Genomic DNA, 57671 nt, shown 5'->3' with positions numbered 1-57671 from the left:
GCCAGGCCAACAAAGAGACGGGAGGGCACTGATATGGCGACCAAGACCGGAAAGTCCTTTGTCGGCCGCTTCGGCGTCCATATCGCCGTGCTCGTCTTCGTGGCGATCTGGACCATTCCCACCCTCGGCATCCTCGTCTCGTCGCTGCGCGACAAGGACCAGATCGTCGCCTCCGGCTGGTGGAACTCCTTCGCCAGTTCCAGCCAGAGCGAGGCGGGACGGCTGCCGGGCGCGTCGGCCCAAACCCAGAAGGACGGCAAATACGTCATCGAGGGCAATATCTTCGGCGATGGCCCCAAGCGCGAGATCAGCGCCTTCGGCGTCAAGTCCTCCGCGCCGACGCAGTACAAGGCGGGATCGGTTGCCGACCTCGATGACGGCGTCACGCTGCAGATGAATGCCGACGGCGGCTTCGTGCTGTCGTCACCGAAGGCCTTCGAGGGCGACCGCGGCCAGCGCGTCTATTTCGCCTCCTCGGCGCCGCCGAAATTCACCACGGACAACTACGATTCGGTGCTGTTTTCCGAAGGCATCGGCCGCTCGTTCATGAACTCGCTGACGGTGACCATCCCGGCGACGATCATCCCAATCCTGATCGCAGCCTTCGCAGCCTACGCACTGGCCTGGATGCGCTTTCCCGGACGGCCGCTGCTGATCGCGGTGATCATCGGCCTTCTGGTAGTTCCGCTGCAGATGTCGCTGATCCCGCTGCTCAGGCTCTATAACGGGGTCGGCGCCTTTTTCGGCGTGCCGTCCAAGACCTATCTCGGCATATGGCTGGCACATACCGGCTTCGGCCTGCCTTTCGCCATCTACCTGCTGAGGAGCTATATCGCCGGCCTGCCGCGCGAGATCATGGAATCGGCACGCATTGACGGCGCCAGCGACTTCGAGATCTTCGTCAAGATCGTGCTGCCGCTGTCCTTCCCTGTGCTTGCCTCCTTCGCCATCTTCCAGTTCCTGTGGGTATGGAACGATCTGCTGGTGGCGATGGTTTTCCTCGGCACGGCGCCCGATCAGATCGTGCTGACGGCCAAGCTCAACGCGCTGCTCGGCTCGCGCGGCGGCAAGTGGGAGATCCTGACCACATCGGCGTTCATCACCATCATCGTGCCGCTGTTCGTGTTCTTCTCGCTGCAGCGCTATTTCGTCCGCGGGCTGCTTGCCGGCTCGGTGAAAGGAGGTTGAAGACATGCAATCGGCTTTGAAGGCGACGTCGCAGCCAGACCCGGCCGTCGACCGCGACTGGTGGCGGGGCGCGGTGATCTACCAGATTTACCCGCGCTCCTATCAGGACTCCAACGGCGACGGCATCGGCGACCTGAAGGGTATTGTTCAGCGCCTGCCCTATATCGCTTCGCTCGGCGTCGATGCCATCTGGATCTCGCCCTTCTTCAAATCGCCGATGAAGGATTTCGGCTATGACGTGTCGGACTATTGCGACGTCGACCCGATGTTCGGAACGCTCGCCGATTTCGACGCGCTGGTGACGGAAGCCCATCGGCTGGGGCTCAAGGTGATGATCGACGAGGTGCTGTCGCACACCGCCGATATCCACTCCTGGTTCAAGGAAAGCCGTTCCAGCCGCAACAATCCGAAAGCCGACTGGTATGTGTGGGCGGACGCAAAACCCGATGGCACGCCGCCCAACAACTGGCTGTCGATCTTCGGCGGCTCGGCCTGGCAGTGGGACACCAGCCGCCAGCAATATTACATGCACAATTTTCTGGCCGAGCAGCCCGACCTCAACTTCCACAACGCAGAAGTTCAGGACGCGCTGCTCGACATCACCCGCTTCTGGCTGGAGCGCGGCGTTGACGGCTTCCGCCTCGACACGATCAATTTCTACTTCCACAGCCAGGGGCTGGAGGACAATCCGCCGCTGCCGCCGGAACAGCGCAACGACCAGACGGCGCCGGCGGTCAATCCCTACAATTATCAGGACCACATCTACGACAAGAGCCGGCCGGAGAATCTCGGCTTCCTGGAGCGCTTCCGCGCGCTTCTGGACGAATATCCGGCGCAGGCGGCCGTCGGCGAGGTGGGCGATTCCCAGCGCGGCCTGGAGGTGGTCGCCGCCTACACCGCCGACGGCAAGCGCGTGCATATGTGCTATTCCTTCGACTTCCTGGCGCCGGAGAAGATCAGCGCGGCGAAAGCGCGCGCGGTGCTGGAGGCCTTCGGCACGGTCGCCAGCGACGGCTGGTCGTGCTGGGCCTTCTCCAACCATGACGTGATGCGGGTCGCCTCGCGCTGGGCCGCCAACGAGGCGGATCCGACCGCCTATCTGAAGGTGATCTCGGCGCTTTTGATGTCGCTGCGCGGCTCGGTCTGCATCTATCAAGGCGAAGAGCTCGGCCTTGGCGAGGCGGAGCTGAAGTTCGAGGACCTGCAGGATCCCTACGGCATCCGGTTCTGGCCGGAGTTCAAGGGTCGCGACGGCTGCCGCACGCCGATGGTTTGGGACGCGGCCGCCAAGAATGGCGGTTTCTCGACCGCCAAGCCGTGGCTGCCGGTGCCGGGCAAGCACCTGTCGCAGGCGGTCAACGTGCAGCAGGGCGAGGCAAGCTCGCTGCTCGAACATTACCGCCGCTTCCTCGCCTTCCGGCGCCAGCATCCGGCGCTGACCAAGGGCGACATCAACTTTATCGAAAGCGATGGCGACACCGTCGCCTTCACGCGCCGCGAGGGCAATGAGCGGATCGTCTGCGCCTTCAATCTCGGCAGCAAGCCCTCCGAGGTCGATCTCGGCAAAGGTGCGCTGCAACCCTTGCCCGGGCACGGCTTTTCGGGACAGACTGGCACCGGGCCGGTCCGCCTCGGCGGCTACGGCGCCTGGTTCGGACGCATCGACTGAACTTCTAAAACAGGGATCAACGGGAGAAGAAAAAAATGGCCGATGTCACGCTCAACCAGGTGAAGAAATCATACGGCAACCTCAACATTCTCCACGGCATCGACCTCGATATCAAATCAGGCGAGTTCATCGTCTTCGTCGGGCCGTCGGGTTGCGGCAAGTCGACCTTGCTGAGGTCGATCGCCGGCCTCGAGGAGATCACGTCGGGCGAGCTGAAGATCGACGGCGAGGTGGTGAACGACGTGCCGCCGTCGAAGCGGGGCATCGCCATGGTGTTCCAGTCCTATGCGCTCTATCCGCATATGACGGTTTACGACAACATGGCCTTCTCGATGAAGATCGGCAAGGAAAGCAAGGCCGAGATCGACAAGCGCGTGCGCCAGGCGGCGGAGATCCTGCAACTGACCAAATATCTCGACCGCCTGCCCAAGGCGATGTCGGGCGGCCAGCGCCAGCGCGTCGCCATCGGCCGCGCCATCGTGCGAAACCCGAAGGTGTTCCTGTTCGACGAGCCGTTGTCGAATCTCGACGCAGCACTGCGCGTCGCCACCCGCATCGAGATCGCCAAGCTCAAGGAATCGATGCCGAACACCACCATGATCTACGTCACGCACGACCAGGTCGAGGCGATGACGCTGGCGGACCGCATCGTGGTCTTGAAGGAAGGCGTTATCGAGCAGGTCGGCACGCCGATGGAACTCTACAAGCGGCCCGGCAACCTGTTCGTCGCCCAGTTCATCGGCTCACCGGCCATGAACATATTGCCGGCAAAGATCGAGAAGGCCGGCAATCCGACCGTGGTCAGCCATGTCGGCGGCCGCAAGGCGACGGTGCCGATCGCGACGCCGGCCTCGGCCAATGGCGCGGCGGTCAGCTTCGGCGTGCGGCCGGAGGATCTCGCGATTGCCACAGGCGCGGACTTTCTGTTCGAAGGCAAGGTCGACTATATCGAGCAGCTCGGCGAGGTTCAGCTCGTCTATATCGATATCGGCCGCGCCGACCTGCCGCTGGTTGCCAAGCCGCCGGGCAATGTCGAGGTCAAGCGCGGCGAGACGCTGCGGCTCAACGCCGGCGCCGGCGATCTGCACATCTTCGACGCCGACGGCCATTCCTTCACGCTGCATCGCGAGGAAGCAAAGGCTGCCTGACGCTATCGGCACGCTGGCGTTCCCGGCAAAAAAAGAGAGCGGCGGGCCTGGCCCGCCGCTCTCTCTTTCAAATCACAGTCGGCTATCAACGGTTGCCGAAGTGGTCGCGGTCGGCACCCTGAGGCGCCGACTTCTGCACGTCGCGCGACGAGTTCAGCAACTTGTAGACGGGCGAGTCGGTGCCGATCGATGACGTAGGGGCGGTATCGACCGCCGGGGCCGGCTGGTTGACGCCACTGTTGTTGTAATTGTCGCTGCCCGCAAAAGCAGCGCCGGAAACGGCCAGCAGGGCGGCCGTGGCAAGAACGATCTTCTTCATTTCAGTGCTCCTGAATCTTGTGGTCCGACCGATGCGGCGGGCGAGCCCGCCGCCGGTTCAAAGGTCGGCTGTTAGTTGTTGCCGAAAAGGTTGTGGTCGGCGCCCGTCGTGGCAGGCTGCTGGGTGGCCGGCGCAGACTGGCGGACCGCAGCCGTGTAGGACGAGTCGACCTTGGCCGCCGCCTGATTGGCTTCATTCGGGTTGTAATGGTCGCTACCAGCAAAGGCGCTGCCAGAAATTGCCAGAAGGGCTGCGGCAGTGAGAACAATCTTTTTCATTTTTGCTACTCCAGTATCTTTATTCAGTCCGTCTAGCGGCGTGTCTTGGGAATGAAATCGCGTCGTTCGGACAGCGCTGATTTGGGTGAGCCGAGGGCGGGATTCCAATCACGAAGTTTTTCCGTCTGGACCATGATTCCGCATCTTGAAGTTTTGATAAGCATGCCTATGACTTTATTTTTATCGCATTTAATCAATAACTTATGCAGATTTGACCGTTGGCTCACCAAATGTATCGGAGCGCCAACGTTCACACGGTCCTGCACGCACCGTCAACAGAAACGAACCGTTCAGTTCGATTTTAGAATCTCCTAATAGTCACTTTTCGATACTATTAACCATCATACCCCGGTTCCACAGGCCGATTCGGCCCGCTCCATGACCATGTTCAGACTGCAGGCCAGCGGGTATTCGCGCCGGGAGGGTCGCGGTCGCCCTGCTTGTCGGCGCCCAAAAATCGGGGCTCGAACCGCGAATTGAACGCCAAATGGTCGAGATGGCGCCGTTATGGCTTGCCTTGCCAAGCAAGGATCGAGTGTTTACAGGCGTTGTCCTGGGGTCAGGGCAACGATTACGACCGGCGCAGCCGCCGGCCGGAATTGTAGAGTGGGGGTCAAGGACATGCCTCTTTCCGACGTCTACGCCGTTGCGAGCCGGGACATCGTCTTCGAATCTTTCGACGGCGAAGCTGTCGTGCTCGACCTCTCAAACGGCAAATATTTCGGCTTCTCCGATTCCGGCAGCAAAGTGTGGCAGGCGCTGTCCTCGGGTGTCGGCACCGAAGCGCTGATCCGATCGGCCGCTGGCAGAATCGACGCCGCCGCGATCGAGGCATTCATTACGCAGCTGGTCGAGTTCGGGCTGCTGGCACCTTCCAGCGCAACGCCGCTGCCGTCATCCGACGATTTGCCGGCGGCGCTGGCGGCGGCGAGCGAACCGCTCCACGTCAGCGTCCATGACGACCTTGCCGACTTGATCATCGTCGACCCAATCCACGAAGTCGAGGAGCCGCTCGGCTGGCCGGCTGTCAAGCAGGTTTCCTGAACCGGCGAAGGGTCAGGGCGGCCGGAACAGACCATGCCACATGTGACGCTCGAGACCCTGCCGGACTATGCCCGCTTTCTCATCGCCGCTGCCGAAGGCGCGGCGGTGCAGTTTCCGGTCCGGCGTGCTGTCCGCCTGCCAGGGCTGGAATTGATCGCGCATCTCGATCCCGGCGCGCTCGCTGATGCCCTTGGCCAGGCCTTCATCGAAGCCGAAGGCGATCCGCGGGACTCCCGCCAATGCCGTGTCTTCATCGGCCATCCAGGCATCGGCGACATGCCGGAACCGGCAAGCTGGGGCGATGCGCATTTCACCGAGCACGGCTTTGCCCGGAAACTCGCCGAGGCAGGGCTGCGCGGCCATCATTACCACGATCTGGATTTCTGGCAGGTCTACGATCCCGCCCGACGGATCGGCGTCCAGTTGATGCGGTCTCCCGACGCGTTTCCGCCTTGGGAGCAGGGGTCGCCGCTGCGCGCCTTCCTGCACTGGGAATACGCCGCGCGCGGCATGCGCCTTGCCCATGCCGGCACGCTGGGCCTCGACGGCAGGGGCGTGCTGCTGGCAGGCGCCGGGGGTGCGGGAAAATCCGGAACCGTCGTTGCAGGACTGCTCAACGGACTGGACAGCGTCGGTGACGATTACGTGCTGATCGATCTTTCCGGCGGTGTGACAGCGCGACCGCTGTTTTCGATCCTGAAGCAGGATCCGCCGGGTTTCGCCCGGCTCGGGCTGGAAAGGCGACTGGGAACCGGCCGCCCGCTCAACTGGCAAGGCAAGCATGCCTTCCACATTCACGAGATCGCGCCCCGGCCAGTAGGTGAGAGTCTGGACATTTGCGCGTTGCTGGTGCCACATGTCAGCGGCGGAAAGATAAGTTCGATCGCACCGATTTCGCGCAAGGATGCCATCATCGCGCTGGCGCCGTCCGGCATCGCCCAGATGCCTGGCGAACGCGAAAGCGGTTTTCGCTTCTTCAGCGATCTGACCCGGCTACTGCCATGCTACCGGATTTCGCTTGGGTCACGCCCAGGAGAAATCGCCGGTACGATTGCGGATTTCCTTGTCCGGAGCGCCCGGTGAAGTTGAGCGTGATCATGCCTGTCTACAACCGCGAGCGCTATGTCGTTGCGGCATTGCGTTCGCTCATCAGGCAGCGCGACGCCGCCGATCTCGACATCATCGTCATCGATGACGGCTCGACCGACGGTTCGGCCCAAGCGGTGCGCGCGATGATGGACGAAGCATCTTGCATCCGGCTGTTTCGGCAGGAAAACATGGGCGTGACCCGGGCGCGCAACAGCGGGCTCAGCCGGCTCAAGCCGGAGACGGAACTGGTGTCCTTTCTCGATTCGGACGACATCTCGCCGGCCGGGCGCTTCGCGGCGGATCTGGACCTTTTCAGGCGCGATCCTTCTCTCGAGCTCACCTATTCCAGGATGATGCTGGTCGACAGGATCGACGACGAGACGCTGGAGCCGACCCGCGACAGCACCAGCATCACGGTTCGCGGCATCCATCTCTCGGCGGCGATCTTCTCGCGCCGTCTGGTCGATCGGATCGGCGCTTTCGACGAGGACTTCGTCCAGGCCGAGGATACGGACTTCCTGCTGCGCAGCTTCGAGGTCGGCCCCCGATGCGCGCTTTCGGACACGCTGGCGCTTTATTACCGGCGGCACGCCGGCAACATGACAAGGCAGCAAGATGTCCAGTCGCGCGAGTTCATGCGCGCGATCTACAAGTCGATGAAGCGGCGCAGGGCCAACCCTTCGCTCAAGCCGATCGAAGGCATCTTCGAACTGAAGAAACTCGCGGACTGGCCGTTCATGTCATGAGCGCATACGGCGTCGTCATTCCGGCCTACAACGCCAGCGCCACGATCGCGGAGACGCTGCGATCGGTGGCGGCGCAGACGTTGCGGCCCGAACTGGTCGTGGTGGTCGACGACGGCTCGACCGACGATCTCGCCGGCGCGATCGGCGGCATCGACCTGCCGCTCAGGCTTTTGCACCAGGACAATGCCGGACCCGGCAGCGCGACCACCCGCGGCATCGCCGCGCTGTCGACGCCCTTCGTGGCCACGCTCGATGCCGACGACCTTTGGCTGCCTGGAAAGATCGCGGCGCAGCTTGCCCATCTCGAACGGCTTCCCGGCGTATCCGGGGTCTTCACCCATATGCGCGCCTTCCGCGACGGAGAGCCCGACGCAATGGCCCCGACCGCAACCCCCGGCTGGTCGCGCTCGACGATGCTGATGCGCCGGGAGACCGCGGAGAGCGTCGGCCCGATCATCGATCCGCCGGGCGGCCGCGGCGAGATGATCGACTGGATCGCCCGCGCGCGGGAAAGCGGTTTTGTCCTCGACATGATGCCTGATGTCCTGGCGCTGCGGCGCATCAGGCCGGGGAGCCTGTCCTATGGGCGCGACGCGGCACGCGACCGCGGTTACCTGGAAGTGGCACGCCTGGCCATGCTGCGACGGGCACAAAGCAAAGCCAGCTCCCGCTGATGGCGAAGATCCGTCGCATCGGCAGGCGTTTTCCGGACTATGGCTGGTCCTGGCCGACCGGCTCGCTCGACCAGTTGCTCAAGGCGGCACTTCTGCCCGACGAAGAGGCGGCGCGCCTTTGCGCCGCCGGCTGGCTGAACGAGAACGACATCGACCACGTCTCCTTCCGGGAACACCGGTTGCTTGCCGCGATTTCCGACAGGTTCGGACGCAAGCTTGCCGGCAACGCCGCTTATCCGCGCCTGGTCGGCCTGCAGAAGATGCTGTGGACGAAGTCGCGCATGGCCATGCGCGAGGCCGAGCCCGCACTGAAGGCGATGGTCGATGCCGGCTGCACGGTGATGTTGATCAAGGGCGCCAGCCGCACCGCGCTCGATGCCGCCGCGCAGCGCGGGCGCGTGGCGCATGACATAGATATATTGGTGCGGCCGGGCGATATGCAGCCGGCCTTCGATGTGCTGCGCGACCGCGGCTGGCAGATCGCCAGCGGTGTTTCCCCGCAATATCTGCGCGCACGGCTGGGATCGCTGCGCTCGATGAATTTCTTCAAGGGCAATTACGGCGACATCGACCTGCATCAGCTTGCCTATGACGGGTCGCAGCAGAACACCGAGGACGACCTCGCCATCTGGCGCCGCGCGATTGCCGCCAAATTCAGCGACGTCAGCGTAGTCGTCCCCTCGGCCGCCGACCGCATCGCGCTCGCCATCGCGCATGGCGGCCTCGACGCACATACGCATAGCGACTGGCTGGTCGATTGCACCGTGGCCATCGAGGGCGGCACTGTCGACTGGACCATATTCCTCGATGTCATCGCCAGGCGCAGTCTCGCCGTCGCCGCGGCGGTGGCGCTTTCCTATCTTGCGCTGGAGATCGGCATCGCTGTGCCGGAGGACGTGCTGGCCAAGGTGGTGGACATGGCTGACCGGCGCGGCGCGGCGCGGCTGTCGTCGGTTCTGCAGGCCAAGCCGCGCACCGATTTCGGCGCGCTGACCTGGCTGTCGCGGGGATTTGCAAAGCAGCTGCGCCTGCAGCGCAAGAAAGGCCGGCTGAAGCAGACCGAGCCCGACATCGTGTGGCGCGGCAAGTCCGTGACGACCAAGGCCATAGGCGAGCCTGCCGCATTTGTGCTCTCGCAACCCCTGGACGGACCGCAGGGCGAAGCCAGCGAGATGATGCTCGAACTCATCGTGCGCATCGTCGTCCCGCCGGTCAGGCGACGCATCGAGATGGAGATCAATGCGGGCGACCGGCACGTGGCCCGGCTGCGCTCGATGGCGATCAGCCGCTCCGGCGGGGAGCGGATGCTGCGCTTTCGCGGCAAGGTGAAGCTTGAGCGGGCGGGACGGGCCCTGGTGCTGGAGGCTCGGCCGTCACGCCAGTTTCGCATCTGGGACAACGAGCAGGCCGTCGCCAGCTATGGCGCGCTGCCTTTCCAGCTCGTTTCGGCGAAATTCTCTCCGACCGGCTGACGGGCGGTATCAAACTCCATAGCGCTCGGTGCGGATAATCCCCGCCGGAACGCCGGCGCCAATCAGGGCATCAGCGGCGGCCGAGACGAAGGCGTTTGAGCCGCAGACATAGGCGAGCCTCGGCGCCTTCGGCAGGCGCTCGACGGCCTGCACCATCATGCGGGCGTCGACGCGCCGGGAATAGTCGGACGGCCGCCTAGCCGGCTCGCGGGTCAGCGTCAGCACCAGATCGAAACCAACGCGGCGATCGTCGAGACCGATCAGCTCGTCGCGAAAAATCACCTCGTCCCAAACCCGGGCCGAGAACACCAGCGCAACGGGCACCGCTTTGTTGCGCAGCGTGCGATGGCGCACCATCGCCATCAGCGGCACGACGCCCGAGCCGCCGCCTACCAGAAGGATCGGCCCGCCGTCGCTCTCCTCCCAGATGAAATGGCCCCCTAGCGGTCCGCGCAGCTCGATCTCGTCGCCGACGGCAGCGACATCGTGGAAGAAGGGCGAGACCTCGCCGTCGTCGAGCCGCTCGATCGCGAGCTCGACGACGGCACCTGCTTCGGGCGCCGAAGCTATGGAATAGGATCGGCGCGCCTGATAGCCGTCCGGCGCCGTCAGCCGGACTTCGACATGCTGTCCGGCCAGATGGGCGAAGGGCCGCGACGGCTGGAACCAGAAGCTGGTGACGCGTGGCGTGCGCTTTTCGATGCGGGTGATCGTGGCTGCCTGCCAGGGCGATTGCGGCGACGGCTCGGCGCTCATCGATTGCTGCTCATAAATCGCCCCTCACGGGTCACTGGAATAGCGCTGCTCGCGCCAGGGGTCGCCATACATGTGATAGCCGCGCAGCTCCCAGAAGCCCGGCTCGTCGCGCTCGGTGAACTGCAGCCCGTTCACCCATTTGGCCGATTTCCAGAAATAGAGATGCGGCACCAGAAGCCGGGCCGGCCCGCCATGATCAGGCGTGATCGGCTTGCCTTCGTAAAGCAGCGCCACCATCGCCTTGCCGGTGATGAGGTCCTTGGTCGGAACATTGGTGGAATAGCCGTCAAACGACAGCGCCAGCGTGTAGGCCGTCGGCGGCTCGATGCCGGCATCGGCGAGGATGTCGTCGATCATCACGCCCTGCCAGGGCGTGTTGAACTTGGTCCAGGCCGTCACGCAATGGATGTCGCGCGTCATCTTGCTCTGCGGCAGCGCGTTGAATTCGGCCCAGTTCCATTTCTTGATCGGCTTTGGCCCTTGCTTCAAGGTGAAGGACCAGTCCTCGGTGCGGACCCGCGGCGTCGGCCCCGCCGACAGAACCGGGAAACCCTGCTCCAGATACTGGCCCGGCGGGATGCGCGTGTCGGTGTCGGAAGGAGGCCGCCGTCCGGAAAAGAAGCCACGCGTAACCATCGAGACATCCCTTGCGCCGGATTTGGTCGATCGCGGAGAGTGTTCTCGAAGACGCTCTGGGGAGCAACAGAAATCTTGCAGACAGAGCCTGCCGCAGACGCCGGCAGGCTCTGTCGAGGCCCTCGTCAGCCGGCCGCGAAAGGCACTGCGACGAAGATCTGCTGGTCGCCGCGATCGACAAGCAGCAGCACCGACTTCTTGCCCGACTTGGCTGCCTCGGCGATCGCCTGGTTCGCCTGTCTGGCGTTCTTTACGGGCGTCTGGTCGACGCCGATGATCACGTCTCCCGGCTGGAGGCCCGCCGCCGAAGCCGCCTTGTCCGGATTGACACGCTCAATCACGGCGCCGTGCTGGTTGTCGGCAAGGTTGAGCTCCTGCCGGATATCGGGAGTGATATCGGTCAGCCCGAGGCCGAGCGACGGCACGCCCTGGCCCGCTGACGGCTTGCCGCCTTCGCCATTCGAGGCGGTCTGCACCTCGTCGGTGTTGCGGCCGACGTCTGCGGAGACCTGAACCGCCTTGCCCTTACGCCAGATGTCGACGGTTTCCTTGTTGCCGGGCGGGACATCTGCGACGGCGCGCGACAGGTCCTTCGGATCCTTGATCTCCTGGCCGCCAAAGCCGGTGATCACATCCCCGACTTCAATGCCCGCCTTGGCCGCCGGCGAGCCCGGCGTGACCGACGAAACCAAGGCTCCGGCAGGATGGTCGAGGCCGATGGCGCCGGCAACATCCGGAGTGACCGGCTGGATCTGCACACCGAGATAGCCGTATTCGATGTCGCCGCCCTTCATCAGCTTGGCCACGACTTTCTGGGCCTGATCCGACGGGATGGCGAAGCCGACGCCGACGCTGCCGCCATTGGGCGAGTAGATGGCGGTGTTGATGCCAATCACATTGCCATGGATGTCGACCAGCGGACCGCCCGAATTGCCGTGATTGATCGGCGCGTCGATCTGAATGAAATCGTCGAACGGCCCGCTATGGAGATCGCGGCCGCGCGCCGACACGATGCCGGCGGTAACCGTGGTGCCGATGCCGAATGGGTTGCCGATCGCCAGCACCTGGTCGCCGGTCATCAGCTTGCTGGAATCGCCCCATTTGACGGTCGGCAGCGGCTTGTCGGCCTTGATCTTGAGCACCGCGAGGTCATTCTTGGCGTCGTGGCCGACGAGCTTGGCGGGAAGCTCGGTGCCGTCATCGAGCGTCACCTTGATCGAGCTTGCACCGTCGACGACATGGTTGTTGGTGACGATGGTGCCATCCGCGCCGACGATGAAGCCGGAGCCGAGCGCCTCGCTACGTGGTGCCCGCTGAGGGGGCGTCTTGGGCATCGGCATGCCCTGGTCGCCGAAGAATTGCCGGAAATAGTCGTCGAAAGGCGAGTTGCCGTCGAAGGGCGAACCCTCGCTCATGGCGTCCGGCTGGCCCTTCATCATTGTCGTGACTGTTACGACTGCCGGCTTTGTGGTGGCAACGATGGGAGCGAAGGAGCCGTTAGGCGCGGTAACGCCGGCGGCGGGAGTTTGCGTGGTGGCGACGGCGTTGCTCAATCCGGCGTTGTTCGTGCTCTCGGCAAAGGAACCAATAACGGGAGAAATGATCAGCGCAGCGCCCAACAGGGCCGCGACGCGATGTCTGCGAAGAATGTTCATGGGTGACATGGTCGTTTCTGTCCGGGCGAGAGGTTGATCGGGCACCCCGGATGTGTCTCGAAGCACGCATCCGTTGGCGTGTCGGCGACCGGGATTGCCTGCCTCGCCTTGCATGGCAGCCGGCCGGATCGACAATCAGGATTTAGGGTGCGGAATGGCCTGAATCAGGGCCTTTGGATGACCTTACGAAGATTTAATTCAGAGAGCGCTTACGAACCGCTCTCTCCGACGCAGATAAGCGGAGGCGATCTCACGCATTCGCTGGCCGGTAAAACTCGGGCCATGGCCGCCATGGCCGATGCGGATCGGCAGGTCGAGCAGGCGCCGCATGGTGCGGCAATAGGCCGTGCGGTCCGAATCCGGCAGATCGTCGATCAGCATGCCGTCATAGATGGCATCGCCGGCGAGGAAGAGGCCATCGGCCTCGTCGAAAAGCGCGATCGAATCCGGCGAGTGTCCAGGCAGATGCAGCACACGGAATTTGCGGTCGCCGAGATCGACGATGTCGCCTTCGTCGAGCGCACGCGTCAGCGGTGCTGAGGGAATCCGGTAATCGGCCGCCTTCCAATCCGGCGCCGGCAGTTTCGAGACGGCGCCGTCGAGATTGTGGAACATGTACGCGTAGGTGACGGCATCATTCATGGCGTCGAACCGCGGCGCGCTCATCTTCGGGCCCAGGCGCAGCGGGAATTCATGCAGCGAGCCGACATGGTCGAGATGGATGTGCGTGGCGACGACGATGAGCGGCTTGCCGGGCGGCGTGTCGATCTCAGGCGCCAGCGGACGGATGCCCATGCCGGTATCGACCAGCAGATCCGCCTCGCGGCCCTTCAGATGCCACATATTGGCGCGCACGAAATCATGCACGAAAGGCTCGGTCAGCATCGTCGTGCCGGCATCGACTTTCGCCTTGCCGAACCAGTCGCCAACCTCAAGCTCGGGCATCGAGCCGCCGCCCATCAGATGAACGGCTTGCCGACCTTGTATTTTTCCGGCACCAGCCGCTTCAGGTAGGCCATGCCGGCTTCCGAAAGCTGATTGGCGTCCGGCTTCATGAAATCGTCGGGCATGTGGCGGGTCTTGCCGGCCACCGCCTTCAGTGGCACCTTCTTCAACACCGTCTTCGACCCGTCATATTGCAGCGCGACCGAGCCGCCGCCTTCGCCGGCGACAGCAACCGCGAAAGCGCCGGCGTCGAAGGCTTCCTTGGCGTCCACGGCGCTGATCGCGCCGACGTAACCGCGCGGCATGTAGCCCAGCGCGTCGACCCGCGCGCGCTTGCCGGGCAGGCCCTCGGCCAAGGCCCGTTCGAGCGCCGCCGGCAGGTCGCTGCCCGACAATTTGACGTTGCCGTGCTGATCGCGCTCCAGCTTGTCCGGCGGCACCAGGCTTTCGACCAGCGCCTTGCCGTCGGCAGTGCTGACGCCCTCCGAGACAGCGACGATGCAGCGCTTGTGGCGGTCCAGCTTTTCGCGCACTTCCTCGATGAAGCGCTTCGCCGAGAAGGCGCGCTCCGGCACGTAGATCAGATGCGGTCCGCTGTCGGGATCGAGCTGCCATGCGGCCGCGGCGGCGGTCAGGAAGCCGGCATGCCGGCCCATGACGATGCCGACATAGATGCCGGGCAGGGCGCGGAAATCGAGGTCGACGGAGAGGAAGGCGCCAGCGACGAATTCTGCCGCCGAGATGAAGCCAGGCGTGTGGTCGTTCTCCTCGAGGTCGTTGTCGATGGTCTTGGGCGCGTGCACGAAGGCGATCGAGCCGCCGGCGGCATCGGTCAGGATCTGCTGCGTGCCCGAGGTGTCGTTGCCGCCGATATAGATGAAGGCGTCGGCGCCGGCCTTTTTCAAGCCGTTGAGGATGACCTCGCAATAGGCGGCGTCCGGCTTATCGCGGGTCGAGCCGAGGGCGGCGCTCGGCGTGCCGGCAATCAGCCGCAACCTGTCCTCGGGGATGGCGGAGAGATCGACATAATTGCCGTCGCGGATGCCGCGCACGCCGTGGAGCGAGCCCAGCACCTTGGCGCCTGGATGGCGTTTGCGGATTTCCAGCGTGGCGCCGACGACCGTCTGGTTGATGACGGCGGTCGGGCCGCCGCCTTGCGCGATGACGAAGGTTCCAGACATGCTCGATTTCTCCCGAAGCGAAGGTTTTCAGGTACCTTGGCCTGTCTTGCGGCATCGCGCAACGGAAGAAACGGTATCTCGAAATGGCGGCCAGACAGGTCGCCTGGAAAGATCAGACCACGACGACCGGGTTCTTCTTGGAAACGCGGCTGTAGAGGTCGATAATATCCTGGTTGATCAGGCGCACGCAGCCCGACGACATGGCCTTGCCGATGCTCCACCATTCGGGCGAGCCGTGGATGCGGTAGCCGGTGTCCTTGCCGTTCTGGTAGATGTAGAGCGCCCGGGCGCCCAGCGGATTGGTGAGGCCGCCGGGCTGGCCGCCTTGCCATTTCACCAGTTCGGGCTTGCGCTGGATCATTTCCGGCGGCGGCGTCCACACCGGCCATTCGCGGCCGTACTGGATGTTGGCGCGGCCCGACCAGCGGAAGCCGTCCTTGCCGATGCCGACGCCGTAGCGGATGGCGTCGCCGCCCGGCTGGACGAGATAGAGCATGCGCTCCTGCAAGTGGACGACGATGGTGCCGGGCGCCTCGCCGGTCTTGTCGACGACGATCTGGCGGCGGAACTGCGGCTTGACCTTCTGCCACGGCACCTCCGGCACCTGGAAGCCGCCGTCGGTGAGCGAGGCATACATGACGTCCGGGCCGGTGATGTTCTTGTCGACGCTGATCGCCGGACGCATCGGCGGCACGGAACCGGTGACGGTGTTGTCGAGCTGCATTTGCGGCAGGTCGAGCGTGTCGGTGGTGCTGCAGCCCGCAAGGCCGAGCAGCGCCATGGCGCCGGCGCCGGAAAGCATGGCGCGGCGGGAAAGCTGAATTTCGATATCGATTGCGGCGCCGTTGGAAGGCGGCGTCAGACGTTGCGGCAACTCGCGCATGCACAAATCCTACGCTGCCGGCGGGGGTCCGGCCGGATCGCAGGCATTTTCGCCATTCATCGTTGAAAAAGGGTGAAAGAGCCCGTGCCGGGCTTAACCCTAACGGATCGTTATGGCGGTAGATGAGCCGCCGGCCTCGGCGCTGAAGATTTTTCCGACGGCCCCTTTACATTCTCCCCGGCCCCAGGATTTATCCTTTTCTTTGCGCTCAAGGAGCAGGGAAATGTCCTTCGAAAACTGGGCTGCCTTCGCCGCCGCCTCTTCCATTCTTCTCATCATTCCTGGCCCGACGATCCTCCTGGTCGTCTCTTATGCGCTTGGGCAAGGCTGGCGCACCGCGTTGCCGATGGCGGTGGGCGTGGCGCTGGGCGACTTCACCGCCATGACGCTGTCGATGCTCGGCATTGGCGCGCTGCTTGCGGCTTCGGCAACGGTGTTCACCATGCTCAAGGTGATCGGCGCCGGCTATCTCATCTATCTCGGCATTAAACTGTTCCGCGCCGGCGGCGCGCTGAAGGCGGAACCGCGCACCGACGCGGTCTCGGCGGCACGGATGATGGCGCATGCCTGGCTGGTGACGGCGCTGAACCCGAAGAGCATCACCTTCTTCGTCGCCTTCCTGCCGCAATTCCTCGACCGGCATGCCGACTTCTGGACGCAGATGCTGATCTTCGAGACGACCTTCCTGACTTTGGCCTTCGCCAATGCCTTTGGCTATGCGCTGGTCGCATCCAGGGCCCGGGCGATCGTGCGCAACCCGAAGGCGATCCGCATCTTCAACCGCACCGGCGGCACGCTGCTGGTCGGCGCCGGCATCGCCACGGTGGCGATGCGGTCGGCCAACTGACGCTATGAAGGACGCGTTCGGTCTTACCTATTCCGGTGTGACCGAAGCCGGGTTTTCGTCCTACGCCCGCGCCGTGCATGAATTGCAATGCTTCATCGGCGACCCGGTCGGCTCCATCGACCGCGCCATCGCCGATGATCCGGCCTTCGTCATGGCGCATGTTTTCAAGGGCTATCTGTTCGGCCTCGCCACCGAGCGGGACGCAATGGCCGTCGCGCGATCATGCCACATGGCGGCGCTGCCGCTCGCCGGCACCACGCGCGAACGGGCGCATGTTGCGGCGCTTGGGCATCTAGCCGATGGCCGCTGGCATGAAGCCGCGCGCATCCTCGAAGACATCGCGATCGACACTCCGCGCGATGCGCTGGCGCTGCAGGTCGGGCATCAGATCGATTTCTTCACCGGCAATGCGCGCATGCTGCGCGACCGCATCGGCCGGGCGCTGCCGGCCTGGCAGAAAGGCATGCCGGGCTACCACGCCGTTCTCGGCATGCAGGCGTTCGGGCTGGAGGAGATGGGCGATTATGGCCGTGCCGAATCCTTCGGCCGGCAGGCTGTGGAGATCGAACCGCGCGACGGCTGGGCGCAGCATGCGGTCGCGCATGTCATGGAAATGCAAAGCCGGCAACGAGACGGCATCGCCTGGATGCGCGCCAATCCAGATGCATGGACCAAGGAGAGTTTTCTCCAGATCCACAATTGGTGGCACCTGGCGCTGTTCCATTACGATCTCGGCGAAACCGACGAGGTGCTCAAGCTCTATGACGGGCCGATCTATGGCGACCGCTCGACATTGGCGCTCAATATGGTCGATGCCTCGGCGATCCTGTGGCGCCTCGCTCTGGGCGGCGTCGATGTCGGCGACCGCTGGGCGGCGCTTGCCGGCAACTGGATGCCAAAAGCCGCCGCCGGCAATTATGCCTTCAACGACGCGCATGCGATGATGGCCTTTGTCGGCGCAGGGCTGGAGGCGCCGGCGAAAACGCTGATCGAGACGCAGCGCGAGGCGATGCGCGGCGAGGATGACAACGCCGCGTTCACGCGCGATGTCGGCCATCAGCTGACGCTTGCGATCAAGGCTTTCGGCGAAGGCAAATATGACGAGGCCGTGCGCCTGATCCGGCCGATCCGCTCGATCGCGCATCGTTTCGGCGGCAGCCATGCGCAGCGCGATGTGATCGACCTGACGCTGATCGAGGCCGCTCTGCGCGCCGGCGATACGGCGCTCGCGCGAGCGCTGACGGCCGAACGGCAGCTCGCCAGGCCCGACAGCCCGCTGTCGGCGCTGTTCTCGCGTCGCGCCGCCGATTTGTCAGAGAATTGACCCGGAGCGGATCTTGTCCTAAAAACTGGCCAAGCCAGATTTTTTCGGGATCCGAAAAAATTAACGGCAGTGGGAGGAAATCATGTATCTCGGCCTCGACCTGGGCACTTCGGGCGTCAAGGCGCTGCTGATCGACGACGGCCAGAAGGTCATCGGCTCCGGCCATGGCTCGCTCGACGTTTCGCGGCCGCATCCGGGTTGGTCGGAGCAGGATCCGGCGCATTGGATCGAGGCCTGCGAGACGGCGATTGGCGAACTCAAGGCTTCCCATCCGAAAGAGCTCACCGCGATCAAGGGCATCGGCCTTTCCGGCCAGATGCACGGCGCCACCCTCCTCGACGCCTCAGACAAGGTGCTGCGCCCGTGCATCCTGTGGAACGACACGCGCAGCCATGTCGAGGCGGCCGCGCTCGATGCCGATCCGCGCTTCCGCAAGCTCACCGGCAACATCGTCTTCCCGGGCTTCACCGCGCCGAAGCTTGCCTGGGTGAAGAACAACGAGCCGGCAATCTTCGCCAGAGTGGCCAAGGTGCTACTGCCAAAGGATTACCTGCGGCTCTGGCTGACCGGCGAGCATATTTCCGAGATGTCGGATTCGGCCGGCACCTCGTGGCTGGATGTCGGCAGGCGGCGCTGGGCGCCCGAATTGCTGGCGGCGACGTCGCTCGACGAGAAGCACATGCCGTCGCTGGTCGAGGGCACTGCCAAGGCCGGTGGGCTGCGCGGTGAGCTTGCTTCCAAGTGGGGCGTCGCGGCGGGTATTCCTGTTGCCGGCGGCGCCGGCGACAACGCGGCCTCGGCCTGCGGCATGGGCACGGTCGGCGCCGGGCATGCCTTCGTGTCGCTCGGCACGTCGGGCGTGCTGTTTGCGGCGAACGCCTCCTATTTGCCCAATCCGGAAAGCGCAGTGCACACGTTCTGCCATGCGCTGCCCGACACCTGGCACCAGATGGGCGTGATCCTGTCGGCCACCGATTCGCTCAACTGGCTGTCAGAGATCACGGCAAAGAGCGCCGGCGACCTGACCGGCGAACTCGGCGATACGCTGAAGGCGCCGACGGGCGTTACCTTCCTGCCCTATCTCTCGGGCGAGCGCACGCCGCACAATGATTCCGCCATCCGCGGCTCCTTCACCGGGCTGGCGCATCAATCGAGCCGGGCCGTGCTGACGCAGGCGGTGCTCGAGGGCGTCGCCTTCGCCTTTCGCGACAGTCTCGAAGCGCTGAAGACGGCCGGCACGACGCTGAGCCGGGTGACCGCGATCGGCGGCGGCTCGCGCTCGCGCTATTGGCTGAAAGCGATCGCTACCGCGCTGCAGGTTCCGGTCGATATTCCGACCGACGGCGATTTCGGCGCGGCGTTTGGTGCGGCAAGGTTGGGGTTGATTGCCGCGACGGGGGCCGATCCGCTTGCCGTCTGCACTGCGCCGGCCACGGATGCGACGATCGAGCCGGATGTCGGGCTGGGTGGCGCTTATGCTGATGCGTATCAGAGGTATCGGGCGCTGTATCCGGCGATAAGAGCGATAACTGCGTGACTATGTGCGAGGCCCCCCTCTCTGCCCTGCCGGGCATCTCCCCCGCAAGTGGGGAGATTGGATGTCACGCCGGCTTTCGCCAATCGCCGGCGTTGCAAGGAGAGGCGAGGCCTCGAAGCTGCCAATCTCCCCCTCTGAGGGGGAGATGGCCGGCAGGCCAGAGAGGGGGGCCTCACATCGCCTCTCCGCAATTAGCCTCACTGCGCCGGCACCTTATCCAAGAACCCGGTGACACTCTTCAGCCGCCCATTCTCGATGACGCCAATATCGGTGCCTTCGATGACGGATTCCGTGCCTTCCGGCCCAAGATTCCACGAGAAGCGGATCTTGTCCGCGAAACCGTCCGGCTCACCCTTCAGCGAGAAGCGGAAGCCGGCGAAGCGCTGTTGCACGCCGTCTATCAGCGCGGCGATGCCGTCATGGCCGTCGCCCTGCATGACCGGGTCGCGATAGCTGACGTCGCTGGTGAAGGCGGCTTCGAGCAGCGCCTTGCGGCGCTGCGCATCGATCTCGTTCCAGGCGGCGATGTAATTGCGGGCGATCGTGTTGAGGTCGGTCATTGTCATGGTCCTTCGTTGGATCGTTTCGACATGACGCTTTTCGCCCGGCAAAAGAGTGAAACCAATTACGCCTGAGGTAATCGGGAAACCATCTCGGAGAGGAAGGAAACCATGAGCAACGGATTTTTCGGCGACATCAAGACAATCAAATATGAAGGGCCGGATTCGACCAATCCGCTGGCCTACCGCTACTACAACCCCGATGAGGTGGTGGCCGGCAAGCGGCTGGAAGACCATCTGCGCTTCGCCGTCGCCTACTGGCATTCCTTCGCGTGGCCGGGCGGCGACCCCTTCGGCGGCCAGACCTTCGACCGCCCTTGGTTCGCCAAGCCGGGCGGCGTCGACACGATGGAGCTGGCCAAGCTCAAGGCCGACGTTGCCTTCGAAATGTTCTCGCTGCTCGGCGCGCCCTATTTCTGCTTCCACGACGCGGACGTGCGCCCGGAAGGCAAGGACTTTTCGGAGAGCGCCGCGCGCCTCGACGAGATCGCCGACTATTTCGCGGCCAAGATGGAAGAGACCGGCGTCAAGCTGCTCTGGGGCACGGCGAACCTCTTCTCGCATCGCCGCTTCATGTCCGGCGCGGCCACCAATCCCGATCCGGATGTGTTCGCCTATGCGGCGGCGACGGTGAAGAGCTGCATCGACGTCACCAAGAAGCTCAAGGGCGAGAACTATGTGCTGTGGGGCGGCCGCGAGGGCTATGAGACCTTGCTCAACACCGACCTTGCCCGCGAGCAGGAACAGGCCGGCCGCTTCCTCAACCTCGTCGTCGACTACAAGCACAAGATCGGCTTCACGGGCACGATCCTGATCGAGCCGAAGCCGCAGGAGCCGACGAAGCACCAGTACGACTACGACGTCGCCACCGTCTACGGCTTCCTCAAGCGCTTCGGGCTGGAGAAGGAAGTAAAGCTCAACATCGAGCAGGGCCACGCGATCCTGGCCGGCCATTCCTTCGAGCATGAGCTGGCTTTGGCGAATGCGCTCGGAATCTTCGGTTCGATCGACATGAACCGCAACGACTACCAGTCGGGCTGGGACACCGACCAGTTCCCCAACAACGTGCCGGAAATGGCGCTTGCCTATTACCAGGTGCTGCAAGGCGGCGGCTTCAAGACCGGCGGCACCAATTTCGACGCCAAGCTCAGGCGCCAGTCGCTCGACCCGGACGACCTCCTGATCGGCCATATCGGCGGCATGGATGCCTGCGCGCGCGGTCTGAAAGCTGCGGCGAAGATGATCGAGGACAAGGCGCTGTCCGGCCCGCTCGCCGAGCGCTATGCCGGCTGGAACACCGCCGAAGGCAAGGCGATGCTTTCGGGCGAGCGCACGCTGGAGGAGATCGCCGAGCGCGTCGTGAAGGAGAAGATCGAGCCGCAGCCGCGCTCCGGTCGGCAGGAACTGCTGGAGAACATCGTCAACCGCTACGTCTGATCGCTCAGGCGGAATGCCCGAGCGTATAGCATTCGCGCGGGGTAGAACTTCACGACAAGGTTTTGCCCCGAGCCGCCCCTCAATCGCCCCGCTCTTGCCTTCAAACAGCCGTCACGGAACTCGTATAAACGTGGCTCCTGTGGCGGGTGAAGAAGAAGGAGGCGAACCGATATGCAGCACGAACGCGAGATCGACGCCCTGCTTTCGTCCGGTGAAACCGGATCGATCATCGACCGGCTGATGGCCTTGCCCCATTCAAAAGACGGCGGCCGCAAGACAAATGAATGGGACCGCGCGGTCGCCGCTCGGTTGGAAACGGCGCTGGCCAAGAGCATGCGTACGCGCATCGTCGGCGAAGGCCGCGACGCCGCCTGACAATTCCCGTGATTTGACGAAAAGAGGTGGCTTCTCCATCCTGCACCGATGATACGCGCGGTGCTGCTTGATCTTGTGGGTGTCGTCTATGATGGCGATACCCCGATCGCAGGAGCCGTGACCGCGGTCGAGCGTTTGCGCAAGGCCGGCCTGCCGCTCCGCTTTGTCAGCAACACGACACGCTCGCCGCGCAGCAAGATCGTCGCGCAACTTGCCGCCATGGGCATCGAAGTTGCGGATGAAGAACTGCTGACGCCGGCGCGCGCTGCGATCGAATGGTTGCGCAGGCATGGGCGCGAGCCGCATCTGCTCGTCCATCCCGATCTCGAAGCAGAGTTTTCGGGCCTGGAGGGAGGAAGCGGCAAGGCGGTCGTCGTGGGCGATGCGGGCGAGGCGTTCGGCTACGCCAGTCTCAACCGTGCTTTCCGCGCGTTATCCGCCGGTGCCGATTTTGTGGCTTTGGCCACCAACCGCACCTTCAAGGATGCGGACGGCCAGCTCAGCCTCGACGCCGGCGCTTTCGTTGCGGCCCTCGAATTCGCCAGCCGCCGAAAGCCCGTCGTGCTCGGCAAGCCGTCGCCGGACTTCTTCGTTTCGGCGCTCGCCGATTTGAACTGCCCTGCGGCCGATGCGGTCATGGTCGGCGACGACGCGGAGAGCGATGTCGCCGGCGCGCTCAGCGCCGGTCTTGGCGCGGCGCTGCTCGTACGGACCGGCAAGTACCGCCCCAAGGACGAGACGCGATACGATCCGGCTCCGACGGCAGTGGTCGATGACCTCGCCGCCGCAACAGACTGGATTCTCAACCGCGCCGCAGCCTGACCGGCGCCTCGCCGAAAGCTCTTGAAAATGCCCTGGAAAATGCTGCGGCGGAGGAAAAGCCCGTACGACCGGCAATGTCGGCCATGGCGATGCGCGTATCGACCACGAGCCGCCGGGCGGCGCTGAGGCGCAGCCTCAGATAATAGGCGCCGGGCGTCTCGCCGATCGATTTGCGAAAAATGCTTTCCAGCGTTCTTGCCGTGACGCCGGCGCGTTTTGCCACGGCGTCGATGGTGAGCGGCTGGTCGACATGCGCTTCCATCAGCCGGATCGCCTGGGCAAGCCTAGGATCGTAGCCGTCGAGCCGACCGAGCGAGACCAGCGGCTGCGCGTCGGTCGCGGCGCGCGCTTGGTCGTAAATGAAGACGCTCGCCACATCGAGCGCCGCGGCCATGCCGAGCCTGGTGCGGACCAAATGCAGCATCAGGTCGAAGGTCGGCGAGGCGCCGCCGGAGGTGAAGACCGGCCCGTCGATGACATAGCGGTCCGGCCGCACGTCGACGCCTGGAAAGGCGGCGGAGAAATCCTCCATGTCTTCCCAATGCGTGGTGGCGCTGCGGCCCTCGAGCAGGCCGGCGCGCGCCACCAGCCAGGTGCCGGCCTCGACGCCGCCACAGGCGCGGGCAGCGCGCGCTGCCCTGCGCAGGCCCGCGAGCAATGCCGACGTGGCGTAGTTCTGCGTGCCGAAGCCGGCGACGACAACCAGCATGTCGGTGGCCTCGGCCGCGTCGAAGCGGCCGCTGACGGCCACGGGGAGGCCGCATGTCGTCACCGGCGCCTCGCCGGTGACCGAGACCAGCTTGAAATCGAACAGCGTCTCGCCCAAGATGCGGTTTGCTGCGCGCAGCGGGTCGACCGCCGAAGCCACGCACATGATCGAGGACCCCGAGAACACGAGGAGCGTAACCTTGAGCCTCTCGCGCTCGGATCGAAAGATGGTCGGCTTTTCGCTTTTGATCATGAGAGCTTCGTAAAACGCAAAACAGTTTCCGGCAAGTCGGGCATTCTTGGTGAATTGCCGTGCATGCCGTGCCGCTATCGGCTCCCGCTTCTGGGTGGCATGCATGGCCGATCGAATCTGGGAGGATCAAGATGCCGCTTGCGATGAACCGCGAGGTCTTCATTACCTGTGCCGTGACCGGCTCCGGCGGCACGCAGGACCGCAGCCCGCATGTGCCGCGCTCGCCCAAGCAGATCGCCGATTCGGCGATCGACGCCGCCAAGGCGGGTGCGGCGATCGTCCATTGCCATGTGCGCGACCCCGAGACCGGCAAGCCGAGGCGCGACGTGCATCTCTACCGCGAGGTGACCGAGCGCATCCGCGAAGCGAACGTCGACGTGGTGCTGAACCTCACTGCCGGCATGGGCGGCGACATGGTGTTCGGCTCGCCGGAAGCGCCTTTGCCGCTCAACGAGAAGGGCACCGACATGGGAGGCGCCACCAACCGCATGGAACATGTGCGCCAGTGCCTGCCGGAGATCTGCACGCTGGATTGCGGCACGATGAATTTCGCGGAGGCCGACTATGTGATGACCAACACGCCGGGCATGCTGCGCGCCATGGGCGGCATGATGACGGCGCTGGGCGTGAAGCCCGAGATCGAGGCCTTCGATACTGGACATCTGTGGTTCGCCAAGCAGCTGGTCGAGGAAAAGGTGCTCGACCCGGATGCGCTGGTGCAGCTCTGCATGGGCGTGCCGTGGGGCGCGCCGGACGACCTCAACACCTTCATGGCGATGGTCAACAACGTGCCCTCGACCTGGAACTGGTCGGCCTTCTCGATCGGCCGCAACCAGATGGCCTATGCGGCGGCGGCCGTGCTTGCCGGCGGCAATGTCCGCGTCGGCCTGGAAGACAATCTGTGGCTCGACAAGGGCGTGCTCGCCACCAACGCGCAGTTAGTCGAGCGTGCCGCGAGCATCGTGACCAATCTCGGCGCTCGCGTGCTCGGTCCGGAAGAAGTGCGCAAGAAGCTCAACCTCACCAAGCGGGCGCCGATCGCTGCCGCGGCTTAAGGCGGGCGCTGGCCATGGCTGATACCGTCAAGTTCACTGCGATGAAGGACGGCGACAAGGAAGACTATGAATTCCTGACCGCCCATGAGATCGACTACGCCGCCAAGACCGGCGACCGGCTGCTCGACGCGATCGTACAGCTGGATGAGGGTCTTTCCGGCTACAAGATCACCCGGCTCGGCCATTCGCTGCAGGCGGCGACGCGCGCCTGGCGCGACGGCGCCGATACGGACTGGATCGTCTGCGCGCTGCTGCACGACATCGGCGACATCTACGCGCCCTACAATCATGACGAATATGCGGCTGCGATCCTGAAACCCTTCGTGCGCGAGCAATGCACCTGGGTGGTGGAAAAGCACGGCGACTTCCAGCGCCTCTATTACGCGCATCACCTGGGCGGCAACCGGCATGCCCGCGACCGCTTCGCCGGCCACCTCTATTTCGATGACTGCGACCAGTTCTGCGAGCGCTGGGACCAGTCGAGCTTCGATCCCGACTACGAGACGCTGCCGGTCGAGTTCTACCGGCCCTTCGTGCTCGAGGTCTTCGCCCGAAAGGCCTACGATCCGGCGGTGATCCGCACCGGCGAGCGCGTGGCCCTAACAGATCCCGAAACAGCCAAGACGAGAACCGGAGCCTGACAAGCATGAGCATCATCAACAAGGCGGCCGCCATCGGCGGCGGCGTCATCGGCGCCGGCTGGGTGGCGCGGCTGCTCCTGAACGGCATCGACGTGTCGATCTTCGATCCCGATCCGGAAGCGTCGCGCAAGGTGGGCGAAGTGATGAAGGGCGCGCGCCGCGCCTACAAGCAGATGCTGCCCGGCGGCCTGCCCAAGGAAGGCAAGCTCACCTTCGCCAAGACCATCGCCGAGGCGGTTGCCGACGCCGACTTCATCCAGGAAAGCGTGCCGGAGCGGCTCGACCTCAAGCACAAGGTGCTGGCCGAGATCGACCAGCATGCGCCCGCCAACGCCATTGTCGGCTCCTCGACCTCCGGCATCAAGCCGACCGACATGCAGGTGGCGATGAAGAAGCATCCGGAGCGGCTGGTCGTCGGCCATCCGTTCAACCCGGTTTATCTCTTGCCGCTGGTCGAGATCGTCGGTGGCGAGCAGACCTTCCCCGAGGCGATCGAGGTGGCCAAGGAGCTCTACGCCTCGATCGGCATGAAGCCGGTGGTGGTGCGCAAGGAGATCGAGGCCTTCGTCGGCGACCGCCTGCTCGAGGCCGCATGGCGCGAGGCGCTTTGGCTGGTCAAGGACGGCATCTGCACCGTCGAGGAACTCGACGACATCATGCGCTATTCCTTCGGCCTGCGCTGGGCGCAGATGGGCATGTTCCAGGTCTACCGCGTCGCCGGCGGCGAGGCCGGCATGCGCCACTTCATGGCGCAGTTCGGGCCCTGCCTGAAATGGCCGTGGACCAAGCTGATGGACGTGCCCGAGTTCAACGACGAGCTGGTCGACCTGATCGCCACGCAGTCGGATGAGCAGGCGCATGGTCTGTCGATCCGCGAACTGGAGAGGATCCGCGACGACAATCTGGTCGCGATCATGGAAGCGCTGTCGAAGCAGAACAAGGGCAAGGGCTGGGGTGCCGGCGCGCTGCATAAGGACTATACCAGGCAGCTCGCCAAGCTGGCCGCGAAGAAGACTCCAGCCAAAACTGCCGAAAAGCCCAAGCCGGTGAAGAAGGCAGCCAAGCCGGCAAAGGCTGAGAAGCCCGCCAAGGGCGATAAGGCGAAGAAGAGCAAAAAGAAGGGCTGAGGCGATGCATTTCGGTCTTTCGGAAGAACAGAAGCTCATCGTCGAGACGACGCGCGCCTTCGTCGAGAACGAGCTCTACCCGCATGAGCGCGAGGTGGAGCGCACCGGCGTGCTGCGCCGCGAGCTGATCGACGAGTTGAAGGCCAAGGCGATCGAGGCCGGGCTTTATGCCGCCAACATGCCGGCCGATGTCGGCGGCGCCGGCTTGGACACGGTGAGCTGGCTGCTCTACGAGAAGGAGCTTGGCCGCGCCAATTACGCGCTGCACTGGACCTGCGTGGCGCGTCCGTCCAACATCCTGCTTGCCGGCACGCCGGAGCAGCGCGAGAAGTATCTTTTCCCGTGCATCCGCGGCGAGAAGTCGGACTGCCTGGCGATGACGGAGCCCGGCGCCGGCTCCGACCTGCGCGGCATGAAGGCGACCGCGGTGCAGGACGGCTCGGACTGGGTGCTCAACGGCACCAAGCATTTTATCTCGCATGCCGACATCGCCGATTTCGCCATCGTGTTCATGGCTTCGGGCGAAGAGGATTCGCCGCGCGGCAAGCGCAAGAAGATCACCGCCTTCTTCGTCGACAAGGGCACCAAAGGTTTCACGGTGCGCGACGGCTACCGCAATGTCTCGCATCGCGGCTACACCAATTCGATCCTCGAATTCGACGACTGCCGGCTGCCGGCTTCCCAGGTGCTCGGCGAAGTGCATAAGGGCTTCGACGTCGCGAACTCGTGGCTTGGTGCCACGCGTCTCCAAGTCGGCGCCACCTGCCTCGGCCGCGCCGAGCGCGCGCTGTCGCATGCCATCGAATATGCCGCGCAGCGCCAGCAGTTCGGCCAGCAGATCGGCAAGTTCCAGGGCGTTTCGTTCAAGCTCGCCGACATGGCTACGGAGCTCAAGGCTGCGGACCTGATGGTCTTCGAAGCCGGCTGGAAGTACGATCAGGGCACCGTCACCGACCAGGACATGGCGATGGCCAAGCTGAAGGCCACCGAGATGCTGGCCTTCGTCGCCGACGAGGCCATCCAGATCCATGGCGGCATGGGGCTGATGGACGACCTGCCGCTGGAGCGCATCTGGCGCGATGCCCGCGTCGAGCGCATCTGGGAAGGCACGTCGGAGATTCAGCGACATATTATTTCGCGGGCGCTGCTGCGTCCGTTCGGAGCTTAGAGCATGATGCGCCAAGGCTCGGATCCGGCCTTGGACAAGATCGCGCTCAAACGAAAAGATGGCCATGCATAAACTCGAACGTCTCTTGCGCCCAAAATCGATCGCCGTGTTTGGCGGGGCGCAGGCCGCCGCCGTCGTGGCGCAGTCGATCAAGATGGGCTTTGCCGGCGAGATTTGGCCGGTGCATCCGACCAAGGACGAGGTCGCCGGCCGCAAGGCCTATCGCTCCGTCGCCGACCTGCCCGGAGCACCGGACGCCGCATTCGTCGGCGTCAACCGGCATCTGACCATCGAGGTGATCAAGGCGCTGGCCGAACGCGGCGCCGGCGGCGCCGTCTGCTTCGCCGCCGGCTTCCTCGAGACCGAGGCCTATGACGAGGACGGCGAGCGGCTGCAGGCCGAGCTCGTCGCGGCCGCCGGCCAGATGCCGATCATCGGGCCGAACTGCTACGGCCTGATCAACTATGCCGACGGCGCGCTGCTTTGGCCCGACCAGCATGGCGGCATCCGCCTGGCCGAGGGCGGCAAGGGCGTCGCCATCATCACCCAGTCGTCCAACATCGCCATCAACATGACGATGCAGAAGCGCGGCCTGCCGATCGCCTTCCTGATGACGGCCGGCAACCAAGCGCAGACCGGCCTTTCGGAAATGGCGTTGGGCCTGATCGAGGACGAGCGCGTCACCTCGCTCGGCCTGCATATCGAAGCCTTCGATTCGGTCGCCGGCTTCGAGAAGCTGGCGGCGCGAGCACGCGAGTTGAGGAAGCCGATCATCGCCATGAAGGTCGGGCGGTCCGAACAGGCGCGGCAGGCGACGGTGTCGCACACCGCCTCGCTGGCCGGCTCGGACGCTGCCTCCGGCGCGTTCCTGAAGCGGCTCGGCATAGCACGCGTCGATTCCATTCCGGCCTTCATCGAGGCGCTGAAGCTTCTGCACGTCACCGGCCCCCTGCCCGGCTACAAGCTTTCGTCGATGAGCTGCTCGGGCGGCGAGGCTTCGGTGATGGCCGACAGCGCCGAGGGGCGCTGGGTGCATTTTCCGGCCCTGACGGCCGAGCACCGCGCGCATGTCAAATCGACGCTCGGACCGCTGGTCGCGGTCGCCAATCCGCTCGATTACCACACCTTCATCTGGAACAACGAGCCGGCGATGACGGCCACTTTCACCGCCATGGTGTCGGGCGGCTTCGACTTGAACATGCTGGTGCTCGACTTCCCGCGCCCGGACCGCTGCTCGGACGTCGACTGGTGGGCGACGCTGCGCGCCTTCGAGGCGGCGCTGAAAACCAACAAGGCGCAAGGCGCGATCGTCTCCTCGCTGCCGGAAAACCTGCCGGAGGAATACACCGCCGGATTGATGGCGCGCGGCATGGTGCCGTTGTTCGGCATCTCGGAAGCCATGGACGCCGCCCAAGCCGCCGCCTTCATCGGCTGGGCTTGGCATGAGCCGCAGGCGCAGCCGGTCGACACCACCGCGGCAGGCACGTCCGAAGCCAAACGCGTAACGCCGGACGAGGCCGAGGCCAAGGAAAGGCTGATCAAGGCCCGCCTGCCGGTGCCGAAGGGCGAACGCGCCTCCAACGCGGTGGAGGCGGTGATCTCGTCCATGACGCTGGGCTTCCCGGTAGCGTTGAAAGCGCTCGGCGTGACGCACAAGTCGGAAGTCGGCGCCGTCAGGCTGAACCTCAAGGACGCCGAATCCGTCAGCGCCGCCGCGCATGACCTTCTGCCGCTCGGCACCGGGCTTTATGCCGAGCGCATGGTGCGCGACGGCGTCGCCGAGCTGATCGTCGGCTTCACCCGCGATCCGATGTTCGGCGTGGTGATGACGCTCGGCACCGGCGGCGTGCTGGTCGAGCTTTTGCGCGACAGCGTGACCCTGATGCTGCCGGCGACGCGCGACGACATCGAGGCGGCATTGCGTGGGCTCAAGCTCTATCCGCTGCTCGAAGGCTATCGCGGCCGGCCGAAGGCCGACGTCAACGCCGCCATCGACGCCATCGCCGGCATTGCCGACTTCGTGCAGAAGAACGAAGGCGAGATCGAGGAACTCGATATCAACCCGCTGATCGTCTGCGCCGAAGGCAAGGGCGCCTGGATCGCGGACGCCCTGCTCGTGCTTGGAGAGAAGAAGAATGGCTGAAATCATTACCACCCGCCGCGAGGGCACGATCCTCGAGGTCACGCTCGACCGGCCGAAGGCCAATGCTATCGATCTGAAGACATCGCGGCTGATGGGCGAGACCTTCAAGGCGTTCCGCGACGATCCGGAACTGCGTGTCGCCATCGTCAAGACGGCCGGGGACAAGTTCTTCAGCGCCGGCTGGGACCTGAAGGCGGCGGCGGCCGGCGATGCGGTCGACGGCGATTACGGCGTCGGCGGCTTTGCCGGGTTGCAGGAGCTGCGCGACCTCAACAAGCCGGTGATCGCCTGCGTCAACGGCATGGCGGTGGGCGGCGGCTTCGAGCTGGCGCTGTCCTGCGACCTCATCTACGCCTCGGATCATTCCTCCTTCGCGCTGCCGGAGATCCGCGCCGGCACGCTGGCCGACGCTGCGACCATCAAGCTGCCGAAGCGCATCCCCTATCACATCGCCATGGACCTTCTGTTCACCGGCCGCTGGATGGATGTCGCCGAGGCGCATCGCTGGGGCCTGGTCAACGAGGTGCTGCCCAAGGACAAGCTCGAGGAGCGCGTCTGGGAGATCGCAAGATTGCTCGCCAGCGGCCCACCACTGGTCTTCGCCGCAATCAAGGAGACGGCGCGGGTGGCCGAGGCGCTGACCTTCCAGGACGCGATGAACAAGGTGACGCGCCGGCAGCTGCCGACGGTCGATAAGCTCTACGGGTCGGAAGACAATATGGAAGGGTTCCGGGCTTTCGCGGAGAAGCGCGAGCCGGTTTGGAAGGGCAAGTGATTCTGCGGAAATGACGGAGCGAGGCCCCCCTCTCTGCCCTGCCGGGCATCTCCCCCTCAAGGGGGGAGATCAGATGTCACGCCCGCTTTCGCCAATCGCCGACGTTGGGAAAGAAGTTCCGTCGACGAAACTGCCAATCTCCCCCCTTGAGGGGGAGATGTCCGGCAGGACAGAGAGGGGGGCCTGGGCTCGGCCTTGGCTACCTGTTCCGCACCCATGACCGACTACAAAACCCTCATCGACGCCGAAACCTGGGCCTTCATCGAGAAGACCAATTCCTATTATCCGCCGGACACGATCGACTACACGATCGAAGAGCAGCGCGCGATCTATGACCGGATGTGCCGCGAGTTCTTTGCCGGCTATCCGCAGGGCGTGACCGCCTTGACGACAGGCATCGCCGACGGCATCCCGATCCGCATCTATCGCAACGCGGAGCCGAACGACGCTGCGATGGTGCTCTACCTTCATGGCGGCGGCTTTATCCTGGGCGGGCTGGAGAGCCATGACGATGTCTGCGCCGAGCTTTGCGCCCGCACCGGTTACGAGGTGGTCTCGGTCGACTACCGGCTGGTGCCGGAGCATCTGCATCCGGCCGCCTTCGACGACGCCATGGACGCGTTCGAATGGGCCGCCAAGACCTATGACTGCCCTGTCGTGCTTTGCGGCGACAGCGCCGGCGGCAATCTCTGCGCGGCGGTAGCGCATGCGACGCGCGGCCATGAAAAGAAGCCGGCCGGCCAGATGCTGATCTATCCCGGGCTCGGCGGCGACCATTCGCGCGGCTCCTACGTCACCCATGCCGAGGCCCCGATGCTGACCGTGCGCGATCTCCACTTCTACAAGCATATCCGCACCGCCGGCGTCGACCAGACCGGCGACATCACGCTCTATCCGCTGGCCGACGCCGATTTCGCCTATTTGCCGCCGACGGTGCTGATCACCGCCGAGTGCGACCCGCTGTCGTCCGACGGCGAAGCCTATCGCGACCGCATCATCGCGGCCGGCGGGCGCGCCGCCTGGTTCGAGGAGCCGGGCCTGGTGCATGGCTACCTCAGAGGCCGCCACATGGTCGGCCGGGCACGGACGAGCTTCACCCGCATCGTCGAGGCGGTATCGGCGCTCGGCCGGGGCGACTGGATCTGGTAACGCCCCTGGCGACCGCAAACACTTTCCACCCCGCTATCCTCCCATGAACCTTTCCACGCCGGCCAGCGACTGATGGCCAGGCGCCGCAATGGCGCGGCCCGGAAAGGAAAGCCGCCATGACCAGAAACCCAGAGACTTCGCGGTCTCCGGGAACAACGGAAGCCCAGCGCGATCACCGCCTTCGGTCGACGCGCTGGGCTTCCGGCTGATTCCGTTGACCCTGCCCGGCAGCCGGCGTATCGTCACAAAGAGGAAAACAGACAATTCGAACGGGGAAGAACGTGCCGGAACGCCGCGCCTTGCCCTGGTTGGCGCGGTAGAGGCGGACGTTCCTTCCAGCGGCTTCGGGGGGAGTTCAATGTCTGGCGTTCGCGGCTCGTTCCTGCGTTCCCGTGGCCGCCGTTTGCGCCGCGCAATCGCAACAAGCGGCGGAATTCTGGCGTTGGCGCTGTCCGCCGGCTTGTGGCTCGGCGCGGCGAAGGCGCAGGAAACCCAGATCATCTATCCCGGTTCGATGGCGGTCACCGGCTTTCCGGGCACCACCATTCCCGATTTCGATCAGGGTCTGCCCCCCGGCGTCGACCCGGTCGACGAGACCTTCATCGATACATCCCGCGCATCCTTGCGCATTTTCGACGTCTCGCATCTCGGCGGGCCCGCTTCCGGCCAACTCGTCAACACGCGGCCGCCCTTCGAGGTGACGGCCGGGCAGATCGGCGAGGTGTTCGGCCTCGCCTATGACGATGGCGTGCGCGACGGCGTGCCCTCAGGCGTTCCCAACCTCTACGCGGCTGCGACCTCGCTGCATGGCGTCGAGATCGTCACGCCGGACGCCGACCATGACGGCAGGCCGGAACGGCAGCGCCGCGGCACCGCGGGCGCCACCTTCATGGACGGCCAGTTCGGCACCGAGAATGGCGGCGGTCCGGGCACGATCTGGAAGATCGACGGCATCACGGGCGTCGTCTCCAAATTCGCCGACATCGACACCAACAGCGGGCCGGGCATCGCCAATCTCGCCTTCGATCCGACCCATCGCGAGTTCTTCGCTTCGGATCTCGACACCGGGCTGATTCACCGCATTGATATCGAGGGCAATCTGATCGACAGCTTCGACCATGGCGTTGCCGGGCGCCCGGCGCATGGGCTCGCCCCGGTCGCCGACGACACCGCCGTGATGGACATCCAGGCTGCCGCTTTCGATAGCGAAGACCGCGCGACCTGGGGCTACACGCAGGATGCGCGCCGCGTCTGGGCTGTCGCCTATCATGGCGGCCGGCTCTACTATTCCGTCGGCGAGAAGGCCGAAATCTGGTCGGTCGGCATCGCGAGCGACGGAGGCTTTGCCGGCGGTCCGCGCTGGGAACTGACGGTCAAGGCGGACCAGGACTATGCCGTCACCGACATCGCCTTCGACAATAAGGGCTTCATGTATCTCGCCCAGCGCGGCCCGGTCGAGAACCGCTACGATTACAGCCGCTTCGCCGATTCCGGCAAAGGCGAGCTGATACGCTACTGGCGCGACGATCCGGACGATCCGGCAACGGAATCGGCCTGGGTCGAGGTGCCGCAGGAATATGCCGTCGGCTTCCCGCAAGGCAACCGTCAGTCGGCCGGCGGCGTCGACCTGCAATATCGCTATGACGCCGAAGGCAATCTCGACACTTCCGTTTGCACCGACACCGTCGTCAACACCGGCGACAAGTTGCGCGACAATCCCGAACTTGCCGAGCGTCTCGCCGCTGGCGGGCCGCTTGCCGTGCATGGCGTCCAGCTGACGCCAAGCGCGCTGGTCAAGCCGGCGAACGTTCCGCCCTTCGGCTCATGGTTCGTCGACTTCGACGGCTATTTCGAAGACCCGGACGTCCAAGGCCATGTCGGCGACGTAAGGGTCTGGCGCCCCTGTGAGGGCCGCGCCGGCTACTATGAGGAAATCCCCGGCGGCGGCTACCTGCCTCCGTTCTATCCGCCGGAGTTCCCGCCCCCCGGCAACCTGCCGCCCTGCGTGGATATCGAGGACGTGCATTACTACTGCACGCCACGCGGTCTGCGGGCCGAACTCTATCTCCATGACCATGCCGGCTTTGGCGGCGATTCGATCAAGGCGCAGTCCAGGACGCCCGGCGTCGGGGTATCAACCCCCATGTCGCATGTTCCGGGCAAGCCCTACACGATCGACATCACCGGCCATGATCCGGGCGACACCGTCAATGTCGGGCTCTGCTTCTACCGCAAGTCCGACCAGGACAAGGGTGGCTACTACCCTTGCTGCAAGATGACGCTGCCGCTCAGAACGCCAGCCGTCAGCTGCGAACGTTGAGGGAGGGACAGATGAGCAATCTCGCCCTTTCCCGCTTCGTTTCGAGCAACCCGAAACCCGTCATGGAGACGATCATGAAACCCCTGTCATATGCCAGGCGCGGCGCGCGCTGGCTGATGGCGGCCGGTATCGCGGTCGCCATGATGCCGGCACTGCCGGCGCTCGCCCAGGACCAGGCTCCGGCCAAGACCAATCAGGCCGCCAATCCGGCGTCACGCGGCATCAATGCGGAACTCGCCCGGATCGTGCCCTTCTTCACCAAGAAAGGCAGCCAGAAAAGCTGCGATACGGTCGAATATGTCCTGAGCTTCGGCATCCATGGCGACCCGCAGGACTTCGACCGCCCAAGCGTGGCCGCCCTGCTCAAAGCGACAAGGCTCGACTTCAAGGACCAGCTGCCGCACGGCCTGCAGATTGTCGGCATCGATGTCTCCGGCGACGGCACCAGCGCCTCCGGCGGAGCGCTGCCCGTTGCTTCAATCGGCACGTCGGACAGCCCGAACGACACGGCCAGCGTTTCCAACTTCCGGATCAGCGCTGCCAACCTCGATGGCGCGGGTGCTGCGAACGAACGCGTCATCACCTTCCGCATCACCGCCAGGATAGACCATGCGACCTTTCCCGTGCCGACGACGGTCGACAACCAGGGTGAGATCGAGGTGGCCTTCAGGGGCGGTTCGGCAACAACGATCCACTCGCAGGATCCGGACAGACCGGACGACGGCGATTTCCTGACCGGCGTGAAGACGTCGATCAAGATCGACCTGATCAAGTGCAACCCGCCGCCGCCACCTCCCGGCAAGGAATGTTTCAAGGTCGAGCGCGGCACGGTCGATTGCGTGCCAGGCGGCGGCGCCTTCATCTATCATATGCCGGTCGGCCCGGAGATGGGCGACAAATGGGTGCAGGTGTCGACGACGACGCCCGGCGTCAGCATCGTTCCCGACATGCAGAAGGTGCCGATCGGCGGCGGCGTGCTGAACTGGAAGATCATCGGCGCTTCGCCCGGCGAGACCATCCACCTCGTCGTCACCGGCATCGAGACCTATGCCGGGCCGAAGGAAGGCTGGGGGCTCTGCTGCACGCAGGTGATCGACATCGTCGTCCCGCGCGACCTCAGATGCCCGCCCAAGGACAAGGAGCCGGACCTCAAGGTCGAGAAACATGCGGACGTGCCGCGTTGCACGATGGCCGGCGGCTGCGACTTCACCATCACCGTCACCAATGTCGGCGACGCGCCCTATAACGGCAAGATCGTGCTCGACGAGGTGACGCTGCCGGCAGGCTCAGTGCTGACCTCCGGGCCGAACGCGCCCTGGGTCTGCGCGCCCGGCACGACGCCGATGACCTGCACCTATCCGGCGGCCACGCTCAACCCCGGCGCCTCCGTCAACCTCAAGCTCGGCTTCAAGCCGGCGGGCGGCTGGCAAGGCGGCGTGCTGCGCAACTGCGCCGCCTATGACTACCAGGCCAGCGGCAAGCCGCTGTTCGGCAGCCAGCAGAACGACCGCGGCTGCGCCTCGATCCCGATCTGCCGCCGCGGCGATCGCGATCCGCAGTGCAATCCGCCGGTCGAGAAGAAGGTCGACCTGATCCTGAAGAAGCGCGCCCGCACCCCGGTCTGCACGCCGGACGGCGCCTGCACTTTCGTGATCGACATCATCAACAACGGCACCGGTACCTATAACGGGCCGCTGACGGTGATCGACACCTACCCCGGCGGCGCGCCCACCTCGTCGACCTTCGGGCCGAGCCCGCCATGGGCCTGCGGACCGAACGGCCCCGGACAGTTCCGCTGCGACAATGCCGGCATCTCGCTGCCTCCGGGCGCCTCGACGCCGATCGTCGTTAGGGCGGTGATGCCGGCGAACTACCGGCCGGACACGGTGGAGAACTGCGCCGAGGTGAAGGGCATTGCCGGCGAGGTCGACCTTGCCAACAACAAGGCTTGCGCCATCGAGCGCATCCGCCACCCGAATGGCGGCCAGCCCGGCCTGCGCATCACCAAGACCTGCGATGGCTCGCTCGCCGGCGCTGCGGTTGTTTCCTGCCGCATCACCGTCACCAATGCCGGCACCGCGGCCCCCACCGGCCCGGTGCGGGTCAACGATGCCGCCACGCTGGTGTCGGGCGGAGCGCCTGTGCAAATCCAGACCGTCACTCCTGACGGTGCGGACTGGGCTTGCGGACCGGTGCCTGCCAACACGCTGTCGTGCCAGATTCCCGGTGCCGCGATGACGCCCGGAACCAGCCGGCACTTCGACGTGACGGTGAGCGGCAACGGCGCGTTCGAGAATTGCGCGCGCGGCTCCTACGGGCCGGCGCCGGGTGACGACATTGTCTACCCGATCGGCCAGGCCTGCGCGAAGGGCGGCGGCGGCTCGACCATCCGCGTCGAGAAGACCGGCCATGCCGAATGCCGGCCGGGAGAACCATGTTCGTTCGAGATCACCATCACGAACGATGGGCCTACCCCCTTCTCCGGCCCGGTCCGCATCGGCGATGCAATCGGCATCGACGGCATCGGCAGGCTGGAAGGCGTCCGGATCACCGCGATCGAGCCGCCTTTCGGCTGCTCGCCGGAGCCGGCGACGCTGCCGGCGTCCTGCATCGCCAACCTGGCGCTCGGCGCCGGAGAAAGCCGCAAGCACCATGTCACCGTGACCCTTCCCAACGACAGGCGGCTTGCCGATCTCAAGGGCACGGTCAGCGGGCAGAATTGCGTCGGCGTGCTCTCGCCGAACACGCCGGTGCAAAGCGGTGGCGACGTGCTGTCGCGCACGCCGAGCGGCATGCAGGGCGATCGCGGCAAGGCCTATGCGTGCCATCCCTTCACCGTCAGCCGAGAGGTTAAGAACCAGTGCTTGTATGGAATGGTGCTGAACTCGGCCGGCCGCTGTGTCTGTCCGGAAGGCACCATCTTCCGTGACGGCCAATGCTCGTCCGGCGGCGGCAAGCTTCTGCCGCTGCCTGTGCCGCAGCGTTGCGTCCTGCTCCAGGGCCAGATCCGCACCGAGGACGGACGCTGCGTCTGCCCGCGCGGCACCGAGCTGGAGAACGGCAGATGCGTGCGGGGCGAAGAGCCGCAGGAGCCGCAATGCACGCTGCGTCCCGGCCAGTACCGCGACCAGAACGGCAATTGCGTCTGCCGCCGCGGCGAGCTGGTGAACGGCGTGTGCCAGGTCGTCCCGCCAAAATGCACGATCCGTGGCGCAGTGCTGACGACGGACGGCTGCGTCTGCCCGAAAGGCACGCATCTCGACCGTGCCGCCAAGGCTTGTGTGCCTGACAAGGAGCCGCCCGCCCAGTGCCGTATCCGCGGCCAGTCCCGCAACGCCGATGGCGATTGCGTCTGCCCGAGCGGCATGGAGGTGCGCGGCGGCGCCTGCCGGCCGATCGTGTCGAAGCAGTGCCCGGTTCGCGGCCAAGTGCGCGACGCCAACGGCAACTGCGCCTGCCCGGACGGCCTGGTGGTGCGGGGCAAGGCCTGCCAGCGACCGAGGCCGAGCCAGGAGCAGTGCGCCATCCGCGGCCAGGTCCACAACAAGCGGGGTGACTGCGTCTGCCCGCGCGGGACCGAAATCCGCAACGGCGCCTGCCGCAAGGCGTCGGTGGAATGCGCACCGGGTGCGGAGTTCATCGACGGACAGTGCCAGCCGGTTTTCACTCGGCGGCGCTGCCCGGCCGGAACGGCCGGACAGTATCCGGATTGCTACCCGATCCGCAGGCAGCCGGACATCGAGATCAACCCCGGCATCCTGCTCAACCCAAATGTGCTGCAGCAATTGGTGCCGCAGCGCCAGCCGCGGCGCATGCTGCAGGATCCGGCGGGCGCCAACATCCAGAACTTCAAGCCGTAATCTTGGCTGAAGATCGAGACCCGCCGGAGCGATCCGGCGGGTTTTCTCTTCCACATCGAGGAAAGCTCTACGGCAGGCGGGCCAGTGCGCCCGTCGAAAACATGCCCCCCCTTGGCCGGATCATGGTCGAGGGCGTTTCACCGTTTCACGAAAACGGTGAAACGCCCTATCTCTTTGTTTTCACGCAATTCCGGACGGAAAAGCGCTCGCACTTTTCCTGGAATTGCTCTAGGCAATCGCCCTGACAGGCGCGACCACGCGCACAGGACCGCCGGGAGAATTTGCGCCATGAGCAAGAAGACCCTGATCGCGCCATCGGTGCTGGCATCGGATTTTTCGAAGCTGGGCGATGAGGTCGAGGCCGTCGCGGCGGCCGGCGCTGACTGGATCCATCTCGACGTGATGGACGGCCATTTCGTGCCCAACATCACCTTCGGCCCGCCGGTGATCAAGGCGATCCGCAATCGCACCAAGGCCTTCTTCGATTGCCATCTGATGATTGCGCCGGCCGATCCTTACCTGGCGGCCTTCGCCGAAGCGGGCTGCGACGGCATGACGGTGCACGCCGAGGCCGGGCCACATCTCGACCGCTCGCTCCAAACCATCAAGAACCTCGGCAAGAAGGCAGGCGTCTCGCTCAACCCGGCAACGCCGGAAACGGCGATCGAGTATGTGCTCGACCGGCTGGACCTCATCCTGATCATGACCGTCAATCCGGGCTTCGGCGGGCAGGCCTTCATCCCGGCGATCGTGGACAAGGTGAAACGGGTGAAGGCGCTGATCGGCGGTCGGCCGATCCGTATCGAGATCGACGGCGGTGTTTCGGCCGAAACCGCGCCCCTGGTGACCGCGGCCGGAGCCAATGTGCTGGTAGCGGGCGCCGCAGTCTTCAAGGGCGGCAGCGTCGAAGCCTATAGGGCAAATATCGAAGCAATTCGAACGGCTGCCGACAGGGCCGCCAGTTAAACATATAACGGTGCGAGCCTCGCGGGCGTTGTACAACCGCGACAGGCATTGAACGATTGTTCATTCTATGAAGCGACGCAGGAACATCGACTTTTCCCTGAGATTCTACTTTGTTCAATAAATAGACGGTCCGCTTGTCTTAAAGTCGAATATCGTCATCTTCCACTTGAGACACCACATTGCCCGGCTGTATGATACATGTACGGGAATTGCTTCGCCGCGGGGCCCTGGCAAACCAGGGGCAAAGCAACAGGAGTTCGATTGACAAACGGAAGCACCGAGCCGGGCGAGAGCAAGGGCGCCAAAAGCACGCTTGCCAGTTCGGTCTACCAGCAACTGCGCGACGACTTGCTGCGCGGAGCCCTGGAGTCCGAGACGAAACTGCGTGTGGAGTGGGTCGTTTCCCGCTATGGCGCCGGCGCCTCGCCGGTGCGCGAGGCGCTCAACCGCCTGGCCGCCGAGGGCCTGCTCGGCCGTCACGACCAACGCGGCTTCTTCCTGATGCCGGTCAGCGCCGCGGAACTGGAGGAGCTGACGCGCACGCGCTGCTGGCTGGAGGAGCGGGCGCTGCGCGAATCCATTGCGCACCGCACCGCAGAATGGGAAGAGCAACTGGTGCTTGCCCTGCACCGCCTGGCGCGCGCCGAGCGCCGCCTGCCGGATGACCCGGCAACCAACAATCCGGAATGGGAAAAACTGCACCGAGCTTTCCACCGGGCGCTGATCGCGGCGTGCCGGTCGCACTGGCTGATCGGCTTTTGCGATCAGCTCTCCGACCAGGCCTCGCGCTACCGCCTGATCGCGCAAAACGCGCCAGGCACGGGGCGCGACGATCTCGGCGAGCACCGCATCATCGCCGAACGCACGCTGGACGGCGACGCCGACGGCGCGGTCGAGGCGCTTCTCAATCACTACCGCCTCACCGCAGCGATGTGCATGGAACGCCTCGCCCAGGGTTATTATCCGAAGGCCGGCAAGTCCCAACGCGGCCGTAAATAGCGGATCGAAAAATCAACGCAGTTTTTGCTCCGAGCGCCAAATCTGGTATTCGCTCAGGCGAGCGCAAGGCATGCGCCATTCGGCCTTCGTCCGCTTTGAGGACATCTCATGACCAATCATCTCTTCAGCGCTTTCCGCTCCCGCATGCCGGCGCCCGGCCGGCTGCTGATGGAGACGGATGACGGCCGTTCGATCACCTATGGCGACATGCTGGCGAAGTCGGCGCAGCTGGCGCATGCCCTCGCGCAGGCCGGCATCGAGCCCGGTGACCGTGTCGCGGTTCAGGTCGAGAAGAGCCCGGAGGCGATGCTGCTCTACCTCGCCTCGTTACGCGCCGGCGCGGTCTTCCTGCCGCTCAACACCGCCTATACGCTGCCCGAGCTCGACTACTTCTTCCGCGACGCCGGGCCGAGGCTGATCGTTTGCGATCCCGGCCGCCTTTCGGGCGTCGAACCGCTTGCCGCGGCGGTCGGCGCCACAGTGCTCACGCTCGGCCGCGATGGGCAGGGAACGCTGGCCAGCCAGGCTTCGCGGCAGGCGACGGATTTCAGCGATGTCGCGCGCGGGCCGGACGATCTTGCCGCGATCCTCTACACTTCCGGCACGACTGGCCGTTCCAAAGGCGCGATGCTCAGCCACGAGAATCTCGCCTCGAATGCCCGCGTGCTGGTGGAGCAATGGCGCTTCGGCGCCGACGACGTGCTGATCCACGCGCTGCCCATCTTCCACACACACGGCCTGTTCGTCGCCACCAACGTCGTCTTGATGGCCGGCGCGACAATGTTTTTCGAGCAGAAATTCGATCCCGCGCGCATTCTGTCGCTGATGCCGCGCGCGACGGCTTTGATGGGCGTGCCGACCTTCTATGTGCGGCTGTTGCAGCAGGACGGCCTGACATGCGAGGCGGCGAAGACGATCCGGGTCTTCATTTCCGGCTCGGCGCCGCTGCTCGCCGAGACGCACAAGGCTTGGCGCGAGCGCACCGGCCACGCCATCCTCGAGCGCTACGGCATGACCGAGACCAACATGAACACGTCCAACCCCTATGACGGGGAGCGGCGCGCCGGCACGGTCGGCTTCCCCTTGCCCGGCGTTTCGCTGCGCATCACCGATCCCGAGACGGCCAAGCCGCTGGCCCAAGGCGAGATCGGCGTGATCGAAGTCAAGGGACCGAACGTCTTTGCCGGCTATTGGCGCATGCCCGACAAGACCAAGGCCGAGTTCCGCGACGACGGCTTCTTCATCACCGGCGACCTCGGCCTGATCGATGCCGACGGCTATGTCCACATCGTCGGGCGCGGCAAGGACCTGATCATCTCGGGCGGCTACAATGTCTATCCGAAGGAGATCGAGAGCGAGATCGACGCGCTCGACGGTGTCACCGAAAGCGCGGTGATCGGCGTGCCGCATCCCGATTTCGGCGAAGGCGTCACGGCGGTAGTGGTGCGCAAACCGGGCGCGGCGATCAGCGCCGCCGACATTGCCGGCGCCATCGCCGGACGGCTGGCGAAATACAAGCATCCGAAGCAGGTGATCTTCGTCGACGAACTGCCGCGCAACACAATGGGCAAGGTGCAGAAGAACGTTCTGCGTGAGGCGTATAGGGATATCTACGCCGGCTAACGCCACTGCGTCGTCATCCTAGGCCGAAGCAGGAGCGAAGCGACGCGCGCAGACCCTAGGATCCACTCCGTGACGCTAAGGCATTGCAACGGTTACAGAATTCTGCACCATTGCGCTCTGCGGCAGAGGTCGCGGAATGGATCCTCGGGTCAAGCCCGAGGGTGACGAAAATCGCGAAGGCCTACGCTCCGAACAATTTCCTGCCGCCGATCCAGACGTTCCTGACATCCAGCCCCTCCGACAGCCCAACAATGTCGGCGGCGGTGCCGTTGGCGAAGCGGCCGAGGCGGTGGGCCTGGCCGATCGCCTCGGCCGGATAGAGCGAGGCCATGCGCAGAGCCTCGTCAAGTTCCAGGCCGACGATGCGATGGACGTAGCGCACCGCGGAAATCATGTCGAGATCGGCGCCGGCCAGCGTGCCGTCGGCAAGCCGCAGACTCCCGTCCTTGCGGTAGATGGTGCGGCCGTTGAGCGTGAACGATGTCATGTCGGTGCCGATCGTCGCCATGGCGTCGGTGACCAGCACGATCTTGCCAGGCCCCTGCTTGCCGCGCAGCGCAAGCGTCATCGTCGCCGGATGGACATGGATGCCGTCGGCGATGATGCCGGCGTACAAGCCGGAGTCGATCGCCGCGCCCGCCAGACCCGGCTCGCGGTTGCCGATCTGGCTCATGGCATTGAAGAGGTGCGTGACCACCGTGGCGCCGGCTTCGGCGAAGGCGGTAGCCGTCGCGTAGTTGGTATCGCTATGCCCGAGGCTGACGACGACGCCGGCTTTGGCGAGCGCTGTGACGCGGGCCGGCTCGACCGATTCCGGCGCGATCGTGGTGAGCAGGACGGGAAGCTGTTTGCGCGCCGCGATCAGCGCCGCCTGATCGGCGTCGGTCATCGGTCGGATCAGCGCCGGATCATGCGCGCCCTTGCGGGCTACCGAGAGATGCGGTCCTTCCAGGTGCAGCCCGAGGAAGCCCGGCGCCTTTTCCCGGGCGGCCTCGGCGCCGGCGGCGATGGCGGCGGCGGTGATCGCCGGCGTGTCGGTGATCAGCGTCACCAGCAGCGCGGTGGTGCCGAAGGGCGCGTGCGCCCGGCAGATGGTCGTGATCGAGGCAACATCGGGATGGTCGTTGAGCATGACGCCACCGCCGCCATTGACCTGGATGTCGACGAAACCGGGCACAAGCAGGCCGCCGCCGGTCTCGACCGTCGAAACGCCGGACGGAATGGCGCCGGTGGGCAGGATGGCCTCGATGACGTCGCCCTTGACGACGAGGGAGGCGTTGTCATGCCAGTCGGCGCCGTCGAAGATGCGGGCGCCGGTGAGTGCGAAACGGTCGCTCATACGGTTTCCGTCACCTTGCGCAGGTTGCGCGGCGCATCGGGGTCGAGGCCGCGATGGCGCGCGAAGGCCTCGACGAAGCCGTAGAAGGACACGATTAGCGGCAGCGGATCGGTCAGCGGGTGGCCGGTGGCGACATGGGGAAGAAGCCGCGCGGCCTTCGCCTTGTCGGAGGTGATGAAGGCGGCGGCGCCCTTGGCCGTCAGGCCGTCGGCCGCCTCGGCGACCGAGGGTTCGGACGCATCGCGCGCGGCAAGCGCCAGGACCGGGAACCCGGGGCCGACCAGCGCCAGCGGCCCATGCATGACTTCGGCGGCGCTGTAGGCCTCGGCGTGCATGGCGCAGGTTTCCTTGAATTTCAGCGCCGCCTCGCTGGCGATCGCGAAGGACGGGCCGCGGCCGAGGATGAACAGCGACTGCGGGTTCTCCAAAGCGCCGGCGAGCGCCATCCAGTCGCAGGCGATCGCCTTCTCAAAATGGCCGGGAAGGCCGGCGAGCGCCTTAAGCAGTGGTTGGTCGTCGGTCGCATGCGCCATCAGCGCAAGGCCGGCAACGGCCGAATTGACGAAGGTCTTGGTGGCCGCGACGCTGCGCTCAGGTCCGGCCAAGATATCGATGGCATAGTCGGAGGCCCGCGCCAGCGGCGAGTCCGCCGTGTTGGTGATGGCGACGGTGAGCGCGCCGCCGGCCCTTGCCGTTTCGGCCATGGCAACGATGTCGGGGCTCTTGCCCGACTGCGAGACCGCCAAGCAGGCCGAGCCCCGGAGCCTCAACCTGGCGCCATAGATCGACGCGATCGACGGCCCAACGGAGGCGACCGCCAGGCCTGCCGTCAGCTCGACGGCATATTTCATGAAGGTCGCGGCATGGTCGGACGAGCCGCGCGCCACGGTGACGACGAAATGCGGATCGCGCTCGCGAAGGCCGCGACCGGCCTCGGCCAACATGGCGGACGAGCCGTCGAGAAGGCGGGCGGCGGCTTCAGGGATCTCGTCGATCTCGCGCCGCATATGGGTGGTGTTGGCGCTCATGGCCGGATCTCCTCTCCCGGCCCGGTCAGCCGGAGTTCCGCGACGAAATCATAGGCGTCGCCCCTGTAGACCGAGCGGGTGAACTCGATCACCTTGCCGCTCGCCAGATAGGAAATGCGCTCGATCTGCAGTCCGGCAACCCCCGGAGGCACTTCCAAGAGGCGCGCATCGGCGTCGCCGAGATTGGTGGCGGAGATGCGCTGCACGGCACGTACCGGGCGATTGCCGGTCGTTTCCAGCGCCGCATAGAGCGAGGAGCCGATCGCTTCGGGATCGGGCAGGACGCTGGCCGAGAGCGCCGCGCGCTCGATCGCCAGCGGCGTGTCGTTGGCGATGCGCAGGCGCGCGACGCGAGCCACCAGCTCGGTCGAGGAAAGGCCCAGCACCATCATCTCGTCCGGCGACGGCGCATAGAGGCCGCGGTCGAGCCAGACCGAACGCACATTCATGCCGCGGCGCGCCATGTCCTCGGTGAAGGAGGTGAGCCGCGACAGCGACTGCTCGACGCGCTCCATGCGCGGCGCGACGAAGGTGCCCGAGCCGTGGCGCTGGACGAGGATGCCGCCCTTGACCAGGTCCTGCACCGCCTTGCGCACGGTGACGCGCGAGATGTCGGCCTTGCTCGCGATGTCGCGCTCGGAGGGCAACGCGTCGCCCGGACCGATCAGGCCGCGATTGACCGCTTCCTCGATGCTGCGCCTGAGCTGCAAATAGAGCGGCGCGCCGCTCTGCGAGGATTCTTTCAGCATGGAGAAGATCTGGTCGGCGGCGCTCATCGGGCGGCCTCCGAACCCTTGGCAAAGATGCGCAGGGCCATCTGCACGGCGCCGCCCAGCGCATCGTCGAGCGGGGCTTTGAGCAGCGCCCGATAGCGTGCCGAAAGGCGCGACGCATAAAGCGGCGCCAAGCCGCCGAGCAGGCAGAGCGGCGCATCGTCGGCAAGATCGAGCGCGTTGAGCGAGGCCTCGACATCGGCGACCGCCTTGCTGAGGATAAAGTTGGCGACGAGATCGCCCTTCTCGGCATGCTCGAAGACCTTTGGCGCGAAGCCGCCGAAATCGCCGGGCTTGGCGTTGGTGGTGAATTCGACCACGTCTTCGGGATTGTTGCGGAAGACGGCGAGCATGGCGTCGGTCAAGGGCGAGCCCGGACGGATGCCGTCATAGGCAAGCAGCGTCTGTTCCAGCAGGTCGCGGCCGATGCGGGCGCCGCTGCCCTGGTCGCCGACCTGGAAACCCCAGCCGCCGATGGCGCGCGACTTGCCGTCCTTACGCGCCATATAGGCGGTGCCGGTGCCCAGAATGGCCATGGCGCCGTCACTAGGCCCGACCGCGCCCTCTAGCGCGATCTCGGCGTCGGTTTCGACACGACTCCGGCTGAAGGGCAGGATCGCCTCGAGCTGCTGCCGGTAGGTGCCGACATTGGCGCCGGCGAGACCGAGAATGGCCGGTGTTTGGGGAATCAGCTCCGGATCCGCGCCGGCGGCCAGAAAAGCCTGCCTGGCCGCCTCGACAATGTTGGTACGGGCGCCAGTGAGGTCGGTGCGGATGTTGGCGGCGCCGCTCTTGGCGCGGCCGACAACGGCGCCGCCGACGGTCGCAAGGGCCGCCCTGCAGCTGGTGCCGCCGCCATCGATGCCAAGCACGAATTTCACGCGATTTCTCCTCGGAGCCGGATAATACCAATAAAATACCAATAGCCAAGAGTTAATTTCTGTTCAAAAAAGATTAAGGCGCATTTTGTTGAAAAATCACGTTAATTTGCCGACAAGGGAGGTCCGCCGCCTGAAATTCATTAATGCGTGTGGACAAGTGGTATTTTTTTGGTATTGTTCGCTCAATCGGAGGAAAATGCATGGCCGAGACGCGCACCGAAGCGCTCCACCAGAATGCCGAGGGGCTGGATGTCCAGGCCCCCGAAACCATTCTGGCGTTCCTGGCCAGCGCCCAGATCGAGGCCGGCAAGGCCGTGCACGGCGCCATTCCGGCGATTGCCGTTGCCGCCGAACTCATCGCGAAGCAATTGAAGAGCGGCGGCAAGCTTGCCTATGCGGCGGCTGGCAGCTCCGGCTTGATGGCGCTGGCCGACGCGCTGGAACTGCCCGGCACCTTCGGCATTGCGCGCGACCGCATCGCCATTCTCGTCGCCGGCGGCGACGACGCCTTCCGCACGCTGGCAGGCGGGCCGGAGGACGACACCGGGGAAGCGTCGGCGGCGGTTGCCGCGGCCGCCATCGGCAAGGGCGACTGCCTGATCGCCATCTCGGCCAGCGGCTCGACCCCTTATGCGGTTCAGGCGCTCCAGGACGCGCGGCGCCGGGGCGCCGCCACCATCGCGATTGCCAACAACCGGGGCGCCGTCCTATTCGAGCAGGCCGACGTCGCCGTCCTGCTCGAAACGCCGCCTGAGCTGATCGCCGGCTCGACGCGCATGGGCGCGGGCACGGCGCAGAAGATCGCGCTCAACATGCTTTCGACGCTCACTGCCATCCATCTCGGCCATGTCCATGACGGCTATATGGTCAATCTCACCGCCGACAACATCAAGCTGCGCGACCGTGCCGTGCGCATGGTCGCCGCCATCAGCGGCAAGAGCGGCGACGACGCCGCCCGCCTGCTCGAAGAGAGCCGCGGCGGCGTCAAGACCGCCATTCTGCTCGCCGCGGGCGCCGCCAGCGCCGACGCGGCCGAGAAGATACTGGAAGGAACCGGCCAGAAGCTCAGGCCGGCGCTTTCCGCGCTGGGGCATGATTCCGAAAAGTGGAACCCGCTTTTCGGAAAAGATCATGCCCTAACAAAGAGGTAGGGCCCTTTTCATCCCGATTTCCATCGGGGTGAAACGGGCTTGCGAGGGGAGCAAGGGGCGCTGAGCCTCTGTTCTCAAAACCGAACCTGAAAAAGGTCAACAGGGAGACTGAAGATGAAGACCAAACTACTGACGGCCCTTCTGCTCGGCACAAGCATCCTCGGCACGACCGGGATGGCGCTGGCCGAGGACGTGACGCTCAACATCGAAAGCTGGCGCGGCGACGACCTGACCATCTGGAAGGACAAGCTGATCCCGGCTTTCGAAGCCAAGAACCCCGGCATCAAGGTGGTGTTCGCGCCTTCGGCGCCGACCGAATACGACGCGGCCCTCGGCGCCAAGCTCGCTGCCGGCTCGGCGGGCGACCTGATCACCTGCCGCCCCTTCGACAAGTCGCTGGAGCTGTTCAAGAAGGGCAACCTCGCCGACCTGAGCTCGCTGCCTGGCATGGAGAACTTCTCGCCCGTCGCCAAGGCCGCCTGGCAGACCGACGACGGCAAGTCGAGCTTCTGCGTGCCGATGGCCTCGGTCATCCACGGCTTCATCTACAACAAGGATGCCTTCGACAAGCTCGGCATCAAGGTGCCGCAGACCCGCGACGAGTTCTTCGCCGCGCTCGACAAGATCAAGGCGGACGGAACCTACATCCCGATGGCGATGGGCACCAAGGACCTCTGGGAAGCCGCGACCATGGGCTACCAGAATGTCGGCCCGAACTACTGGAAGGGCGAGGAAGGCCGCCAGGCGCTGATCAAGGGCGAGCAGAAGCTCACCGATCCGCAGTGGGTCGAGCCCTTCAAGGAATTGGCCAAGTGGAAGCCGTATCTCGGCGACGGCTTCGAGGCGCAGACCTATCCGGACAGCCAGAACCTGTTCACGCTCGGCCGCGCCGCCATCTACCCGGCCGGCTCGTGGGAAATCGGCCTGTTCAACACCCAGGCGCAGTTCAAGATGGGCGCCTTCCCGCCGCCGGTCGAGAAGGCAGGCGACACCTGCTACATCTCCGACCACACCGACATCGGCATGGGCCTGAATGCGGCATCGAAGCATGCGGAAGAGGCCAAGAAGTTCCTCTCCTGGGTCGCCTCGCCGGATTTCGCCACCATCTACGCCAACGCGCTGCCCGGCTTCTTCAGCCTGAACTCCTCGCCGGTGAAGATGGAAGACCCGCTGGCGCAGGAGTTCGTCTCCTGGCGCGGCAAGTGCAAGTCGACGATCCGCTCGACCTACCAGATCCTGTCGCGCGGCACGCCGAACCTCGAGAACGAGACCTGGGTTGAATCGGCCAATGTGATCAACGGCACCGACACGCCGGAAGCCGCGGCCAAGAAGCTGCAGGACGGCCTCGACAGCTGGTACAAGCCGGCGAAGTAAGAGCATCGATTGCGATGCCGGCCGGGCTCGGGCCCGGCCGGCGTTCAAACAGTTCCCGATAGCGATTGTCGGCGCAGCCTCCCGGTCTTACCCTCGCCGTGCGGGGAAGACGGAGCCGATCTGTCGCTGGCCTTGTCTTTCTCCTCAAGGGGACAGCCAAGCCGTGCATCGAGGCATCAGCTAGCATCAACCGACCTGGAACCCAGAGACGGCGGGGAACCGAACTCATGGCTACCGAACTCATGGCTGCAGAAACGCGACCGAAAAGAGCGATCCGCTGGCATGTCGGCGTCTTCCTGGCGCCGGCGGTGCTGGTCTACACCGCATTCATGATCCTGCCGCTGTTCGGCACGCTGCAGCTTTCGCTGTTCCGCAACATCGAGCAGTCCCAGGTCTTTGTCGGACTGGGCAATTTCCGCACGCTGTTCGGCGATCCGAACTGGTCGGTGAATTTCTGGAATGCGCTCAGGAACAATGTCTGGTTCTTCATCATCCACATGCTGGTGCAGAACCCGATCGGTGTGCTTCTGGCGGCGCTTCTTTCCAGCCCCCGGCTGCGCTTCACCGCCTTCTACCGCACGGCGATCTTCGTGCCGACGATCCTGTCCTTCGTCATCGTCGGCTTCGCCTGGAAGCTGATCCTGTCGCCGATCTGGGGCGTGGCGCCGCATCTGATGGATTTCGTCGGATTGAAGAGCTTTTTCACGCCGTGGCTCGGCAAGGAGCAATATGCGCTCACCGCGCTCAGCCTGGTCTCGGTCTGGCAGTTCGTCGGCATCCCGATGATGCTGATCTATGCAGCGCTGCTGTCGATCCCCGACGAGGTGATCGAGGCGGCCGAATGCGACGGCGTCACCGGCATGGCGCAGTTCTGGAAGATCAAGCTGCCGCTGATCCTGCCCTCGATCGGCATCATCTCGATTCTGACCTTCGTCGGCAATTTCAACGCTTTCGACCTGATCTACACGGCGCAAGGGGCGCTGGCCGGGCCGAACTATTCGACCGACATCCTCGGCACCTTCCTCTACCGCGCCTTCTTCGGCTTCCAGCTGCAGGTCGGCGATCCCAACATGGGCGCGACTATCGCCACGATCATGTTCCTGATCATCCTCGCCGGCGTCTGCGTCTACCTGTTCCTCGTGCAGACGCGCCTGCGTCGCTACCAGTTCTGAGGCGCGTCATGAGCACAGCCACACGTTCGCTTCCCCGCGCCATCGGCGCGCATGCGATCCTCCTGACCTACACGGCGATCGCGCTGTTTCCGGTGATCCTGGTGGTGATGAATTCGTTCAAGTCGCGCGCGGGCATCTTCGGCGCGCCGCTGACGCCGCCGACGCCGAAGACCTTCGACCTGATCGGCTATACCACGGTGATCGGCCAGGGCGACTTCATTCACTATTTCCAGAACAGCCTCGTCGTCACCGTCGCCTCGCTGTTCTTCGTGCTTCTGTTCGGCGCGATGGCCGCCTTCGCGCTGTCGGAATACCGCTTCCGCGGCAACACGATGATGGGGCTCTACCTGGCGCTCGGCATCATGATCCCGATCCGCCTCGGCACCGTCGCCATCCTGCAATTGATGGTGGCGACCGGGCTGGTCAACACGCTGACCGCGCTGATCCTGGTCTATACCGCGCAAGGCCTGCCGCTGGCGATTTTCATCCTGTCGGAATTCATGAAGCAGGTGTCCAGCGACCTGAAGAATGCAGGCCGCATAGACGGGCTGTCGGAATACACGATCTTCTTCCGGCTGGTGCTGCCGCTGGTGCGTCCGTCCATGGCGACCGTCGCTGTCTTCACCATGATCCCGATCTGGAACGATCTGTGGTTCCCGCTGATCCTGGCGCCTTCGGAGGAGACCAAGACCGTGACGCTCGGCGCGCAGCTCTTCCTCGGCCAGTTCGTCACCAACTGGAACGCGATCCTGGCGGCGCTGTCGCTGGCGATCCTGCCGGTGCTGATCCTCTATGTCATCTTCTCGCGGCAGCTGATCCGCGGCATCACGTCGGGAGCGGTGAAGTGAGCCGCAATAGCCAACTTTTGATAGGGCTGCGCTTCACCCTCTCAGGAAAAAATGGAGCAGTCAGGTGAGCGATAAAACCTCTCTTCGTGTCGCAAATCCTCTACGGGTAGTCGTCGCCGGCCTCGGCAATATGGGCCGCAGCCATGCGCTCGCCTACCACAGCAACCCAGGCTTCGAGATCGCCGCACTCGTCAACCGTTCCGACATGCCGCTGCCGGACGGGCTCGCCGGCTACGGCATAAGGCGCTCCTTTGACGACGCGCTGCGGGACGAGAAGCCGGATGTCGCGGCGGTCGCCACCTATTCCGACAGCCATGCCGACTATGCGGTGCGGGCCCTAGAGGCCGGCTGCCATGTCTTCGTCGAGAAGCCGCTGGCGACCACGGTTGCCGACGCAAAGCGAGTCGTCGATGCCGCGAAGGCCAACGGCAAGAAACTGGTGATCGGCTATATCCTGCGTCACCATCCGTCCTGGGTGCGGCTGATCGCCGAGGCGCGCAAGCTCGGCGGCCCATATGTCTTCCGCATGAACCTCAACCAGCAATCCTCCGGCCACACCTGGGAGACGCACAAGCAGCTGATGCAGACGACGTCGCCGATCGTCGATTGCGGCGTGCATTATCTCGACGTGATGCTGCAGATCACCGATTCGAGACCCGTCGAAGTACGCGGCATGGGGGTGCGGCTGAGCGACGAGGTGGCGCCCTCGATGTACAATTACGGGCACCTGCAGGTGCTGTTCGAGGACGGCTCGGTCGGCTGGTACGAGGCCGGCTGGGGGCCGATGATCTCGGAAACGGCCTTCTTCGTGAAGGACGTCATGTCGCCGAAGGGCTGCGTCTCGATCGTGATGAAGGAGGGCGTCAGGTCCGACGACATCGACACCCATACCAAGACCTCGACGATTAGGCTGCATAGCGCGGCGACTGGGCCGGACGGCAAATTCGCCCGGGAGGACCAACTGCTGTCGATGGAAGGCGAACCGGGCCACCAGGAGCTTTGCGACCTCGAACAGGCCTTCCTGCTCAAGGCCATCCGCGAAAACATCGACCTAACCCGCCACATGGACGATGCCGTGAAATCGCTCGCCGTCTGCCTTGCCGCCGACGAGAGCGTGCGCAGCGGCAACGCCGTGAAACTCTAGAACAGGGACGACGCCGTGGGTTCGCTGAAGATCGAGAATGTGAAGAAGGCTTTCGGGCCGGTCGAGGTGCTGAAGGGCATCAACCTCGAAGTGACGGACGGCGAGTTCGTCGTCTTCGTCGGCCCGTCCGGTTGCGGAAAATCGACGCTGCTGCGCGTCATCGCCGGCCTGGAAGATTCGACCTCCGGCCGCGTGCTGATCGATGGCACGGACGTTTCCGTCACGCCGCCGGCCAAGCGCGGCATCGCCATGGTGTTCCAGACCTACGCGCTCTACCCGCATCTGACGGTGAAGAACAATATGGCGCTTGGCCTGAAGCAGGCCGGCACGCCGGCGGCCGAGATCGAGCGGCGCATCAAGATCGCCTCCGCGATGCTGTCGCTGGAGCCCTATCTCGAGCGCCGCCCGGCGGAACTGTCGGGCGGCCAGCGCCAGCGCGTCGCCATCGGCCGCGCCGTGGTGCGCGAACCGAAGCTGTTCCTCTTCGACGAACCATTGTCCAACCTCGATGCCGCGTTGCGCGTCAACACCAGACTTGAGATCGCGCAGCTGCACCGGCGGCTGAAGGCGACGATGATCTACGTCACCCACGACCAGGTCGAAGCGATGACGCTGGCCGACAAGATCGTGGTGCTCAACGCCGGCCGCATCGAGCAGATCGGCAGCCCGATGGAGCTCTACAATTCGTCGGCCAACGAATTCGTCGCCGGCTTCATCGGCTCGCCGAAGATGAATTTCATCGACGGCGCCAGGCTTGGCGAGACGGCCAAGACCATAGGCGTGCGGCCGGAACATGTCACTGTCGACGCGACGTCGGGCGCCTGGAAAGGCACGGTCGTGCATGCCGAGCATCTCGGCGCCGACACCAATCTTTATCTCGACTGCGAGAAGGCCGGGCTGATCACCGTGCGCATCTTCGGCGTCTACAACGCCGAGCCGGGCGCGACGCTCTACGCGACCCCGGATGCGGCGAAGACGTATCGGTTTGGGGCGGATGGGAAGGTGCTGAAGTAGCGCCGGCTTCCCCTTCTCCCCTTGTGGGAGAAGGTGGCCGCGAAGCGGCCGGATGAGGGGGGTTGGAAGGATCTCGTCGCGGCAGAATGAAACGTGGGATATCTTCAATCTTCAAGGCGGCACTCCGCTGGAGCACCCCTCATCCGTCTCGGCGCTGCGCGCCGATCCACCTTCTCCCACAAGGGGAGAAGGGATAGTCGCACCTTACTCGTCCGCCTTGAAGGTCTGCTTCTGCTGGCCGAGCCCTTCGATGCCGAGCTCTACGACGTCGCCGGGCTTCAGGAACACCTGCGGCTTCATGCCGAGGCCGACGCCGGGCGGGGTGCCGGTGGAGATGATGTCGCCGGGATGCAGCGACATGAATTGGCTGAGATAGGCGACCAGATACTTGACGCCATAGACCATGGTCCTGGTCGAGCCGTTCTGCATTGTCTTGCCGTTGACGGTCAGCCACATCTTCAGGTTCTGCGGGTCGGCGACCTCGTCCTTGGTGACCAGCCAGGGGCCGGTCGGGCCGAAGGTGTCGCACGACTTGCCCTTGGTCCACTGGCCCTGGCGTTCGGCCTGGAAGGCGCGCTCGGAGACGTCATGCGCGACGCAATAGCCGGCAACATAATCCAGCGCGTCGTCCTCCGAGACATACTTCGCCGTCTTGCCGATGATCACGCCGAGCTCGACTTCCCAGTCGGTCTTGACCGAGCCGCGCGGGATCAGCACGTCGTCATCGGGCCCGACGATCGCCGAGCTTGCCTTCATGAAGATGATCGGCTCCGGCGGCACGGTGGCGCCGGTCTCGGCGGCGTGATCGGAATAGTTCAGGCCGATGCAGATGAACTTGCCGGTGCCGGCGACGCAGGCGCCCAGGCGCGGCTTGCCGGGGACCACCGGCAGCGACTTCGGATCGAGCTTCGAAAGCATCTCCAGCGAAGCCGGATGAAGCGCCGTGCCGGCGATGTCGGCGACATGAGCCGAAAGATCGCGGATCGTCCCATCTGCATCGAGCAGGCCGGGCTTTTCGCAGCCAGCTTCGCCATAGCGCAACAACTTCATCTCAACGTTCTCCACCTTGCGGCCAAGGGCCGGTTTTGCAAATTCCCATCAAAGTCAGCGGACCGTAGTTGCCGACCCCGTCCACGGCAAGCAAGCCTCGCTACTATGCCGACCAAATCGTCGAGATTTTCAGACGTTTCGATCCGACCGCCCCACCGATATCCGAGCCTCTCGTCAGATCGACCAGCCGCCATCGATATTATAGGCCTGCCCCGACGTGTAGGTTGCGCCGGCAAGATAGACGGCGAGATCGGCGATCTCCTCGGGCGTGCCAAGCCTGCCCATGGGCTGGCGGGCGATGAAGGCCGCGCGCGCTGCCTCATAATCGCCCTGGGCATGCATGCGGTCCTGAAGCGACGGGCTTTCGACCGTGCCCGGGCAGATCGCGTTGCAGCGTATGCCCTTGGCGACATAATCGGCGGCAACCGCCTTGGTCAGGCCGACCACGGCTGCTTTGGTCAGTCCGTAGACGAAGCGGTTCGGCACACCCTTTTGCGAGCTTGCCAGCGAGGCCATGTTGATGATCGAGCCGTCGCCGCGCTCCAGCATGCCCGGCAGCACGGCGCGGATGGTGCGGATCATCGAACGGACATTGAGGTTGAGCGCGAAGTCGAGATCCTCGTCCTTCATCTCGAGGATGGAGCCGCCATGGACGAAACCGGCGCAGTTGAACAGCACGTCGACTTGGCCGATCTCGGCGAAGGCAGTAGCGACGGCCGCATCGTTCAGCACATCGAGCTTGCGTATCTTGATGCCAGGCGTCTTGCCCATCTCGGCCAACAGCGGCTCGTTGATATCGGTGGCGTGAACGGTCGCGCCCGTCTTGGCGAAAGCCAGCGCGCTCGCCCGGCCGATGCCTTGCGCCGCCGCGGTGACGACGACCACCTTACCTGCCAGATCCGCCATGCTTTTCTCCTCACCTGCCTGGTGCGTCCGCGTCTATTGATGGCCAGTCCGGGCGTCATGCGCCAGACCGTCAGCACCGTACGGCCTAAGTTCTTGCCCATAGATAAAGATGTTTTTTCTGGTTAAAGAACACCCGCACAAGCGTCAAGCCCGAACGCCATCACCTTCGCGGCAGCTGCTTTAATGCATATAGTCTGTCGCGGCACAAGGACTTGTATGACAACGGGGCAACAAGTTCCGCTGCCCTGGACCATTCGGGCACGCCGCGCTTCGTAAGCGATCAATCGCCGTAAGGCACCCAGACATTCTTGACCTCGATGGCGCGGCGCAGGATGGCCTCGCCGGCCGCCTCGCCCGAGGCCCAGTCGAGGCTACGACCATTGCCGGTCCAGACGCGCTTGAGGTTGCCGATGGAGTCGGCCTCCGCCTTGGCGCAGGTGTCGGCATCGGCGAAGACCCAGAGCCCGTCGACGTCGTCATGCTTGGCCAGCACGCCGGCAAGCTCGGCGCTGCGGCCGGTGACGATGTTGATCGCGCCGGCCGGAATGTCGGAATATTCGATCACTTGGTAGAGGTCGGTGGCCAGCAGCGGGTGGCGCTCCGACGGGACGGCAACAACCGTGTTGCCCATGGCGAGCGCCGGCGCGACCAGCGAGATGAAGCCCAAAAGCGGCTGGTTGTCCGGCGCGACGATACCGACGACGCCGACGGGCTCATGCAGCGCGAGCGTCACGACACGGGCCGGCGGCTGGTGCACGCGGCCTTCGAACTTGTCGGTGAGGCCGGCATACAGGAACAACCGCTCGATCGACTGCTCGACCTCTTCGCGCGCGGCCTTGGCGCCGACGCCGGTGAGTTGGACAAGGCGCGCGGCGAACTCGTCGGCGCGGCCCGACAGGTTCTCGGCGAAGTAATAAAGCACCTGGCTGCGGTTGAAGGCCGTCGCCGCTGGCCAGGCCTTGCAGCCACGCGCGGCTGCGACGGCGTCGCGGATATCCTTGCGGTTGCCGAGACCGACTTCGCCTGCCAGCTTGCCCTTGGCGCTGGCAATGGCGATCGAGTAATTGCCATCCGGGCGCACCTGCTTGCCGCCGATGAACAGTTTTGCCGTGCGGTCGATGGCCAAGCCGTCGGCCTGCTCGACCGGCTGGGCCGAGCCGGCCGCGGCCGGCTTGATGGCGGGGCCGACCGGCAGCTTGGCGGCGAGATATTCGAACATGCCTTCGCGGCCGCCTTCACGGCCAAAGCCGCTTTCGCGATAGCCGCCGAAGCCGCAGGCGGCGTCGAACATGTTGGTGCCGTTGACCCAAACCACGCCCGCCTTCAATTGCGGCGCGACATGCAAGGCGAGGTTGATGTTCTCACTCCAAACGGACGCGGCAAGGCCGTAGCGCGTGTTGTTGGCAAGCTCGATCGCTTCCTCGGTGTTGCGGAAGCTCATCGTCGCCAGAACCGGGCCGAAGACCTCTTCCTGCGCCAGAATATTAGCCGGCGAAACACCCGTCGCCAGCGTCGGCAAGTGATAATAGCCGGAGGATGGCAAAGCGGCGTCCGGCTGCCAGCAGACGGCGCCTTGTTTCGCGCCCTCCGCGATCAGGCCCTTGACGCGGTCGAGCTGGGTGCGGTCGACCAGCGGGCCGATATCGGTGTTCTTGTCGAGCGGGCTGCCGACGCGCAGCCGGCTCATCCTGACCTTGATCTTGGCGATGAAGGCCTCCGCAACGCCTTCCTGCACCAGCAAGCGCGAGCCGGCGCAGCAGACCTGGCCCTGGTTGAACCAGATGCCGTCGACCAGGCCTTCGACGGCGCTGTCGAGATCGGCATCCTCGAAGACGATGAAGGCCGACTTGCCGCCAAGCTCCAGTGAAAGCTTCTTGCCCGACCCGGCGGTGGCCTTGCGGATGATCTTGCCGACTTCCGAAGAGCCGGTGAAGGCGATCTTCTGGACGCCGGGATGATTGACGATGGCCGCACCGGCCTCCGGTCCGCCCTGGACGATGTTGACGACGCCCTTCGGCACGCCGGCCCGCTCGCAGATCTCGGCGAACAATATGGCGGTGAGCGGCGTGAATTCGGCCGGCTTCAGCACCACCGTGCAGCCTGCGGCCAAGGCCGGCGCGATCTTCCAGGCCAGCATCAGCAGCGGGAAATTCCACGGGATGACCTGGCCGACGACGCCGACCGGCTTATGGTCGGGAAAGTCCTTGTCCAGCGTCTGCGCCCAGCCGGCATGATGGATGAAGTGGCGGATCGCCAGCGGCACGTCGATGTCGCGGCTTTCGCGGATCGGCTTGCCGTTGTCGATCGATTCCAGCACCGCGAACAGGCGCTGGTGGCGCTGCATGGCGCGGCCGATGGCATAGAGCACTTTCGCGCGGGCGTAGCCCGAGGATGCCGACCATTTTGGCAGCGCCTTTGCTGCCGCCGCGACCGCCGCGTCGATATCGGCGGCGGCGGCATCCGAGATCTCGGCCAGAAGCTTGCCGGAAGACGGCTCGCTGGTGTCGAAAGTCTTGCCGCTTGCCGCCGGCTTCCAGCCGCCGTCGATGAACAGCGCCTTGGAGAAGTCGCGTGCGGCGAGCCAGGCATCCGCCTCATTGCGGGCCTCCGGCGCCGGGCCGTATTCCATGGCGTGATAGCGTTCGAGAATGTTCATGGGGCGCACTCGTAGCCTACGCCATCGCGTGGCGGTGGTTGGCCGAATAGTGGCCGGTCAAATGATGTTCGAGCTGGCGCTCGATGTCGGTGAGTAGGCTGGAGGCGCCGAAGCGGAACAGGTCCGGCTCGAGCCAGGGACGGCCGAGCTCCTCTTTCATCAGCACCAGCCAGTCGAGCGAGACTTTTGCCGTCGAAATGCCGCCGGCCGGCTTGAAGCCGATGAGATAGCCGGTCTCCTCAAAATAGGCGCGGATGGCGCGCACCATGGCAAGCCCGACAGGAAGCGTGGCGTTGACGCTTTCCTTGCCGGTCGACGTCTTGATGAAATCGGCGCCCGCCATCATCGCCACCATCGACGCCAGCATGACGTTGCGCAGCGTGGCAAGGTCGCCGGTACCAAGAATGACCTTGAGATGCGCATCGCCGCAGGCGGCGCGCATGGCGACGATCTCGTTGAACAGCTCGCGCCATTTGGCGCCATAGACCAGGCCGCGTGGAATGACGACGTCGATCTCGTCGGCGCCGTCCTTCACCGATGCTTCGATCTCCTGCAGGCGGGTCGAGAGCGGCGCAAGGCCGTGCGGGAAAGCAGTCGAGACGGCGGCGACATGGATGCCGGTGCCGCGCACGGCGTCGACCGCGGTGGCGACGAAGGGATGGTAGACGCAGACCGCCGCCGGACGGATCGCCTCGCCTGATATGCCGAGGCCCTCGACGATATCGCGACGCAGTGGGTTGATCGCCTTGGCGCAAAGCCGGCGCACGCGCTCGTCGGTATCGTTGGAGTTCAGCGTGGTGAGGTCCATGCAGGCGATGGCGCGCAGGAGCCAAGCGGCCTGGTTGTCGGCCTTGATCGAGCGCCGCTTGGTGAGCGTCGCGACGCGACGCTCCAGCGCCGAGCGGTTGACGCTGCGCACCGATTCCAGAAAGCCGAGATCAAGCTTCATGCCGGGGTTGCGGG

General features: G+C 64.9%; 51 protein-coding genes (1 of these 51 running past the window's edge). 33 read left to right on the top strand and 18 right to left on the bottom strand.

The window, feature by feature from the left end; translation table 11 throughout:
* The 4 genes in view from FJ423_RS21000 to ugpC are tightly spaced (at most 35 nt apart) and all read left to right on the top strand, a layout consistent with a single transcriptional unit that may run on beyond the window.
* On the top strand, positions 1–32 hold the final stretch of the coding sequence (locus tag FJ423_RS21000; RefSeq protein ID WP_095768190.1) for a sugar ABC transporter permease. Its footprint begins 982 nt before the window's first position; only the last 32 of its 1014 coding nucleotides appear in the window; its start codon lies off the left edge, out of view; the stop codon is at positions 30–32.
* 1 nt (position 33) lies between these two features.
* Positions 34–1188: a carbohydrate ABC transporter permease gene (locus FJ423_RS20995; protein ID WP_140844682.1), complete on the top strand. Its 1155-nt coding sequence runs from the start codon at positions 34–36 to the stop codon at positions 1186–1188.
* Between the two features lie 4 nt (positions 1189–1192).
* Positions 1193–2857 carry an alpha-glucosidase gene (locus FJ423_RS20990; RefSeq protein ID WP_140844679.1) on the top strand — a complete coding sequence of 555 codons (1665 nt, stop codon included), beginning with the start codon at positions 1193–1195 and terminating at the stop codon, positions 2855–2857.
* Between the two features lie 35 nt (positions 2858–2892).
* On the top strand, positions 2893–4005 hold the full coding sequence (gene ugpC, locus FJ423_RS20985) for a sn-glycerol-3-phosphate ABC transporter ATP-binding protein UgpC (RefSeq protein ID WP_140844676.1): 1113 nt from the start codon (positions 2893–2895) through the stop codon (positions 4003–4005).
* Between the two features lie 85 nt (positions 4006–4090).
* Here ugpC and FJ423_RS20980 read toward each other — a convergent pair whose 3' ends face one another.
* The gene (locus FJ423_RS20980; RefSeq protein WP_140844674.1) at positions 4091–4324 is read right to left on the bottom strand and encodes a DUF680 domain-containing protein; all 234 of its coding nucleotides are present in this window, start codon (positions 4322–4324) and stop codon (positions 4091–4093) included.
* A gap of 71 nt (positions 4325–4395) precedes the next feature.
* The gene (locus FJ423_RS20975; RefSeq protein ID WP_095768185.1) at positions 4396–4602 is read right to left on the bottom strand and encodes a DUF680 domain-containing protein; all 207 of its coding nucleotides are present in this window, start codon (positions 4600–4602) and stop codon (positions 4396–4398) included.
* Positions 4603–5223: 621 nt separating this feature from the next.
* Between FJ423_RS20975 and FJ423_RS20970 the strand changes: the two genes are divergently transcribed.
* Genes FJ423_RS20970 through FJ423_RS20950 form a run of 5 tightly spaced genes read left to right on the top strand, consistent with a single transcriptional unit; the run spans position 5224 to position 9627 of the window.
* Positions 5224–5646, top strand: a complete 423-nt coding sequence (locus FJ423_RS20970) for a PqqD family protein (RefSeq protein ID WP_140844672.1) — start codon at positions 5224–5226, stop codon at positions 5644–5646.
* Between the two features lie 33 nt (positions 5647–5679).
* Entirely contained in the window at positions 5680–6729 is a 1050-nt protein-coding gene (locus FJ423_RS20965; protein WP_140844670.1) for a serine kinase, read from the top strand.
* Entirely contained in the window at positions 6726–7481 is a 756-nt protein-coding gene (locus FJ423_RS20960; protein WP_140844668.1) for a glycosyltransferase family A protein, read from the top strand. Before FJ423_RS20965 ends, FJ423_RS20960 begins: the two co-directional genes overlap by 4 nt.
* Positions 7478–8155, top strand: a complete 678-nt coding sequence (locus FJ423_RS20955; RefSeq protein WP_140844666.1) for a glycosyltransferase family A protein — start codon at positions 7478–7480, stop codon at positions 8153–8155. Before FJ423_RS20960 ends, FJ423_RS20955 begins: the two co-directional genes overlap by 4 nt.
* Positions 8155–9627, top strand: a complete 1473-nt coding sequence (locus FJ423_RS20950; protein WP_140844664.1) for a nucleotidyltransferase family protein — start codon at positions 8155–8157, stop codon at positions 9625–9627. Before FJ423_RS20955 ends, FJ423_RS20950 begins: the two co-directional genes overlap by 1 nt.
* Before the next feature lie 9 nt (positions 9628–9636).
* Here the strand turns inward: FJ423_RS20950 and FJ423_RS20945 are convergent, their stop codons facing one another.
* The 6 genes from FJ423_RS20945 to FJ423_RS20920 all read right to left on the bottom strand — a co-directional run bounded on the left by FJ423_RS20945 (position 9637) and on the right by FJ423_RS20920 (position 15602).
* A complete protein-coding gene (locus tag FJ423_RS20945) occupies positions 9637–10383 on the bottom strand; it encodes a ferredoxin reductase (RefSeq protein ID WP_140844662.1) in 747 nt (248 codons plus the stop codon).
* A 24-nt stretch (positions 10384–10407) separates the two neighbouring features.
* Positions 10408–11019, bottom strand: a complete 612-nt coding sequence (locus FJ423_RS20940) for a sulfite oxidase-like oxidoreductase (protein WP_140844659.1) — start codon at positions 11017–11019, stop codon at positions 10408–10410.
* Positions 11020–11144: 125 nt separating this feature from the next.
* Positions 11145–12683 (bottom strand): DegQ family serine endoprotease, encoded by a 1539-nt coding sequence (locus FJ423_RS20935; protein WP_140844657.1) that lies wholly within the window; start codon positions 12681–12683, stop codon positions 11145–11147.
* 189 nt (positions 12684–12872) lie between these two features.
* Entirely contained in the window at positions 12873–13619 is a 747-nt protein-coding gene (locus tag FJ423_RS20930) for an MBL fold metallo-hydrolase (RefSeq protein ID WP_140844655.1), read from the bottom strand.
* Between the two features lie 14 nt (positions 13620–13633).
* Entirely contained in the window at positions 13634–14800 is a 1167-nt protein-coding gene (locus tag FJ423_RS20925) for a diphosphate--fructose-6-phosphate 1-phosphotransferase (protein WP_140844653.1), read from the bottom strand.
* Positions 14801–14912: 112 nt separating this feature from the next.
* Positions 14913–15602: a L,D-transpeptidase gene (locus FJ423_RS20920; protein WP_246680213.1), complete on the bottom strand. Its 690-nt coding sequence runs from the start codon at positions 15600–15602 to the stop codon at positions 14913–14915.
* Between the two features lie 304 nt (positions 15603–15906).
* On the opposite strand from FJ423_RS20920, the gene FJ423_RS20915 reads away from it, so the two are divergent.
* The 3 genes from FJ423_RS20915 (at position 15907) to xylB (ending at position 19391) form a co-directional block, all read left to right on the top strand.
* Positions 15907–16530, top strand: coding sequence for a LysE family translocator (locus FJ423_RS20915; protein WP_140844649.1), 624 nt, complete (start codon positions 15907–15909; stop codon positions 16528–16530).
* A 4-nt stretch (positions 16531–16534) separates the two neighbouring features.
* A complete protein-coding gene (locus FJ423_RS20910) occupies positions 16535–17854 on the top strand; it encodes a tetratricopeptide repeat protein (RefSeq protein WP_140844647.1) in 1320 nt (439 codons plus the stop codon).
* A gap of 82 nt (positions 17855–17936) precedes the next feature.
* The gene (gene xylB, locus FJ423_RS20905) at positions 17937–19391 is read left to right on the top strand and encodes a xylulokinase (RefSeq protein ID WP_140844645.1); all 1455 of its coding nucleotides are present in this window, start codon (positions 17937–17939) and stop codon (positions 19389–19391) included.
* 197 nt (positions 19392–19588) lie between these two features.
* Here xylB and FJ423_RS20895 read toward each other — a convergent pair whose 3' ends face one another.
* Positions 19589–19951 carry a nuclear transport factor 2 family protein gene (locus tag FJ423_RS20895; RefSeq protein WP_140844643.1) on the bottom strand — a complete coding sequence of 121 codons (363 nt, stop codon included), beginning with the start codon at positions 19949–19951 and terminating at the stop codon, positions 19589–19591.
* A gap of 111 nt (positions 19952–20062) precedes the next feature.
* Between FJ423_RS20895 and xylA the strand changes: the two genes are divergently transcribed.
* The 3 genes from xylA to FJ423_RS20880 all read left to right on the top strand — a co-directional run bounded on the left by xylA (position 20063) and on the right by FJ423_RS20880 (position 22585).
* Positions 20063–21388 carry a xylose isomerase gene (xylA, locus tag FJ423_RS20890; RefSeq protein ID WP_140844641.1) on the top strand — a complete coding sequence of 442 codons (1326 nt, stop codon included), beginning with the start codon at positions 20063–20065 and terminating at the stop codon, positions 21386–21388.
* Positions 21389–21559: 171 nt separating this feature from the next.
* Positions 21560–21763: a hypothetical protein gene (locus tag FJ423_RS20885; protein WP_095768166.1), complete on the top strand. Its 204-nt coding sequence runs from the start codon at positions 21560–21562 to the stop codon at positions 21761–21763.
* A 60-nt stretch (positions 21764–21823) separates the two neighbouring features.
* A complete protein-coding gene (locus FJ423_RS20880) occupies positions 21824–22585 on the top strand; it encodes a TIGR01458 family HAD-type hydrolase (RefSeq protein WP_348642917.1) in 762 nt (253 codons plus the stop codon).
* On the opposite strand, the gene FJ423_RS20875 is transcribed toward FJ423_RS20880, so the two are convergent.
* Positions 22566–23546, bottom strand: coding sequence for a GlxA family transcriptional regulator (locus tag FJ423_RS20875; RefSeq protein ID WP_140844637.1), 981 nt, complete (start codon positions 23544–23546; stop codon positions 22566–22568). The two genes, FJ423_RS20880 and FJ423_RS20875, sit on opposite strands and share 20 nt — an antisense overlap.
* A gap of 131 nt (positions 23547–23677) precedes the next feature.
* Between FJ423_RS20875 and FJ423_RS20870 the strand changes: the two genes are divergently transcribed.
* The 12 genes from FJ423_RS20870 to FJ423_RS20810 all read left to right on the top strand — a co-directional run bounded on the left by FJ423_RS20870 (position 23678) and on the right by FJ423_RS20810 (position 41372).
* Entirely contained in the window at positions 23678–24601 is a 924-nt protein-coding gene (locus tag FJ423_RS20870; protein ID WP_140831948.1) for a 3-keto-5-aminohexanoate cleavage protein, read from the top strand.
* A gap of 14 nt (positions 24602–24615) precedes the next feature.
* Positions 24616–25242, top strand: a complete 627-nt coding sequence (locus FJ423_RS20865; RefSeq protein ID WP_140844635.1) for an HD domain-containing protein — start codon at positions 24616–24618, stop codon at positions 25240–25242.
* A 5-nt stretch (positions 25243–25247) separates the two neighbouring features.
* The gene (locus FJ423_RS20860) at positions 25248–26369 is read left to right on the top strand and encodes a carnitine 3-dehydrogenase (protein ID WP_140844633.1); all 1122 of its coding nucleotides are present in this window, start codon (positions 25248–25250) and stop codon (positions 26367–26369) included.
* A gap of 4 nt (positions 26370–26373) precedes the next feature.
* Positions 26374–27537 carry an acyl-CoA dehydrogenase gene (locus FJ423_RS20855; protein WP_095768160.1) on the top strand — a complete coding sequence of 388 codons (1164 nt, stop codon included), beginning with the start codon at positions 26374–26376 and terminating at the stop codon, positions 27535–27537.
* Between the two features lie 64 nt (positions 27538–27601).
* Positions 27602–29680 (top strand): acetate--CoA ligase family protein, encoded by a 2079-nt coding sequence (locus tag FJ423_RS20850; RefSeq protein WP_140844631.1) that lies wholly within the window; start codon positions 27602–27604, stop codon positions 29678–29680.
* Positions 29673–30455: a carnitinyl-CoA dehydratase gene (locus FJ423_RS20845; RefSeq protein ID WP_140844629.1), complete on the top strand. Its 783-nt coding sequence runs from the start codon at positions 29673–29675 to the stop codon at positions 30453–30455. Before FJ423_RS20850 ends, FJ423_RS20845 begins: the two co-directional genes overlap by 8 nt.
* Before the next feature lie 216 nt (positions 30456–30671).
* On the top strand, positions 30672–31604 hold the full coding sequence (locus FJ423_RS20835; protein WP_140844625.1) for an alpha/beta hydrolase: 933 nt from the start codon (positions 30672–30674) through the stop codon (positions 31602–31604).
* 358 nt (positions 31605–31962) lie between these two features.
* Positions 31963–33924, top strand: a complete 1962-nt coding sequence (locus FJ423_RS20830; protein WP_140844623.1) for a hypothetical protein — start codon at positions 31963–31965, stop codon at positions 33922–33924.
* Between the two features lie 11 nt (positions 33925–33935).
* Complete coding sequence (locus tag FJ423_RS20825) at positions 33936–37784, top strand: hypothetical protein (protein ID WP_140844621.1); 3849 nt, start codon at positions 33936–33938, stop codon at positions 37782–37784.
* 288 nt (positions 37785–38072) lie between these two features.
* Positions 38073–38750, top strand: coding sequence for a ribulose-phosphate 3-epimerase (gene rpe, locus FJ423_RS20820; protein ID WP_140686993.1), 678 nt, complete (start codon positions 38073–38075; stop codon positions 38748–38750).
* 261 nt (positions 38751–39011) lie between these two features.
* Complete coding sequence (locus tag FJ423_RS20815; RefSeq protein ID WP_246680211.1) at positions 39012–39749, top strand: GntR family transcriptional regulator; 738 nt, start codon at positions 39012–39014, stop codon at positions 39747–39749.
* A gap of 108 nt (positions 39750–39857) precedes the next feature.
* Complete coding sequence (locus tag FJ423_RS20810) at positions 39858–41372, top strand: malonyl-CoA synthase (RefSeq protein ID WP_140844617.1); 1515 nt, start codon at positions 39858–39860, stop codon at positions 41370–41372.
* Positions 41373–41553: 181 nt separating this feature from the next.
* Here FJ423_RS20810 and nagA read toward each other — a convergent pair whose 3' ends face one another.
* From nagA to FJ423_RS20790, 4 genes are read right to left on the bottom strand one after another with little or no spacing between them, the layout of a single operon-like run.
* Positions 41554–42711 (bottom strand): N-acetylglucosamine-6-phosphate deacetylase, encoded by a 1158-nt coding sequence (nagA, locus tag FJ423_RS20805; RefSeq protein ID WP_140844615.1) that lies wholly within the window; start codon positions 42709–42711, stop codon positions 41554–41556.
* Positions 42708–43739 carry an SIS domain-containing protein gene (locus FJ423_RS20800; protein WP_140844613.1) on the bottom strand — a complete coding sequence of 344 codons (1032 nt, stop codon included), beginning with the start codon at positions 43737–43739 and terminating at the stop codon, positions 42708–42710. Before FJ423_RS20800 ends, nagA begins: the two co-directional genes overlap by 4 nt.
* The gene (locus FJ423_RS20795; RefSeq protein WP_140844611.1) at positions 43736–44515 is read right to left on the bottom strand and encodes a GntR family transcriptional regulator; all 780 of its coding nucleotides are present in this window, start codon (positions 44513–44515) and stop codon (positions 43736–43738) included. The genes FJ423_RS20800 and FJ423_RS20795 overlap by 4 nt, the downstream gene beginning before the upstream one ends.
* Positions 44512–45393, bottom strand: coding sequence for an N-acetylglucosamine kinase (locus FJ423_RS20790; RefSeq protein WP_140844609.1), 882 nt, complete (start codon positions 45391–45393; stop codon positions 44512–44514). Before FJ423_RS20790 ends, FJ423_RS20795 begins: the two co-directional genes overlap by 4 nt.
* A gap of 200 nt (positions 45394–45593) precedes the next feature.
* Between FJ423_RS20790 and FJ423_RS20785 the strand changes: the two genes are divergently transcribed.
* The 6 genes from FJ423_RS20785 to FJ423_RS20760 all read left to right on the top strand — a co-directional run bounded on the left by FJ423_RS20785 (position 45594) and on the right by FJ423_RS20760 (position 52096).
* Positions 45594–46544, top strand: a complete 951-nt coding sequence (locus tag FJ423_RS20785) for an N-acetylmuramic acid 6-phosphate etherase (protein WP_140844607.1) — start codon at positions 45594–45596, stop codon at positions 46542–46544.
* A 114-nt stretch (positions 46545–46658) separates the two neighbouring features.
* Positions 46659–47918, top strand: coding sequence for an ABC transporter substrate-binding protein (locus FJ423_RS20780; RefSeq protein WP_095768147.1), 1260 nt, complete (start codon positions 46659–46661; stop codon positions 47916–47918).
* A gap of 242 nt (positions 47919–48160) precedes the next feature.
* Positions 48161–49090, top strand: a complete 930-nt coding sequence (locus FJ423_RS20775; RefSeq protein ID WP_095768146.1) for a sugar ABC transporter permease — start codon at positions 48161–48163, stop codon at positions 49088–49090.
* A gap of 8 nt (positions 49091–49098) precedes the next feature.
* Positions 49099–49938 (top strand): carbohydrate ABC transporter permease, encoded by an 840-nt coding sequence (locus tag FJ423_RS20770; RefSeq protein ID WP_140546948.1) that lies wholly within the window; start codon positions 49099–49101, stop codon positions 49936–49938.
* Positions 49939–50068: 130 nt separating this feature from the next.
* Positions 50069–51082 carry a Gfo/Idh/MocA family oxidoreductase gene (locus FJ423_RS20765; RefSeq protein WP_140844820.1) on the top strand — a complete coding sequence of 338 codons (1014 nt, stop codon included), beginning with the start codon at positions 50069–50071 and terminating at the stop codon, positions 51080–51082.
* A 15-nt stretch (positions 51083–51097) separates the two neighbouring features.
* Positions 51098–52096: an ABC transporter ATP-binding protein gene (locus tag FJ423_RS20760; protein ID WP_140844605.1), complete on the top strand. Its 999-nt coding sequence runs from the start codon at positions 51098–51100 to the stop codon at positions 52094–52096.
* 204 nt (positions 52097–52300) lie between these two features.
* On the opposite strand, the gene FJ423_RS20755 is transcribed toward FJ423_RS20760, so the two are convergent.
* The 4 genes from FJ423_RS20755 to deoC form a co-directional block, all read right to left on the bottom strand.
* Positions 52301–53146 carry a fumarylacetoacetate hydrolase family protein gene (locus FJ423_RS20755; RefSeq protein ID WP_140844603.1) on the bottom strand — a complete coding sequence of 282 codons (846 nt, stop codon included), beginning with the start codon at positions 53144–53146 and terminating at the stop codon, positions 52301–52303.
* 174 nt (positions 53147–53320) lie between these two features.
* Positions 53321–54052, bottom strand: coding sequence for an SDR family oxidoreductase (locus FJ423_RS20750; protein WP_140844601.1), 732 nt, complete (start codon positions 54050–54052; stop codon positions 53321–53323).
* A 280-nt stretch (positions 54053–54332) separates the two neighbouring features.
* A complete protein-coding gene (locus tag FJ423_RS20745; RefSeq protein ID WP_140844599.1) occupies positions 54333–56708 on the bottom strand; it encodes an aldehyde dehydrogenase family protein in 2376 nt (791 codons plus the stop codon).
* A gap of 16 nt (positions 56709–56724) precedes the next feature.
* On the bottom strand, positions 56725–57671 hold a 947-nt coding region (deoC, locus tag FJ423_RS20740; RefSeq protein WP_140844597.1), incomplete at its 5' end, for a deoxyribose-phosphate aldolase.

Origin of the sequence: Mesorhizobium sp. B2-8-9 (genome assembly GCF_006439475.1) — a bacterium.
In the GTDB taxonomy this organism is placed as follows: Bacteria; Pseudomonadota; Alphaproteobacteria; order Rhizobiales; family Rhizobiaceae; genus Mesorhizobium.
The sequence above is the reverse complement of the archived record's forward strand: the minus strand, read 5'-3'. Positions and strand labels throughout refer to the sequence as shown.

Bases quoted from the DNA above. Each gene is read 5' to 3' on its own strand.
- FJ423_RS20955 (WP_140844666.1), top strand. From the start codon at position 7,478: ATGAGCGCATACGGCGTCGTCATTCCGGCCTACAACGCCAGCGCCACG.
- FJ423_RS20895 (WP_140844643.1), bottom strand. From the start codon at position 19,951: ATGACCGACCTCAACACGATCGCCCGCAATTACATCGCCGCCTGGAAC.
- FJ423_RS20865 (WP_140844635.1), top strand. From the start codon at position 24,616: ATGGCTGATACCGTCAAGTTCACTGCGATGAAGGACGGCGACAAGGAA.
- FJ423_RS20980 (WP_140844674.1), bottom strand. From the start codon at position 4,324: ATGAAGAAGATCGTTCTTGCCACGGCCGCCCTGCTGGCCGTTTCCGGC.
- FJ423_RS20835 (WP_140844625.1), top strand. From the start codon at position 30,672: ATGACCGACTACAAAACCCTCATCGACGCCGAAACCTGGGCCTTCATC.
- FJ423_RS20785 (WP_140844607.1), top strand. From the start codon at position 45,594: ATGGCCGAGACGCGCACCGAAGCGCTCCACCAGAATGCCGAGGGGCTG.
- FJ423_RS20810 (WP_140844617.1), top strand. From the start codon at position 39,858: ATGACCAATCATCTCTTCAGCGCTTTCCGCTCCCGCATGCCGGCGCCC.
- FJ423_RS20825 (WP_140844621.1), top strand. From the start codon at position 33,936: ATGAGCAATCTCGCCCTTTCCCGCTTCGTTTCGAGCAACCCGAAACCC.
- FJ423_RS20855 (WP_095768160.1), top strand. From the start codon at position 26,374: ATGCATTTCGGTCTTTCGGAAGAACAGAAGCTCATCGTCGAGACGACG.
- FJ423_RS20780 (WP_095768147.1), top strand. From the start codon at position 46,659: ATGAAGACCAAACTACTGACGGCCCTTCTGCTCGGCACAAGCATCCTC.
- FJ423_RS20800 (WP_140844613.1), bottom strand. From the start codon at position 43,739: ATGAGCGCCAACACCACCCATATGCGGCGCGAGATCGACGAGATCCCT.
- FJ423_RS20830 (WP_140844623.1), top strand. From the start codon at position 31,963: ATGTCTGGCGTTCGCGGCTCGTTCCTGCGTTCCCGTGGCCGCCGTTTG.
- nagA (WP_140844615.1), bottom strand. From the start codon at position 42,711: ATGAGCGACCGTTTCGCACTCACCGGCGCCCGCATCTTCGACGGCGCC.
- FJ423_RS20845 (WP_140844629.1), top strand. From the start codon at position 29,673: ATGGCTGAAATCATTACCACCCGCCGCGAGGGCACGATCCTCGAGGTC.
- FJ423_RS20925 (WP_140844653.1), bottom strand. From the start codon at position 14,800: ATGTCTGGAACCTTCGTCATCGCGCAAGGCGGCGGCCCGACCGCCGTC.
- xylA (WP_140844641.1), top strand. From the start codon at position 20,063: ATGAGCAACGGATTTTTCGGCGACATCAAGACAATCAAATATGAAGGG.
- FJ423_RS20875 (WP_140844637.1), bottom strand. From the start codon at position 23,546: ATGATCAAAAGCGAAAAGCCGACCATCTTTCGATCCGAGCGCGAGAGG.
- FJ423_RS20910 (WP_140844647.1), top strand. From the start codon at position 16,535: ATGAAGGACGCGTTCGGTCTTACCTATTCCGGTGTGACCGAAGCCGGG.
- FJ423_RS20750 (WP_140844601.1), bottom strand. From the start codon at position 54,052: ATGGCGGATCTGGCAGGTAAGGTGGTCGTCGTCACCGCGGCGGCGCAA.
- FJ423_RS20930 (WP_140844655.1), bottom strand. From the start codon at position 13,619: ATGCCCGAGCTTGAGGTTGGCGACTGGTTCGGCAAGGCGAAAGTCGAT.
- FJ423_RS20860 (WP_140844633.1), top strand. From the start codon at position 25,248: ATGAGCATCATCAACAAGGCGGCCGCCATCGGCGGCGGCGTCATCGGC.
- FJ423_RS20770 (WP_140546948.1), top strand. From the start codon at position 49,099: ATGAGCACAGCCACACGTTCGCTTCCCCGCGCCATCGGCGCGCATGCG.
- xylB (WP_140844645.1), top strand. From the start codon at position 17,937: ATGTATCTCGGCCTCGACCTGGGCACTTCGGGCGTCAAGGCGCTGCTG.
- FJ423_RS20885 (WP_095768166.1), top strand. From the start codon at position 21,560: ATGCAGCACGAACGCGAGATCGACGCCCTGCTTTCGTCCGGTGAAACC.
- FJ423_RS20970 (WP_140844672.1), top strand. From the start codon at position 5,224: ATGCCTCTTTCCGACGTCTACGCCGTTGCGAGCCGGGACATCGTCTTC.
- FJ423_RS20870 (WP_140831948.1), top strand. From the start codon at position 23,678: ATGCCGCTTGCGATGAACCGCGAGGTCTTCATTACCTGTGCCGTGACC.
- FJ423_RS20920 (WP_246680213.1), bottom strand. From the start codon at position 15,602: ATGCTTTCCGGCGCCGGCGCCATGGCGCTGCTCGGCCTTGCGGGCTGC.
- FJ423_RS20940 (WP_140844659.1), bottom strand. From the start codon at position 11,019: ATGGTTACGCGTGGCTTCTTTTCCGGACGGCGGCCTCCTTCCGACACC.
- FJ423_RS20995 (WP_140844682.1), top strand. From the start codon at position 34: ATGGCGACCAAGACCGGAAAGTCCTTTGTCGGCCGCTTCGGCGTCCAT.
- FJ423_RS20745 (WP_140844599.1), bottom strand. From the start codon at position 56,708: ATGAACATTCTCGAACGCTATCACGCCATGGAATACGGCCCGGCGCCG.
- FJ423_RS20775 (WP_095768146.1), top strand. From the start codon at position 48,161: ATGGCTGCAGAAACGCGACCGAAAAGAGCGATCCGCTGGCATGTCGGC.
- FJ423_RS20850 (WP_140844631.1), top strand. From the start codon at position 27,602: ATGCATAAACTCGAACGTCTCTTGCGCCCAAAATCGATCGCCGTGTTT.
- FJ423_RS20765 (WP_140844820.1), top strand. From the start codon at position 50,069: ATGGGCCGCAGCCATGCGCTCGCCTACCACAGCAACCCAGGCTTCGAG.
- FJ423_RS20965 (WP_140844670.1), top strand. From the start codon at position 5,680: ATGCCACATGTGACGCTCGAGACCCTGCCGGACTATGCCCGCTTTCTC.
- FJ423_RS20945 (WP_140844662.1), bottom strand. From the start codon at position 10,383: ATGAGCGCCGAGCCGTCGCCGCAATCGCCCTGGCAGGCAGCCACGATC.
- FJ423_RS20950 (WP_140844664.1), top strand. From the start codon at position 8,155: ATGGCGAAGATCCGTCGCATCGGCAGGCGTTTTCCGGACTATGGCTGG.
- rpe (WP_140686993.1), top strand. From the start codon at position 38,073: ATGAGCAAGAAGACCCTGATCGCGCCATCGGTGCTGGCATCGGATTTT.
- FJ423_RS20755 (WP_140844603.1), bottom strand. From the start codon at position 53,146: ATGAAGTTGTTGCGCTATGGCGAAGCTGGCTGCGAAAAGCCCGGCCTG.
- FJ423_RS20915 (WP_140844649.1), top strand. From the start codon at position 15,907: ATGTCCTTCGAAAACTGGGCTGCCTTCGCCGCCGCCTCTTCCATTCTT.
- FJ423_RS20795 (WP_140844611.1), bottom strand. From the start codon at position 44,515: ATGAGCGCCGCCGACCAGATCTTCTCCATGCTGAAAGAATCCTCGCAG.
- ugpC (WP_140844676.1), top strand. From the start codon at position 2,893: ATGGCCGATGTCACGCTCAACCAGGTGAAGAAATCATACGGCAACCTC.
- FJ423_RS20935 (WP_140844657.1), bottom strand. From the start codon at position 12,683: ATGTCACCCATGAACATTCTTCGCAGACATCGCGTCGCGGCCCTGTTG.
- FJ423_RS20975 (WP_095768185.1), bottom strand. From the start codon at position 4,602: ATGAAAAAGATTGTTCTCACTGCCGCAGCCCTTCTGGCAATTTCTGGC.
- FJ423_RS20990 (WP_140844679.1), top strand. From the start codon at position 1,193: ATGCAATCGGCTTTGAAGGCGACGTCGCAGCCAGACCCGGCCGTCGAC.